The sequence below is a fragment of the Anaerocolumna sedimenticola genome (assembly GCF_009931695.1).
GTDB lineage: Bacteria > Bacillota > Clostridia > Lachnospirales > Lachnospiraceae > Anaerocolumna > Anaerocolumna sedimenticola.
In genome coordinates, this window is sequence record NZ_CP048000.1 from 4,403,186 (window position 1) to 4,460,856 (window position 57,671).

At 34.4% G+C, this 57,671-nt stretch carries 51 protein-coding genes, 1 other RNA gene, 3 pseudogenes and 1 other annotated feature (1 of these 56 cut by a window edge); of the genes and pseudogenes, 4 read left to right on the top strand and 51 right to left on the bottom strand.

From position 1 onward, the window contains the following. From pflB to Ana3638_RS19570, 6 genes and pseudogenes are all read right to left on the bottom strand, one after another. Positions 1 to 1,722: the 5' portion of a formate C-acetyltransferase gene (gene pflB / locus Ana3638_RS19545; protein ID WP_161839524.1), read on the bottom strand. The gene continues 504 nt to the left of window position 1, outside the view; 1,722 of the gene's 2,226 nt are visible here — the first part of the coding sequence; its start codon is at positions 1,720 to 1,722; its stop codon lies beyond the left edge, outside the window. A 203-nt stretch (positions 1,723 to 1,925) separates the two neighbouring features. Further along, positions 1,926 to 2,647: pseudogene (locus tag Ana3638_RS19550) on the bottom strand (amino acid ABC transporter ATP-binding protein). Then, complete coding sequence (locus tag Ana3638_RS19555) at positions 2,634 to 3,347, bottom strand: amino acid ABC transporter permease (RefSeq protein WP_161839525.1); 714 nt, start codon at positions 3,345 to 3,347, stop codon at positions 2,634 to 2,636. Before Ana3638_RS19555 ends, Ana3638_RS19550 begins: the two are co-directional and overlap by 14 nt. Before the next feature lie 323 nt (positions 3,348 to 3,670). Beyond that, a complete protein-coding gene (locus Ana3638_RS19560) occupies positions 3,671 to 4,438 on the bottom strand; it encodes an ABC transporter substrate-binding protein (RefSeq protein WP_161839526.1) in 768 nt (255 codons plus the stop codon). Between the two features lie 185 nt (positions 4,439 to 4,623). Further along, positions 4,624 to 5,274, bottom strand: a complete 651-nt coding sequence (locus Ana3638_RS19565) for a hypothetical protein (RefSeq protein WP_161839527.1) — start codon at positions 5,272 to 5,274, stop codon at positions 4,624 to 4,626. 208 nt (positions 5,275 to 5,482) lie between these two features. Next, positions 5,483 to 6,616, bottom strand: a complete 1,134-nt coding sequence (locus tag Ana3638_RS19570; RefSeq protein ID WP_161839528.1) for an SLC13 family permease — start codon at positions 6,614 to 6,616, stop codon at positions 5,483 to 5,485. A gap of 327 nt (positions 6,617 to 6,943) precedes the next feature. Between Ana3638_RS19570 and Ana3638_RS19575 the strand changes: the two genes are divergently transcribed. Beyond that, positions 6,944 to 7,513: a manganese efflux pump MntP gene (locus tag Ana3638_RS19575; RefSeq protein WP_161839529.1), complete on the top strand. Its 570-nt coding sequence runs from the start codon at positions 6,944 to 6,946 to the stop codon at positions 7,511 to 7,513. Positions 7,514 to 8,005: 492 nt separating this feature from the next. Here Ana3638_RS19575 and Ana3638_RS19580 read toward each other — a convergent pair whose 3' ends face one another. The 14 genes from Ana3638_RS19580 to Ana3638_RS19645 form a co-directional block, all read right to left on the bottom strand. Next, on the bottom strand, positions 8,006 to 8,635 hold the full coding sequence (locus Ana3638_RS19580) for a histidine phosphatase family protein (protein WP_161839530.1): 630 nt from the start codon (positions 8,633 to 8,635) through the stop codon (positions 8,006 to 8,008). Between the two features lie 23 nt (positions 8,636 to 8,658). Then, positions 8,659 to 9,138, bottom strand: a complete 480-nt coding sequence (rlmH, locus tag Ana3638_RS19585; protein ID WP_161839531.1) for a 23S rRNA (pseudouridine(1915)-N(3))-methyltransferase RlmH — start codon at positions 9,136 to 9,138, stop codon at positions 8,659 to 8,661. A 146-nt stretch (positions 9,139 to 9,284) separates the two neighbouring features. Continuing rightward, the gene (locus tag Ana3638_RS19590; RefSeq protein WP_161839532.1) at positions 9,285 to 9,833 is read right to left on the bottom strand and encodes a histidine phosphatase family protein; all 549 of its coding nucleotides are present in this window, start codon (positions 9,831 to 9,833) and stop codon (positions 9,285 to 9,287) included. A gap of 297 nt (positions 9,834 to 10,130) precedes the next feature. Beyond that, complete coding sequence (locus Ana3638_RS19595) at positions 10,131 to 10,565, bottom strand: threonine/serine exporter family protein (protein WP_246240398.1); 435 nt, start codon at positions 10,563 to 10,565, stop codon at positions 10,131 to 10,133. Further along, a complete protein-coding gene (locus tag Ana3638_RS19600) occupies positions 10,562 to 11,338 on the bottom strand; it encodes a threonine/serine exporter family protein (protein WP_246240399.1) in 777 nt (258 codons plus the stop codon). Before Ana3638_RS19600 ends, Ana3638_RS19595 begins: the two co-directional genes overlap by 4 nt. A 321-nt stretch (positions 11,339 to 11,659) precedes the next feature. Continuing rightward, positions 11,660 to 12,031, bottom strand: a complete 372-nt coding sequence (locus Ana3638_RS19605; protein ID WP_161839534.1) for a PH domain-containing protein — start codon at positions 12,029 to 12,031, stop codon at positions 11,660 to 11,662. A 24-nt stretch (positions 12,032 to 12,055) separates the two neighbouring features. Further along, positions 12,056 to 12,817 (bottom strand): DUF4352 domain-containing protein, encoded by a 762-nt coding sequence (locus Ana3638_RS19610; protein ID WP_161839535.1) that lies wholly within the window; start codon positions 12,815 to 12,817, stop codon positions 12,056 to 12,058. A 129-nt stretch (positions 12,818 to 12,946) separates the two neighbouring features. After that, on the bottom strand, positions 12,947 to 14,515 hold the full coding sequence (locus Ana3638_RS19615; protein ID WP_161839536.1) for a sensor histidine kinase: 1,569 nt from the start codon (positions 14,513 to 14,515) through the stop codon (positions 12,947 to 12,949). Further along, on the bottom strand, positions 14,512 to 15,189 hold the full coding sequence (locus Ana3638_RS19620) for a response regulator transcription factor (RefSeq protein ID WP_161839537.1): 678 nt from the start codon (positions 15,187 to 15,189) through the stop codon (positions 14,512 to 14,514). Before Ana3638_RS19620 ends, Ana3638_RS19615 begins: the two co-directional genes overlap by 4 nt. 174 nt (positions 15,190 to 15,363) lie before the next feature. Then, positions 15,364 to 15,918: a hypothetical protein gene (locus Ana3638_RS19625; protein WP_161839538.1), complete on the bottom strand. Its 555-nt coding sequence runs from the start codon at positions 15,916 to 15,918 to the stop codon at positions 15,364 to 15,366. A gap of 377 nt (positions 15,919 to 16,295) precedes the next feature. Then, positions 16,296 to 16,973, bottom strand: a complete 678-nt coding sequence (locus Ana3638_RS19630) for a peptidylprolyl isomerase (protein ID WP_161839539.1) — start codon at positions 16,971 to 16,973, stop codon at positions 16,296 to 16,298. Between the two features lie 161 nt (positions 16,974 to 17,134). Continuing rightward, complete coding sequence (locus tag Ana3638_RS19635) at positions 17,135 to 17,353, bottom strand: hypothetical protein (RefSeq protein ID WP_161839540.1); 219 nt, start codon at positions 17,351 to 17,353, stop codon at positions 17,135 to 17,137. A 62-nt stretch (positions 17,354 to 17,415) separates the two neighbouring features. Beyond that, the gene (locus Ana3638_RS19640) at positions 17,416 to 17,676 is read right to left on the bottom strand and encodes a Gfo/Idh/MocA family protein (RefSeq protein ID WP_161839541.1); all 261 of its coding nucleotides are present in this window, start codon (positions 17,674 to 17,676) and stop codon (positions 17,416 to 17,418) included. Continuing rightward, a complete protein-coding gene (locus tag Ana3638_RS19645; RefSeq protein ID WP_161839542.1) occupies positions 17,649 to 17,831 on the bottom strand; it encodes a Gfo/Idh/MocA family oxidoreductase in 183 nt (60 codons plus the stop codon). Before Ana3638_RS19645 ends, Ana3638_RS19640 begins: the two co-directional genes overlap by 28 nt. A gap of 314 nt (positions 17,832 to 18,145) precedes the next feature. Between Ana3638_RS19645 and ssrA the strand changes: the two genes are divergently transcribed. Further along, positions 18,146 to 18,492: a transfer-messenger RNA gene (gene ssrA / locus Ana3638_RS19650) on the top strand. Between the two features lie 149 nt (positions 18,493 to 18,641). Here the strand turns inward: ssrA and Ana3638_RS19655 are convergent. After that, on the bottom strand, positions 18,642 to 18,809 hold the full coding sequence (locus tag Ana3638_RS19655; RefSeq protein WP_161839543.1) for a hypothetical protein: 168 nt from the start codon (positions 18,807 to 18,809) through the stop codon (positions 18,642 to 18,644). Positions 18,810 to 19,756: 947 nt separating this feature from the next. Beyond that, entirely contained in the window at positions 19,757 to 19,996 is a 240-nt protein-coding gene (locus Ana3638_RS19660) for a hypothetical protein (RefSeq protein WP_161839544.1), read from the bottom strand. 230 nt (positions 19,997 to 20,226) lie between these two features. Here Ana3638_RS19660 and Ana3638_RS19665 point away from each other — a divergent pair, with 230 nt between their 5' ends. Together Ana3638_RS19665 and Ana3638_RS19670 are read left to right on the top strand one after the other, a co-directional pair. After that, complete coding sequence (locus Ana3638_RS19665) at positions 20,227 to 20,787, top strand: hypothetical protein (RefSeq protein ID WP_161839545.1); 561 nt, start codon at positions 20,227 to 20,229, stop codon at positions 20,785 to 20,787. Between the two features lie 117 nt (positions 20,788 to 20,904). After that, positions 20,905 to 21,234 (top strand): hypothetical protein, encoded by a 330-nt coding sequence (locus tag Ana3638_RS19670; RefSeq protein ID WP_161839546.1) that lies wholly within the window; start codon positions 20,905 to 20,907, stop codon positions 21,232 to 21,234. Between the two features lie 112 nt (positions 21,235 to 21,346). Here Ana3638_RS19670 and smpB read toward each other — a convergent pair. The 29 genes and pseudogenes from smpB to Ana3638_RS19810 form a co-directional block, all read right to left on the bottom strand. Next, a pseudogene (smpB, locus tag Ana3638_RS19675) lies at positions 21,347 to 21,813 on the bottom strand (SsrA-binding protein SmpB). Positions 21,814 to 21,833: 20 nt separating this feature from the next. Next, positions 21,834 to 23,975 carry a ribonuclease R gene (rnr, locus tag Ana3638_RS19680; RefSeq protein ID WP_161839547.1) on the bottom strand — a complete coding sequence of 714 codons (2,142 nt, stop codon included), beginning with the start codon at positions 23,973 to 23,975 and terminating at the stop codon, positions 21,834 to 21,836. A gap of 432 nt (positions 23,976 to 24,407) precedes the next feature. Next, positions 24,408 to 25,787 (bottom strand): rubredoxin, encoded by a 1,380-nt coding sequence (rd, locus tag Ana3638_RS19685; RefSeq protein ID WP_161839548.1) that lies wholly within the window; start codon positions 25,785 to 25,787, stop codon positions 24,408 to 24,410. A gap of 122 nt (positions 25,788 to 25,909) precedes the next feature. Next, complete coding sequence (locus Ana3638_RS19690) at positions 25,910 to 27,145, bottom strand: FprA family A-type flavoprotein (protein WP_161839549.1); 1,236 nt, start codon at positions 27,143 to 27,145, stop codon at positions 25,910 to 25,912. A gap of 113 nt (positions 27,146 to 27,258) precedes the next feature. Then, a complete protein-coding gene (locus tag Ana3638_RS19695) occupies positions 27,259 to 27,408 on the bottom strand; it encodes a hypothetical protein (protein WP_161839550.1) in 150 nt (49 codons plus the stop codon). 200 nt (positions 27,409 to 27,608) lie between these two features. After that, the gene (locus tag Ana3638_RS19700) at positions 27,609 to 29,624 is read right to left on the bottom strand and encodes a methionine--tRNA ligase (RefSeq protein ID WP_161839551.1); all 2,016 of its coding nucleotides are present in this window, start codon (positions 29,622 to 29,624) and stop codon (positions 27,609 to 27,611) included. 113 nt (positions 29,625 to 29,737) lie between these two features. Further along, positions 29,738 to 29,983, bottom strand: a binding site (T-box leader). A 122-nt stretch (positions 29,984 to 30,105) separates the two neighbouring features. After that, a complete protein-coding gene (locus Ana3638_RS19705; protein WP_161839552.1) occupies positions 30,106 to 30,726 on the bottom strand; it encodes a TetR/AcrR family transcriptional regulator in 621 nt (206 codons plus the stop codon). 169 nt (positions 30,727 to 30,895) lie between these two features. Continuing rightward, positions 30,896 to 32,191, bottom strand: a complete 1,296-nt coding sequence (locus tag Ana3638_RS19710) for a TolC family protein (protein ID WP_408609531.1) — start codon at positions 32,189 to 32,191, stop codon at positions 30,896 to 30,898. A 202-nt stretch (positions 32,192 to 32,393) separates the two neighbouring features. Then, complete coding sequence (locus Ana3638_RS19715) at positions 32,394 to 33,902, bottom strand: efflux RND transporter periplasmic adaptor subunit (RefSeq protein ID WP_161839554.1); 1,509 nt, start codon at positions 33,900 to 33,902, stop codon at positions 32,394 to 32,396. Positions 33,903 to 34,120: 218 nt separating this feature from the next. Beyond that, complete coding sequence (locus Ana3638_RS25395; RefSeq protein ID WP_246240403.1) at positions 34,121 to 35,398, bottom strand: ABC transporter permease; 1,278 nt, start codon at positions 35,396 to 35,398, stop codon at positions 34,121 to 34,123. Positions 35,399 to 35,433: 35 nt separating this feature from the next. Next, positions 35,434 to 36,504 carry an ABC transporter permease gene (locus Ana3638_RS25400; RefSeq protein WP_246240405.1) on the bottom strand — a complete coding sequence of 357 codons (1,071 nt, stop codon included), beginning with the start codon at positions 36,502 to 36,504 and terminating at the stop codon, positions 35,434 to 35,436. After that, complete coding sequence (locus Ana3638_RS19725) at positions 36,498 to 37,202, bottom strand: ABC transporter ATP-binding protein (RefSeq protein ID WP_161839555.1); 705 nt, start codon at positions 37,200 to 37,202, stop codon at positions 36,498 to 36,500. Before Ana3638_RS19725 ends, Ana3638_RS25400 begins: the two co-directional genes overlap by 7 nt. A 261-nt stretch (positions 37,203 to 37,463) precedes the next feature. After that, positions 37,464 to 37,700: a preprotein translocase subunit SecG gene (gene secG, locus Ana3638_RS19730; RefSeq protein ID WP_161839556.1), complete on the bottom strand. Its 237-nt coding sequence runs from the start codon at positions 37,698 to 37,700 to the stop codon at positions 37,464 to 37,466. Positions 37,701 to 37,813: 113 nt separating this feature from the next. Continuing rightward, positions 37,814 to 39,358, bottom strand: coding sequence for a 2,3-bisphosphoglycerate-independent phosphoglycerate mutase (gene gpmI, locus Ana3638_RS19735; RefSeq protein ID WP_161839557.1), 1,545 nt, complete (start codon positions 39,356 to 39,358; stop codon positions 37,814 to 37,816). Positions 39,359 to 39,606: 248 nt separating this feature from the next. After that, positions 39,607 to 40,353 carry a triose-phosphate isomerase gene (gene tpiA / locus Ana3638_RS19740; RefSeq protein WP_161839558.1) on the bottom strand — a complete coding sequence of 249 codons (747 nt, stop codon included), beginning with the start codon at positions 40,351 to 40,353 and terminating at the stop codon, positions 39,607 to 39,609. Positions 40,354 to 40,513: 160 nt separating this feature from the next. Further along, positions 40,514 to 41,707, bottom strand: coding sequence for a phosphoglycerate kinase (locus Ana3638_RS19745; protein WP_161839559.1), 1,194 nt, complete (start codon positions 41,705 to 41,707; stop codon positions 40,514 to 40,516). 188 nt (positions 41,708 to 41,895) lie between these two features. Next, the gene (gap, locus tag Ana3638_RS19750) at positions 41,896 to 42,909 is read right to left on the bottom strand and encodes a type I glyceraldehyde-3-phosphate dehydrogenase (RefSeq protein ID WP_161839560.1); all 1,014 of its coding nucleotides are present in this window, start codon (positions 42,907 to 42,909) and stop codon (positions 41,896 to 41,898) included. A gap of 386 nt (positions 42,910 to 43,295) precedes the next feature. After that, positions 43,296 to 43,841 carry a spore coat protein gene (locus Ana3638_RS19755; RefSeq protein ID WP_161839561.1) on the bottom strand — a complete coding sequence of 182 codons (546 nt, stop codon included), beginning with the start codon at positions 43,839 to 43,841 and terminating at the stop codon, positions 43,296 to 43,298. Positions 43,842 to 43,852: 11 nt separating this feature from the next. Further along, positions 43,853 to 44,038: a hypothetical protein gene (locus Ana3638_RS19760; protein ID WP_161839562.1), complete on the bottom strand. Its 186-nt coding sequence runs from the start codon at positions 44,036 to 44,038 to the stop codon at positions 43,853 to 43,855. Positions 44,039 to 44,189: 151 nt separating this feature from the next. Beyond that, positions 44,190 to 45,632: a glycogen synthase GlgA gene (gene glgA, locus Ana3638_RS19765; protein WP_161839563.1), complete on the bottom strand. Its 1,443-nt coding sequence runs from the start codon at positions 45,630 to 45,632 to the stop codon at positions 44,190 to 44,192. Positions 45,633 to 45,844: 212 nt separating this feature from the next. After that, positions 45,845 to 46,648 carry a sporulation transcription factor Spo0A gene (spo0A, locus tag Ana3638_RS19770; protein ID WP_161839564.1) on the bottom strand — a complete coding sequence of 268 codons (804 nt, stop codon included), beginning with the start codon at positions 46,646 to 46,648 and terminating at the stop codon, positions 45,845 to 45,847. Positions 46,649 to 47,141: 493 nt separating this feature from the next. After that, positions 47,142 to 48,430 (bottom strand): annotated as a pseudogene (spoIVB, locus tag Ana3638_RS25820) (SpoIVB peptidase). A gap of 101 nt (positions 48,431 to 48,531) precedes the next feature. Next, a complete protein-coding gene (gene recN, locus Ana3638_RS19780) occupies positions 48,532 to 50,214 on the bottom strand; it encodes a DNA repair protein RecN (protein ID WP_161839565.1) in 1,683 nt (560 codons plus the stop codon). Positions 50,215 to 50,495: 281 nt separating this feature from the next. Then, entirely contained in the window at positions 50,496 to 51,197 is a 702-nt protein-coding gene (locus tag Ana3638_RS19785; protein ID WP_330587670.1) for a DUF5680 domain-containing protein, read from the bottom strand. A 257-nt stretch (positions 51,198 to 51,454) separates the two neighbouring features. After that, complete coding sequence (locus Ana3638_RS19790) at positions 51,455 to 51,889, bottom strand: hypothetical protein (RefSeq protein ID WP_161839566.1); 435 nt, start codon at positions 51,887 to 51,889, stop codon at positions 51,455 to 51,457. A 142-nt stretch (positions 51,890 to 52,031) separates the two neighbouring features. After that, positions 52,032 to 52,256, bottom strand: a complete 225-nt coding sequence (locus tag Ana3638_RS19795) for a helix-turn-helix transcriptional regulator (protein ID WP_161839567.1) — start codon at positions 52,254 to 52,256, stop codon at positions 52,032 to 52,034. Between the two features lie 472 nt (positions 52,257 to 52,728). Next, positions 52,729 to 53,124: a response regulator transcription factor gene (locus Ana3638_RS19800; protein WP_161839568.1), complete on the bottom strand. Its 396-nt coding sequence runs from the start codon at positions 53,122 to 53,124 to the stop codon at positions 52,729 to 52,731. Between the two features lie 14 nt (positions 53,125 to 53,138). After that, positions 53,139 to 56,561, bottom strand: a complete 3,423-nt coding sequence (locus Ana3638_RS19805) for a PAS domain-containing hybrid sensor histidine kinase/response regulator (protein ID WP_161839569.1) — start codon at positions 56,559 to 56,561, stop codon at positions 53,139 to 53,141. A gap of 39 nt (positions 56,562 to 56,600) precedes the next feature. Next, positions 56,601 to 57,635, bottom strand: a complete 1,035-nt coding sequence (locus Ana3638_RS19810; protein ID WP_161839570.1) for a protein-glutamate methylesterase/protein-glutamine glutaminase — start codon at positions 57,633 to 57,635, stop codon at positions 56,601 to 56,603. Positions 57,636 to 57,671: the final 36 nt, after the last annotated feature.

Consider the following 57,671-nt stretch of genomic DNA (forward strand, 5'->3'; position numbering starts at 1 on the left):
ATTCATAAATCGCTCAACCAAATCTACCGCTATCTGGTCTACGCGGTCATCATTATTACCAAAAGCAGGATATTCTCCTTCGATTTTATAATCTACGGCTAATCCTTCTTCATTACGAAGTACTTTTACTTTTGCATATTTTATAGCGGAAAGGGAGTCAGCCACTACGGAAAGTCCCGCTATACCACAAGCCTCCGTACGTAATATCTCTATATCATGAAGTGCCATCTGTAAACGCTCGTAATTATATTTATCATGCATAAAATGAATGACATTTAAAGTATTGATATATAACTCGGAAAGCCAATCCAATGTCTGATCAAACTTAGACATTACTTCATCATACTCTAAATAGTCACCGGTGATCGGTGCAAATAACGGTCCAACCTGCTCTCCGGATTTTTCATCTTTACCACCATTGATTGCGTATAACAATGCTTTTGCAAGGTTTGCACGGGCACCGAAGAACTGCATCTGTTTACCGATTCTCATAGCCGATACACAACAAGCGATACCATAATCATCACCCCATACTTCACGCATGATATCATCGTTTTCGTATTGAATGGAACTGGTATCTATAGAAACCTTCGCACAGAATTGCTTAAATGATTCCGGCAGGAAATTTGACCATAACACCGTTAAATTGGGTTCGGGTGCAGGTCCTAAGTTATATAACGTATGAAGGATACGGAAACTGCTTTTTGTTATAAGTGTTCTTCCGTCCATTCCCATACCACCGATAGATTCCGTTACCCAGGTAGGATCCCCTGAAAACAGATCATTATAAGAAGGAGTTCTTAAGAAACGAACCATTCTTAGCTTCATGACGAACTGATCCATTAATTCCTGTACTTCAGATTCTGTGATTAAACCATTTTTTAAATCACGTTCATAATAAATATCAAGGAATGTGGATACACGGCCGAGACTCATTGCCGCTCCGTCCTGTTCTTTTATTGCTCCTAAGTAGCCAAAATATGTCCACTGGGTAGCTTCGAAAGAATTTTTAGCAGGTCCGCTGATATCATATCCGTAAAAAGCTGCCATTTCTTTTAACTGTTTGAGCGCTTTAATTTGCTCAGATATTTCTTCTCTTTCACGGATTTCAGGTGATTCCAGCGTATTTCTTTCCAGTAATTTTTTCTGTTCTTTCTTTTCTTCAATTAACCAGTCCACACCGTATAAGGCAACTCTTCTGTAGTCACCGATAATACGTCCCCGGCCATAAGCATCCGGAAGTCCGGTTATAATACCGGTATGTCTCGCTTTACGCATTGCGTCGGTATAAGCATCAAAAACACCATCATTATGTGTCTTACGGTTATTTGTAAAAATCTCTTCTGTTGTTTTATCCAGTTCATAACCATAAGCTTCCAGAGCACTTTTAACAACACGGACACCGCCGTTTGGCATAATACCTCTCTTTAAAGGTTTATCTGTCTGAAAACCAACGATCAGCTCTTTATCCTTATCTATATATCCCGGACCAAACGTTGTAATCGTAGAGGGTTTGAGAGTTTCCGCATCAATAATGCCTTTTTTAGATTCTTCTTTCATTAAATCAGAAACCTGATTCCATAAATCCTTAGTTCTTTGTGTTGCTTCAGCTAAAAAGGAAGCATCGCCTTCGTAAGGTGTATAATTATGTTGAATGAAACTTCTTACGTTAATATCCGTAGTCCAGCTTCCCGTATTAAAATCATACCATTCCTGTCTCATTGTTTTTCTCCTTTTCCATATAAGCTTTTTGTGAAATATAGTGAAGCTTAGCAATTAACTGCCAATTTTTTTATGCACATAGCACATTTAGTAGTCAAGATTGTTTTTGCCTCTATATATTGTATTATAAGATAATGTCCTGTAATGTCAAGTGCTTTGTTATGGAAAAATTATCAATAAGACAAAACTGTAACTTAAATGTTTTATAATACCTTGGATAAAAATTCTTTCAATCTCGGATGTTTCGGATCATCAAAAAAGCCTTCGGCTCGTTTTGCTCTTTTATTTGTCCTTCATCGATAAACAAAACTCTGGTTGCTACTTCTCTGGCAAATCCCATTTCATGGGTTACAACAACCATAGTCATCCCATCTTCTGCTAATTCTTTCATGAGTTCCAGAACTTCCCCTACCATTTCAGGATCCAATGCGGAGGTGGGTTCATCAAATAACATTACATCCGGGTTCATGGCAAGTGCTCTTACTATTGCGATACGCTGTTTTTGACCGCCGGACAGTTGTCTGGGATATGCATCTGCTTTTTCTGACAATCCGATACGTTCTAACAGTTCCATCGCCCTTTTATTAGCACTTTCCTTATCCATAAGTCCAAGTTTAACCGGAGCTAAAGTTATATTTTCACGTACCGTTAAATGGGGAAATAAATTAAACTGCTGAAATACCATACCCATTTTTTGACGCAGTTCATTTATATTAGTTTTCGGATTGGTTATATCATTCCCTTCAAACCAGATTTGTCCGTCCGTAGGAACTTCCAATAAATTTAAACATCTTAAGAATGTAGATTTGCCTGAACCGGAAGGCCCGATAATTACAACTTTCTCTCCCTGCTCTATGGTTTCACTGATGCCATTCAGTACCAAATGGCTGCCGAATTTTTTGGTTAGATTATTAGTTGTTATCACCCTGACTCATCCTCCTTTCAAAGATTCCCAATAATTTGGTTAATCCTAAAACAATAACCAAATAAAATACTGCAGAAATAAGAAGCGGCGGAAGTATGTCCCATGTACGGGATCCGATATACTGTGCTGCTTTTGTCAGATCCGTTACCGCTATGATACTTGCAACGGAAGTTTCCTTAATCAGTACGATAAATTCATTACCTAATGCAGGCAGGATATTCTTTATTGCCTGAGGCATTATTATATAGAACATAGTCTGATTTGCATTTAATCCTAAAGAACGGCCGGCTTCCATCTGCCCCTTATCTATAGATTCAATACCTGCACGTACAATTTCCGCCACATAAGCTCCGGAATTAATACCAAAACAGGCGGCCGCAACAATAATTTCATTGGTATCCCTGGATGTAAATATCAGATTATAAATAATGAGTAACTGTAATATAACAGGTGTTCCCCTAATTATGTTAATATAGCAGTTGCATATGGAACCAATCCAGCGAAAACCTTTCATATTTGCGACAGAAACCTTTAATGTAGCCACCAGAATTCCGATTAAAACCCCGGCTAGTATAGCAATTAAAGATATCTCCAGAGTTACTAATAATCCATCCAGATAATATTGATATCTTTGTTCCGTTATAAAAGCATCGTAATACCGACTTATAATCGATATAAACCCATCTCTAATAGTATCCAACTTAACTTCTCCTTTTTTGAATAAATATATATATATTCTAATTAAATCTATTTGATAATTATATTTCTGAATCAGCCTGATAATTCTTATCTTTATTATATAATTTTATATTTATAAATTTATTTTACCTTTTATGATAAGTCAGTCGGTTAATTCTTATCTATAATTCTGTTTTCAAAATCATTAAATATAATATTAATGTTTATCATACCATAGCAGGTATAAATTATACATATAGTTAAAAACACATAATAAGCAGCAGACAAATAGGACTTCTGCCTGCTGCTTTCTGCATTTAAATTAATTGATTACTTGTTATGTAATCATTTTCCTGCATTTGTGTGTTTTGCAGTAAATTCTTCAATTTTGCCATCTTCATTTAATTTATTTATGACTTCATTGACTTTATCCAAAAGCTCAGTATTGCCTTTTTTTACAGCGATTGCATATTTATCTTCAAATAAAGTGCCATCTAAAATAGTAAGTGCATCATTGGATTCCACTAATTCCTGTGCAGGATATTGATCCATAACGATACAATCAATTTTACTGTTCTTTAAATCTTCAGATGCCTGAGAAAACTTAGTATAACGCTTAATATCTTTTGCCTTTATATTTTCCGTATCAGATACATAAAAATCCGCAATATTACCCTGCTGAACACCGATAATTTTATCATTTAAATCATCAACATTTTCAACTGCCGGGTTATTTTTGTTTACAACTACGACCTCAGTAGAATTAACGTAATCAACAGAAAAATCCATAACTTTCTTACGTTCCTCATTTACGGATACGCCGGCTGCAACCATATCAACTTTACCTTGCTGAACGGCAAGTAAAGCGCCGTCAAAATCCATATTTTTAATTTCCAGTTTTTTGCCCATAGCATCTGCAATAGCCTGTGCTATATCCATATCGATACCGACTACCTTGTCACCTTCCATGTATTCATATGGAGCAAAACCAGCTTCGGTTCCTACTATTAAAGTATCCGAATCTCCCCCATTACTAGTATCCTTTTTGGTGCCGCAGGCAACAAGTGATATAGTAAGGACAATGGTAAGCATTGCACATAATAACTTTTTCATAAATAATTTCCTCCTCAATTCATATTTATAAAATATTATTTATATTAATGCTTAGTATTGTACCACGTTCATGGAAAATTTCAAGAGTCTTTTTGCTTTTTTACGAAAGTCTTATGATATTTTTATCATTACAATTTATTTTTTTACATTTTACTTCCAAACATTCCGCAAGTTTACTTATGAAACTACGATTCTTCATTATCCTCAGTTTCAACATTTTCCTCTGATATATCATCTTCGGGTTTATCTTCTTCGGATTCATCTTCTTTCTCTGATTCTATATCTTCTTTACTGATTTTTATTTTGTTAATAAAGGTTTTAATGCTGCTCTCTTGTTTTACTTTAACGTCAACACCTGACATATAATTATCAACATGAATATGAACGATCGGAGCTGCATCATCATCAATTACCGGTACATTATTAGCTACGCCACTGAATTTTGTTTTTGATGAAACTTCCACTTTAACATTTTCCGGCACTATAATACTGATGCCGCTCATGGTATTCTTGCAATAAATATTTACGTCGTCTTCAATTATGGCATTGCTTAAATCCAGCTTTAATCCACTGCATATCGTATTTACTATAGCACCATTAAAAGGTTCGTTTTCAACCTTAATATCGCGCCCTTTAAATGCCAGGGAGTAGTTTACTACATTCCCTGCTTCCACTACGTCATTTTCTTCATTATACCTGTCAACAAGTCTGCCAGCTACTTTAATTGTTGCTCTTACTGCTGAATAAGCAAATATAAACTTAACCAGTTTTCTCTTTCTTCTTTTTTTACTTTTCGTTTTTACATTTTTTTTAGTATCCACTGTTTTTTTAGCCATATATGAATCTCCTTTCCTATCATTCCAGGTTACAGTGATCTACCGGCAAAATTTTCCCATTATGGATGATTCTATTCAAATCCAATAATGTATATACCAGATTACTTAGGTCTGCCCGGTTTAATCCTGAGTGAAATAAATAGCTTTTTGATATTATATGCCAATGATGAATAAAATGTATAGAACTTCCAATCACGAAAATAAAACTCTATAAATAAAATTGAAAAAGATATAACAGGATAAGCATACCTACATTGGAGACAGTAAAGACAATAAAATATTTTAAGTAATTAGGCCGGTCCGTTTTACAATATATCCTATACGATATAAGGCTGGCTAAGGAAGCGATTACGGTACCAAGTCCGCCGATGTTCGTTCCGATAATTAATTCCTGCGCTTTATCTGTGAAATTAGATAATAATACTGCTGAAGGTACATTGCTGATTATTTGGCTTAAAAGGATGGCAGACATTATTTCCCTGGTTTTTATCGTTTCCGATATTAACGTGTGAATAAAATTTATATTTCCTATATTACCTGAAAAGATAAAAAAGCAAATAAAAGTCAGAAGCAGGGAATAATCAACTTTCTTTAAAATATTTCTATCATAAAAACTTAAAAATAATAATATTAGAAGTAACGTAATACGGTAATCAATCCGGTGTATAACCGTACCAAGGCATAATGTAAATAGTATAAAATATATGAGTATGTTCTTTCCATCGACTGATTTTTTATCTTGTAGTTTATAGATTTCATTTGCCTTATTCGGAGGAATGTTAATACGTTCACCTTTTACAAATAAACAGACGAAACTGATTATAAGGAAAGAAAATATAGTTAGTGGCATTGTTATTCTTAAGAAATCCATTTCATTTACCTTATAATAGGAATATAGATATAAATTCTGTGGATTACCTACGGGAGTCAACATACTGCCGAGATTTGCCGCTATTGTTTGCATCACTATTACAAAAATTACATTTTTCTCTTTTCCCGTAAGTTTTAACATCATAACGGTAAATGGAACAAAGGTTATAAGTGCAACATCATTGGTGATCCACATAGATGTAAGAAAACACAAAAGAATCAGGGTATAACACATCCCCCGAACCGTTTTCACCTTACTTAGAAGCTTATCAGATAAAATTAGAAATACTCCGTTTTCCTGCAGCCCTGCAACCACTGCCATTAACGAAAAAAGCAAGGCAAGAACACGAAAATCAATATATTTTATATATTCTGACGATGGTTTTACAAAAAACATAGTAAAAACAGCAAATGCTGCCGAAATTATTAAAACTGCTTCCCCTTTAAACCAAAGGTATATCTTATGTACCATAATACTAGTCCTTTCTAACAAAATCCAATTAATTGTACCACTTCTATTAGATTTTTCAACCATAACCTTGATAAAATTTTCCTGCAAGTTGATTTTTCGTTTTTTTATTTTAAATAATATCTTGTTGCTAAAATAGAATTATGATATATTGGAGCTATATATGGAATTAAAAAACGTAACAGATGAAAGAGGAATACTCCAGATTTAACTTATTGTCCATAAACAAATGAATTTAGGTATAATTTATTCGTATTATTTCTAAAGATAAATATAATAATATTTAATACTGATTCTTTTAATAACTGGCTGTATTTAGGAGGTTCCTTCATGGGAATTATAACAATTATTTTTCTTGCTTTTGGAGTAGCAATGGATGCTTTTGCCGTATCTATAACAAACGGATTATGCTATGAGAAATTCAGACGGAAAGAAGCTTTTATGACCGCTATTACTTTTGGACTGTTCCAGGCCGGAATGCCCGTGATAGGATATTTCTTTGGTAGTGCTTTTTATGAAACCATCGCATTTTTGGATCACTGGATTGCTTTGTTTTTATTAGGTGCTATCGGTGCTAATATGATAGTTGAAGGAATTAAAACATACCGTAATCCGGAAGAAAATTGTAATACTGAGATATTTTCATTCAAACTTTTATTAACCCAAGGTGTTGCAACAAGTATTGATGCGCTTGCCATTGGTATCAGTTTTGCTGTTATGAGGACGAATTTAATTCTCGCCATTATTTGTATTGGTATCATTACTTTCTGTTTCAGTTTATTCGGCACATTCCTAGGTAAAAAATTTGACCGCTTCTTAAAAGAAAAAGCGGAGATATTTGGCGGCTGTATCTTAACTCTTATTGGATTACGGATTTTTATAGAACATATGTTTTTTTGATAGTAATAAAACCAGACTTGCTGATTAAAAAGGAATTTAACCTGCAAGTCCGGTTTGAATGTATCATGATTTGATTTTCTGGATTGCTTTAAATATGTTTTATTTTAATTCAATATATTTTTATATAGTCCTTATCTTCTCTATAACCTCAGCTAACATATTTTTTGACCATTTATATTGGGAATTATCTTCATACTTCCGATAGCCACATTCAATAATCATTATGGAATATAAATAGATATCATAAAGTCTGCAGCGGACTTCAGCCTCTTTGCTTACCTCGATGTCGCCATAACCCTCCCAGAATCCGGATTTGCTTCCTCTGCATTTGATCCGGCCGACGCATAATACCCAAAATACTTTCCCTCAATGTTATTCAGTTGTTTATTAAACCGACCCAATTCCTGTTCAATGGTATATTGTTCTATTTCTGACATGGAACTTTTGACAATTTGATAACTGGAACCTTCTACCTAAGTTTTCCTTTCTGTTTTACCAACTATTATGGCACTGTAATTCCGGATTAGCTTCCAAATGTGCAAAATCATTAAACCGCTGAAGATAAAACCGTTTATCTGTTTCATCATAAACTAATTCGGTAATACTGCTGTTTTCCAGGGTATAACCTAGTAATAACTTTTTACTCATATCTAACCCGGTAAGACCGGCTACCAGGGCACGGATTACCCCTCCGTGGGTTACCACTGCAATATTTTTATATCCACTATTTATAATTTCTTCTATGGTAATTACAGCCCGCTTAAATACATCACGTCCGCATTCACCGCCAGGATAAGGGATATCTTCTTCTAATTTCATCTGTTCCGCTTTAAATTCTGCAAAATGTTCCGCTATATAAGCATTGGTTTCACCCTCCAGATCACCAAAAGATATCTCAGCAATATTTTCCCTAATGTGATGCTGCCTTCGTATATACAAATTAATGACTTCCGCTGTCTGGACTGCCCTGACTAAATGACTGGAATATAAAACATCAATTTCATAAGAAGCCAGCCTCTTTCCCAATAAATCTGCCTGCAAATACCCCGCTTCCGCTAAACCGGCATCTTCATTACATAAAGTAGTGTTCTGTTTGCCATGCCTTATTAAGTATATATTCATTGTAACACCTGCGCCTTTCTTATTTACTTATGATAAGGTTCATTGGAATTAATCCGGTATGCCCGGTATATCTGCTCTAATAATATTACCCTCATCATCTGATGGGGATAAGTCATTTTTGAAAAACTAAGTTTATAGTTTACTTTTCGCAGAACCTCATCACTTAAACCTAAAGAACCCCCTATGATAAAAATGATATGGCTGCAGCTATTTACTCCCAATTTTTCAATTTTATCTGCAAGTTCCGTTGAAGAAAGCATACTGCCCTCAATCGCTAAGGCAATCGTATAAGCACCCTCTTTTAGATTCTTTAGAATCCTCTCGCCCTCAGCTTTTTTAATCTGGTTTTCCTCTGCTTCACTTGCCTCATCCGGAGTTTTTTCATCATTAACTTCAATGATTTCTAATTTACAGTAACGGCTTAACCGTTTTGTATATTCATCAATCGCTGAATTAAAATATTTTTCTTTTATTTTACCTACACTAATAACTGTGATTTTCATCTATAATCCTATTACATTCCGTCTTTTTACTTGCAATACTGTTTTATTCTTAATCCGGGAAGCCCTTTCTTTTTACAGGATCTGCCCTTGCTCACTGACGCACCCTACTTATTCTAAGCCTTGTTACAAGGTTTGGAATAGATGCATCAGTGAGCATGTTCCTCCTGTATGTATTGATATAATACACCATTTTTAACCATTCTGATTTTCTCACCGGAAAATCCGCGTTTTCTTAATTCTCTTTGAAAATTAAATAACATAAATCCATGAAATACAATTAATACATTTTCCTTAGACCAATCGATCTGGTCTAAAAATGCGTTAATTCTTTTCCTTGTACCTACAACGGTTTCCGGCTGGCTTTTGGATTTAAACAGCCATGCTAATCGGCCGCATACATGCCATACTTCAAATGGCAAACGTAATCTGTCTGAATGTATAAAGGGAGCATTATCTACTTCCCTTAATAATTTATCTATAATCAAATTACCGCTGTAAACCTCCTGCGCAGTGACAATTGCTCTTGGCAGATCACTGACATAGCAGATATCCCATTCAATCCCATACATGTCTACATGCTTTTTAATTACTTTTGATTTTTCATAACACTCTGACCACTCTCTGAATTCCTTGGATGTCATCATTTTCTTATGCGGACAGTTTACCTTAAAGTGTCTTAATAGTCCAATTCTCATGATTTACCTTCTTTAACCCGTATTTACTATTTTTTCTAAATTGTAAAATTTAAACAATTTCACATTATTTTACTCCGCTAAGTTTTCATAAGTTATATCAATTAATATTATCTTTCACCACTCAACTTAGATTATTTTAATATAAAGTTCAAAATTATTTTTCTGCACTATGCATCATACTATAATAATTTAAATTAAAAATTCCATATTACAAATATCTGAATTTAAAGCTATATAATTATTTTACCTGTATTTATAATGAATTGCAAGTTAAGAATCTTAATGCATAAATCTTCCTTAATTCTTCTGGAAGATTCGGAAGATTGTATCCATTATAAAAATAGCTAAAGCAATCATTCCGGCTAACTGCATGGTTTCACTAAAGTAAAAACCGGCTAAAGAGTTATCATTTTTAATTAAATTATAAACGATACGGTACATACCTACTCCCGGAACTAAAGGTAAAATGCCGGCAATCAAAAATAAGGTAACCGGTGTTTTCATTAATCTGGCAAAACTATGGGAAATCAGTGCAACTACCAGTGCTGCCAGAAACATACTGGCAACCGCAGAACAACCGGCCTCCATTAGGAGCAAATATACCAACCAACCTACAGCCCCTACTAAACCTGCGCGACCTAAGAACTTCTTAGGTACCCCGATTGTAATAGCCATAGAAACGACTGCAATAAATGAACCAATTACCTGTATCAATATTTGTATCAAAATCATACGGCTATTCCTCCTGCTATAAATGAGTAGAAAGCAATTCCGATACCAATCCCGGCTGCCGTGGAGGTTGCAGAAACAAAAGCTTCAATTGCTCTTGCACCGCCCGACATATAATCTCCCTGTAAAGTATCCCGAATAGCATTGGTAATTGCTACTCCAGGCAGCAAAGGCATAACGGAACCACCGATTAATGCATCCAGTTGGATTGCTAATCCTAAATTATGAAGAAAAAACATACTGTTAAATGCAATCAATATTGATGATACCAGATTTTTTATAAAAGTATTTACTCTAAGATTTTTAGAAATAATTAGAATCAGAACAATGAGTCCTCCGTTCAGTCCCGCAATAATGCTGTTTAACCAATCACCGCCTAATAATATGGTAAATGATAAAGCAGCAATCATTGTACAAAGATAATTAACGGTACTACTATACTGTTTTTTATTTTTTATATTTTTAAGGCTTTCATAAGCTTCTTCCAGTGTTATTTTCCCGTCGCATAATTTCCTGGATACATTATTTGCTTCATAAATGTGGGATATATTCGTTATCCGGTTATCCACTCTTTTTACGACTGTTATGGAATCTATGTTAGAATCCCCTAAAGTTAAAAAGATACCGGTGGGCGTAACGAATGTTTCTGTCTTTTCCAGACCGGATATTTTTAAAATTCTGCACATGGTATCTTCAACCCGATACGTTTCGGCACCTCCAAGAAGCATTATTTCTCCTGTCAGCATTGCAGTATCCACTAATAATTTATAATTCATTGCCATGACTCTCCAATCAGGGAATATTATTGAGAATATGAACGAAAAAGTTAACAAATAATTTTTATTATCTTCATACTTTACTCATATTTTAAATTTATAATTGACTTAAGAAAGTGAAATTATGCTCCACTCTCTCTCCTCCCCCATATTAATATAAATTGAGTAAGCGGTAAATGGTTAACATTTATCGCTTTTCTCTTACTCCCGTATTCTAACTATTTTCATATTGAGGTCTTTTTAAACACATCACCATAAATAGCAGGGTTCATTAAGAAAGGACAAGTCATATTATTATAATCTGACTCGTCCTTTCAATTCTTATTTAATATCATCCGTATCCACATCTGAATTATCAATATCCATGGTATGCATCGTTCTTCTCTTTCTTCTTGCCTCTTCCGAAGCATTCATGAGAAAATCCTTAATTACATTTGCATTCCTGATATGTAATAATACTAACTCCGGATGAGTTGTATCTCCAGTATAGCAAGTCACCGTTCCCAGTTTAAATATCCTCTCCATAAAGCTTTTAGTAAGTTTTACGTCCTGAACCTTATACATAAATGCATCATCGACGGTAATATTAAGAAATCCGCTGGTTATGGTAACTTTTTCATCCGATATGGTATAAGTAGTAAAACAAATTGGCAATGCAAGGAACCTTGTCCTTTTTTTCTCAATGTAAATCATCGTTTTGCTCCTCTAGAAATATTATTAATTTAAATCAATTACCGTAGTTTTATCTTCATACGTTATTGCAAGCTTCAAATCAGAAATATCCATATTTTTTGGCACATCAAACATAACTACGGCTTGTTGAGTTTTACCGGCAGCAACATCGAGATTTATATACTGAATATCATTATTTAGTAAGGTCATCATGGGGTTATAGACAGCATTTGTTTTGTCAGTCAGCTGATATTTTATACTGTTATTCTTTAAATCAAGAGTTCTGGCTTTGGTGGATGTATTTTTGATATTAAAATTAATTGCTAACAATTTATGGTCTTTCGTGGATTCTAGTGTGAAAAAATCATATTCATCCGGATAACTGGAATAAAATTTATGATTGATATACTTAATGCTGAATTTATCTTTAAAAATTTCTTTATATAAACTTGCCAGACTTACAATACTTCCATTTTGCTTATCAGCATAAAGGTCGGAGGTAGCCTGTGACACTGCTGAACTGCTTACACCAGTGTCATTACTTTTTTTATCAGATGGGTCCAGAGTCTCATCAGGTTCTGTTATTTCTCCAGTTTCTGATATATCTGCAGAATCTGTTGTATCTGCTGTATCCGTAGTCTCCTGATATATCAGTGCTTCTTCATAATTCGAATCATGTCTTAACATAGTACCTGCCATGTATTCAGCTAATACATCGCTTTCCTGGTCATTTATTTCAATTAGCTGCGCACAGCCGGTCAGCATCACTCCACAGATTGTAATTAATATTAAGAGTAGTTTCCTCACAATTTATCCTCCCGTAGAAAATCATTATAATTCACCTACATAATACCACTAATTACAAATTTGAGCAATCATAAACTTTAAATCTAAGAAAAATTTCTCATATTAATCCTATATCTGGATACGATACCTTTAATTTATTTTTGTATCCAATTCAAACCAGAATTCAACACCTGTTTCATGATTAATTACACCACACTCCTGATTTAAGGAAGACATGATTGCTTTTACTATAGAAAGACCAATGCCGCTTCCTCCATATTCCCTGGTTCTGGCTTTATCCACCTTATAAAACTTAATCCATATCTTATCAAGATCTTCTTCAGGTATATTAGCACCCGTATTAAATACGGCAACCCGTACCGCATCCTCCTTTTGTATCAGTTTTATCTCTATTATTTTAGCTCCGTCCACATGGTTTAGGGCATTACTGACATAATTCGTAACTACTTCCTCCACCATATATTCATCTGCCCATACATAGATAGGTTCTTTTTGCTCAAAATGAAGTAATACCTCTTTTTGCTGAATCAATATTTCTGCTGAATCCAGTACGGATTGAATTAAGGCAACAATATCAAAACGTTCAATATTAACCTGATTATTACCGGATTCAATCTGATTCAGGGACAATAATTTCTTAACCATTTCATTCATTTTTTTCGCTTCATCAACAATAACCTCACAGTAAAAATCCCTGCTGTCTTCGTCATCATTAATATTGTCTTTTAAACCTTCCGCATACCCCTGGATTAAAGCAATTGGGGTTTTAAGTTCGTGCGTTACATTGGATAAGAAATCTTTTCGCATCTCATCTATCTGTATCTTGTTCTGAATATCGGAAAGCAGCTCATTATTAGCACTTTTTAATTCCGATATGGTTTTTTCCAGTTTTTCCGATAACGTATTAATACTGCTGCCAAGCTCTCCTATTTCATCCTGGGATGTTACAAAATATTTTGCATCAAAATCCAGATCACTCATTCTTTTGGAAATGCCTGCAAGCTGCAGGATTGGCTTAGAGAATCTTCTGCTGATATAAAACATGACAATAGAAGCTATTACAACGGATATCATTCCAACATAAGCTAAAAATTTATTCGCCACTTCCACACTTTCCCGCATGCTCTCCAAATTCGTTCGTATAAATACAATGTTTCCTCCCTCTAAATTACCAATCAAATCCACGTAATTGGATTCGATGCGGGGATCAAAAGTCTTAAAAATATTATAATTGTTCGTACTCTTTACAAGGTCTTTTGATTTGACCTGCGGATTTACTTCACCAAAAATATAACCCTTGATCAATTGAAGTATCTGGGCATATCTTTCATTTTTTTCATTATTTTTATTATTACCGTTATCCTTATCTTCATCAAAAGGCACCCATTCAGAGCGGTCAAACCAAGCGGTGTGTGCAATAATATAGATACTGACATTACGGCTTTCTACAAATCGCTCCAGTTTTAATTTATCCTGGTTTGAGGTAGTATTCTTATCATTACTGTTTTTAAAAATGTCATTAACTTCATCGTAAGTTTTTCCCAAGGTATTAATTTTACTATGAATATAATAGTCTTCTAAAAGCGTTCTGTTTAAAAACCATAACGTAAAGATTGTCAATATTATGATAAGCGTCAGGGTAAAGGTTAATTTAAACCGTATAGAATGCCGGTTTATATTTTTCAAACGAACTTTCATGGTTCTACCTCAAATTTATACCCCATTCCCCAAATTGTTTTAATATAATCCCCTTTAGGACCCATTTTGCTTCTTAACTTTTTTACATGGGTATCAATGGTCCTTGCATCTCCAAAATAATCATAATTCCAAACGTTATTTAAGATACGTTCCCTGGATAAAGCTACTCCCTGGTTCGTAATAAAATACGTCAGCAGTTCAAATTCTTTGTAACTTAAATCTATATTAACATTGTCGATTTTAACCTGATGTGCCGCTTTGTCCAGTACAATTCCGCCAACATCAATAACATCTTCCTCCAATGCATTGGCCCTTCTTAATATTGCTTCTACGCGGGCTACTAATATTTTAGGACTAAAAGGCTTCGATATGTATTCATCTACACCTAACTCAAAGCCAAGCAATTCATCTTTCTCATCACTTTTAGCAGTCAGCATAATAATAGGTACCTTGGAATATTGCCTGATTTCACGGCAAACCTGCCATCCGTCCATCTTCGGCATCATAACGTCCAATATAATTAATGCGATTTCCTTACTTTCAAAAAAAATATCCACTGCCTGTTCGCCGTTTTCCGCTTCTAATACGTCAAAATTCTTTTTGCTTAAAAAATCTTTAACCAGTTTTCGCATTCTGCTTTCATCATCTACAACAAGTACTTTTAATTTATCCATAATATACCTCCAATCCAAACAATATGTTCGTCCTTAAGGACGGACGCCATTTCTTAACAATGTTAAAGATAATTTTATATGCAAAAGTACATTGTTAATTTAAATATGCTCGCCTTTAGCTATATTATAACAATTATTTATGAAAAAAGTATGTTTTACCATTATAATTCTTATTTATTCCAAAGTGTTCATACCATCCAGAGCTTTTTCACGTTGTATTAATTCCTGCTCTCTGTTATTTAATTCTTCTTCCCAAGTAGAATAACGGTTTACTATTTTATTTTCAAAATCAGCATACACAGATTTGTCTGTAAATACAGCAATTATTAGCATGCCCAGGATTGTAATTAATAAGAATATATTAATAATTCTCGTTTTCCTGATACGGTATTTTTGCTTTTCAGTCAAAAGTTTATATTTCTCCAAAGATAAAATATCTGCATTATAGGTTTCTTGTGCCGGTATGTATATTCCATCAATATCTTCCTCTTTCACAATACCCGAGTTTAGAATTGTCCCCTGAAGTTCCTTTAGAAAAGTATATCCAATTATGGTATGAAAGGTGCGGTTTTCAATTAATTTAATATAAAGTTTAAGTGCGGTTCTGGCATCAGTTAAATCAGCTTTGGAATGTAAGAAATGGATGGATTCATATTCCTCCTTGGCTTCATTATAATCTTTATTGGTACTAAAAAGGTATCCGCCTATTATTAAACCTTTCTCTCGCATACGAAATTCTCCTATCTTTATATAGCTTGTGCCGGATATATTTGTTTCAGTCAAAGCGGATATTCGCAATCCGCTACGCTACTTGCTCATAACCTTATGCCTGCTACGCAGGCATTTCAGTCGGAGCCCACCCTCCGACTGAAACAAGTAAGTCCCAAACCCACCGCTTACGCTTCGCTAAGAAGCGGGGGATTTACTTGTAAGGTTAAAATTTCATCCGTAGACCAATTTCCAGTAAAGATTTCTTATACCGGTCCTCAAAGAATTGCCGTTAGTGATAGTAAATATAGGCTATTTCTTCGCGATTATGAACTACGGATGATTAAAATTACGTATTATTTTTTATTAAATATATCTGTTAAAATTATTTCTAATAATTATTCTTTGTATTTAAATACATTTATTTTTTCTATAATGACATCTTTTACAGGCTTATCCTCACCATCCACTTCCACTGCTGCTACAGTATCCAAAACATCCAAGCCATCATAAACCTGTCCAAAGACTGTATGTTTTTGATAAAGCCATGGTGTTCCGCCAACTTCACTATATTTGGAAACTGCTTCTTCATTAAACTTTACACCGTATTGCTGCTCAACCTGAGTTAACATATCCTGACCGTAAGTTTGTTTTGTCTGAACAATAAAAAATTGGCTTCCATTGGTATTTGGCCCTGAATTGGCCATACACAAAGCACCTCTGTAGGGCTGCAGTTTATCAGAAAATTCATCTTCAAAATTATCTCCCCAGATACTTTCACCGCCGGCTCCGGTTCCGGTAGGATCACCGCCCTGTATCATAAAATCATTAATTACCCTATGAAATGTCAGCCCATTATAATATCCGTCTTTAGCATGTGTTGTAAAATTTTCAACAGCTTTTGGAGCAACATCATTAAAAAATTTTACAAATATTGAACCATAATCCTTAATTACTATTTCAGCAACCGTTTCTCCTTTTTTTGGTTCCGATAATTGATCTGCTTTTTTAGAACATCCTCCCAGTAAGGTAATACCGATTACCAGAATTAAAATTAATGATAGTGTTTTTTTCATATTTACCTCTTTCCGGATATTTAATTTTATTTAAATATACCTTTCTCTTTCTATGTTTTTATTTTTAAATCTTTTGATCTTTTTAATTTTATAGACTTTTAATTTCTTAATATTCAACTTACTTTTAATTTTAGCCCTTATTTTTTTAATAAGCCTCGTAATTAATCAACTTCCTGCAGGTATTTTAAACCCCAATCCTTTCTGATTCCATCCATAATCAGCCTAATATCCAGTATTCTGTAAAGGAAATGGTTCCGTTTGCTTTTCATCTGACCGGCTCTTAAGCAGCTATTTACTTCATAAGCCTGGAATTCATAACCATTAATTCGTCCCTCTTCCGAATAAGTTTCAATTTCATTACCTTTCAAATCATAAATCACAGCTTTATCAGCATTCAGAAATTTGGCACAACAATTTTTTCGTTATCACCAATGATAATGGCCTACTTACCTACTTCTGCATTAATTGCAGAACTTAACATTGCAATTACGTCAGTATCAAATTTAAATAAGATACAGTTTTGTACATCAATACCACTGTCCAAGAAAACACCGGTTGCCATTACCTGTAAAGGTAATTGTCCCATTAAATGCACAGCATAAGTGATGGGATATACCCCTGCATCTAATAATGCACCTTTGGCTAAGGAATAATTATACAAACGATTCGATTCATTCAAAGGTACGGTAAAACCAAATCCCACTTTCGAATACCAAACTTCTCTGCAAATTTCTTAGCTTTATTTACATCCCTGGATGCTACGGCAGTAAGTTCTGTATATTCCATTTGCTTTAAGGCTGCTGTGAAAGAGGCAGAAATGTTACCGGCTCCGATTATTCCCCAGTTTATAACTTTCATAGTATTCCTTTCTTTTATTTACTTCTGATTTCCAAAGTATACAACCTTTGGAAAAACACTAATATTTTATCACTAAATTCCTCAAATGAAAATCCTATCTTTATAAAAAGTTAGAATAAACGAAATTTAATTAATTTATCAACTTTATAGCATACTTTTAATAGTAAAATAAAAATTTTTTAAAAAAAACACATTTTAGACACAAATTCAGGTTATACTATATTCATGTGATTTAAGATTCGTCTGTAAACCATTTATATTCTGTTGCAAAGTATTCCTTTTCATTCAGATATAAGCAACCAAATAATTATTAAGGGGTTGTACTGGTTTCGACGGGGGTTTTGAAGTTGCGGAAGCCATTCGCGGACTAGGACCGCGTCATCAACTTAGAATTAAATTTAAACGCAGACGAAAATTTAGCGTACGCTGCCTAATGGCAGCTGTCGAACTTAAGCTTCTTGCGGCTTAAGATCTCGGCATCAAATTAGCAAGGCACTTTATCTTCAAAGCTTTGAGAGGATAAAAGAACTTATGAAGCTACTGAAGTCTAAAGCCTGTCAACCGGCGTTAGACAGAGGGAATGTTAAATGATTGACTGTAATGGGAGATGCTGCAATGAATGGGCTTTCGGACAGGGGTTCGATTCCCCTCAGCTCCACTAGATTCTTTAGTGAATATAACTGATAAAAGTGCTTTAAACCGCTTATTTTTCTGGTTTAGAGCTTTTTTTATTTACCTGATAAGACCACTCTGAAATTTTGTACCTATTTATATGATAGCTAACAGGTGATATCAGAATGGCCTTTTGTATTATTTCGTTTTTATAGCTTCTTCCTCTTCAACTTCATCGCATCGAATATTTACTACCTCTAAATTATGATCCCACAACCAGGTAGCTAACTTTTCATATGGAGCATTCAAAATTTTTTCCGTAGCTCCGTCTGTTTGTTCTAATACATAAACACTTATTTTTTTCATATCGTTTCTCCTTTAGGTTTATCATTTGAATCGTTAAAGTGTTAATCCTATTATAACTTGCTGTATCACAGAATTACATCATCAATTTTTCCTATTAATTTTTTACAGCTTTTTATTTCCAAATTCCCCATTAATTATATTTAAAGCAATTTTTTTAGCATCTGAGCTAATTGAGCCCGGTATATTCGAATATTACTCTTGTTATTCTGGATCAACATTACATCTTTTATCAAATCAAGATTTTCGCCTCTGAAAACAGTTTTATTTGCAAATATTTTCTTTAACACATCAACTGCTCCCTCGGAGATATTTTTAGGGATGACATTCTTTAATCGGGTATATGGTTTTACTCCATGTGTAAGACTTTGAAGTCAAGAACTATTTAGCGTATCAGAACTATACTGTTATCAGCGGTACGTTACATGAGCAACTTTAAATAATATTGGTTGGCATAAAATAGTCCATATTAAAACCTATATACCTTAATAATAGAATCAGATATTGTTAAAACCGGATTAAAATGATATTATTATTAACGTTATGCTCCCCAGTATAACATGTATTTTTTTAACCCTGTGCATTCTCCCTGATATGCATGGGGTTTACTTTTACAAACTTCTCAGCTGTAGGAATATGAAATGTAAAAATTATACTTACATAAATATTCACATTATATTAATGAAACATTCAAACTCTATACATATATGAACATTATAATTAAAGCATAAAAATAACAAGTTTCCGCACCTTGTTAATATAATTTTTTTTCATAAAGCCAGCAGAAAACCTGCTGGCTCCTCCTATTTTTATTCAGTACATCCACTTCAGCCAGACAGCCGCTACACCTGTTTAGCTTTTTTTATATTCAATTTCATCTTTCCGGTATCCGCTTAATTTTCCATTTAGCGGGAATACTTATGTATTAAGACTATATGGGTTTAACCTATTTAACTTCTAAATATTACTCTGGTTAGCCGGATGCCTTCCGGTAAGTCTTTCCCTTTCTGCATAGCCTGATGCGCTTTGTCAATTAGATTTTTCTTTGTATCCTCCGGGTATACGAAGTCAAAATCATAAATGTATTCTTTTTTGATATTATTAAGCGCTATATTTAAGAGGGAACCGCCATTATTGCAATACTCTCTCACTGCATCACTGATTATTTTTTTATATTCTGAATATGACATACTGTGTCCCATTAACCTCAATCCCATCTATTTTTTAGTATTGTATTAATATATGCACGAAATTAAAAAAAATGCCTATCTATAATAATTTATTTTTTATGCATGGTTAAATCGCTATTTTCATATGTTATAAAATAAGCAGGCGGCTGCGAAACTAATTAATTTCTTACTATCCTATAGTCTGTTTCGCAATAACCCAGATATTAAATCAGTATAGAAAGGATTCTATAATGGATAGAACCAATAATACTAACTCAAGTTTTTATTCTCCGGAAGATCTTCGTAATATATTGAGACAGCTTTGGAACCAGTATTCTGTATGGATCAGATTCTATATCGTAAGCCGAATGGCTGATTTAGATGATTTAGAGGTGCTAACTAACAGGCTTTTTGAAGTGCCGATTGATTTATATAATGTTTTTCGAATTTATTATGGCAATAATTCCGCGCAGGAATTTGAAAATTTATTAAGGGACCAGATAACACTTACTATACAAATAATCGATGAAATTAATACAGAACAGTCTATTGATACTACAGAATCCAATTGGAAAGCAAATGCTGACCAAATCAGTTTATTTCTTTCACAGCTAAATCCATATTGGAATATGCAGGTATTGCAGAATTTATTCTATAACCATTTGGATATGACGATCTATGAGGCACAAAAAAGAAAATACAAGCAATATGCAGCAGATGTATATGAATACAATTTTATCGAATATCATACCTTAATGATTGCGGATTATATTTGGAATGGTATCATAAATCAATTTTACTCGAATCAGTAATTCCATCACTCTTCTCAAAATCCGACATATAATATTATAGAAACAAAACCCATTTTTATCAGAAATTTGACAAATAATTTCTGATTATTTATATAAATGTTATATTGGAGGATTTGGATGGACGGAGTAAGGGAATTCGTAAATAATTCCTGCTCGGAATTAAATGTTATTATATCTGTAAGAGCAGGTGATAAAATAGGCTGCGTTTACCGGGTTGAAGAATTCTGCCTGAAAAGATTTGAATGCTTAAAAGTCTGCTTTGGCAATGAACAAAACCCGTTTATAGATGGTATAAAAGTATGCTATTGTGATTTTGGTCAATACGGTTCTACAGAGCTGGTAGTTAAAAAACATGGCTGTACTTTAGATAAATTACTCAATAAAAATTTCCGAATTATTTTTTTAAGCGCCGGCCCAACAATAGCCGTATCCGCCCATAAAATATAATATCTGCTAAACTCTACACAAAAAGATAGTCTGCTGATTTATTTATACAGAGACTATCTTTCATATCGTAATTTACAAATAAACATAAACACAAAGTCCCGGAGCTTACCTTTTAATATAAATTCTTCACTTTAAAATCTTTCTCCGCTTCTCTTCTTTGGTCTTTTTTCGCTATGTCTTCCCGTTTATCATAAAGCTTTTTACCTCGGGCTAAACCTATCTCAACTTTGACCAGACTTCCTTTTAAGTATACGGTAAGTGGTACAACCGTATAACCTTTTTGTGCCACTTTACCCATAATTTTATTAATTTCATAATGATGCAATAATAACTTTTTAATACGTAAGGATCTTTATTAAAAATGTTCCCTTTTTCGTATGGGCTGATATGCATGTTATAAATATAGACCTCCCCACCCTCGATTCGAATATAGGATTCTTTAACACTGCATTTACCCATTCGTAAAGATTTAACCTCAGTACCATGAAGTACAATACCGGCCTCAAAGGTATCTTCGATAAAATAATCAAATCTCGCCTTTTTATTATTTGCAATCATTTTAATACTTTCTTTAGACATAAATCCTCCCAAAACTTCTTTTACTGATCTTCTTCCGGCTCATCTACAAATGCAAAATCGATGGTCCGCAGCAGTTTATCGGCTGCTACTACCTCTACAAAGACCTTTTCCCCCAGTTTGTAGGTCTTTCTGGTATGCTCACCCATCATGGTATAATGCTCTTCATCATAAATGTAATAATCATCCATCATTTCCGATACGCGAACCATACCCTCAACCGTATTGGGTAATTCCACATATAAGCCCCAATTTGTTATGCCGGAGATTACACCTTCAAAAGTTTCACCAATATGATCACTCATATACTCTACTTTTTTTAATTTATCAACTTCCCGTTCCGCATCATCTGCCCGTCGTTCGGTTATACTTGCCTGCATCGCCACATCCGGCAAGATTTTATTATAATGCTTAAGACGTTTCTCATTTAAGCCCCCGCGTAAATTTTCCTTTATAATCCGATGAATCTGGAGATCCGGATATCGCCTGATAGGAGAAGTAAAATGGCAGTAATACTTGGTAGCTAATCCGAAATGACCATCACTGGTGGAAGTGTACTTCGCGCGTTTCATAGAACGCAGAGTCAGACGGCTGATTAGAGCTTCCTCCGGTGTATTATCAATTTTTAACAATAACTTCTGCAGTTCTTTGGGGTGAATCTCATCCTGTCCGATTTTAATACTGTAGCCAAAATTATTAATAAAGATGCCGAGTTGTTTAATCTTATCGGAATCCGGGTTTTCATGACTTCTGTAAACAAACGGTATCTCCTGCCAGAAGAAATCCTCTGCTACAGTTTCATTTGCTATGAGCATAAAGTCTTCTATAATTTTGGTGGCCTTATTTCTCTCATATGGTTTAATTTCAATCGGATGGCCATTTTCATCCAGACGAATTTTACTTTCCGGAAAATCAAAATCAATGGAACCTCGTTTTCGTCTCTTTTCCCGGAGTATATCCGCAAGTTCTGCCATTAATTCAAACATAGGAACAAATTCTTCGTATTGTTTTCTCTCTTCTTCATCATTATCTTCAAGAATCTTCTTCACACTGGTATATGTCATTCTTCGGTCCACCCGAAGAACGGTTTCGGCAATTTCATGTCCGACTACATTACCTTTATCATCTATATCCATAAAGCAGCTTAAGGCAAGTCGGTCCGTACCTGCATTCAGAGAACAGATTCCGTTAGACAGCTTATGAGGCAGCATGGGGATAACACGGTCAACCAAATATACACTGGTACCTCTTTTTACGGCTTCTTTATCCAATGGGGAATTTTCCGTTACATAATTGGTTACATCCGCAATATGCACGCCAAGATGATACAGGTTGTTATCTTTAGAAATTGTTATAGCATCATCCAGATCTTTAGCGTCTTCCCCATCTATGGTAACTGTCTGCAGATTCCTGATATCTTTTCTGCCTGCCATATCCCTTTCAGATATCTCATCCGGAACGGACTCTACCTGATTCATAACCCCATCAGGAAATTCCATTGGCAGATTATATGCCATAATTACTGAAATAATATCTACACCAGGATCATTCATATGGCCTAAAATTTCAATCACTTTTCCTTCAGGATTTTTATCCTGCCCGCCGTAATCCGTTATTTTAACCACTACCTTGTGGCCGTTTACAGCTCCTTTTGTGTGCTCTTTCTGAATAAAGATATCCTTGCCGAATTTTTGATTATCCGGTATAACAAAACCATAATTTTTACTCTTTTCAAATGTACCTACAATTGTGCTGCTGCTTCTTTCGAGAATTCGTATGATTTCCCCTTCTTTTCTTTTTCCGGTCCGGTCATCTTTAATACTAACCATAACCTTATCATTATGAAGTGCACCTTTGGTAGCATTCTCAGGAATAAAAATATCTTCATCTTCCCCCTCAATAATAACAAATCCAAATCCTCTTTGTGTTCCGGAAAAAACACCGGTTTTGGTATTGGCATCCGCCAATTTATATCTGCCCTGCGTGTCCTGATCAATTTTGCCATCAGCCTGCAAAGAAGTTAATACTTCTCTTAAATCTTGTTTTTCATCCCTGGGTACCTGTAAAATATTGGCTATTTCTTTGAACTTTAAAGGATGATATTCTTTGCTATTTATAAAATCTAATAATATTTTCTTTTTTTCGTCCAAAATCACTTTATCCATTTTGCCTCCATCATTTCTAAACTTCACCAGTTTTTAAGTATTACTAATCTGTTTTAAATAAGTTAAAGCCAGATCAGTTTAGATATTCAAGCCTTGTTATAATGTAGTATACCATAATTCTCCTATAATTAATACATAAATTTATATAGGCTGTTTTAATATAGTGTTTACATTTTGTTGAGACATAATTATAATTTAAATAAATTTATAATATAATTAAAAAATTATTCCCTATTATTTACGAATGCTATGTAGAAAATTAATATAATCCATAGGAGGTAGACCGGGTATTTATCAAATAGATTCTGTTCCTTATATATTAAAAAAGCATTGACATTCTTGCTTGTCAATGCTTTTTATATCCATGGGCATTCCCGTATTTCAGCTTTGAAGTTTTATCAGGAGTGTGATCAATTAAGATTTTGCATCTATTTATTTTAATTCTGCAAACCGGTCTTTTTCTTTACCGCAGACCGGGCAGACCCAATCATCCGGAAGCTCCTCAAACAGTGTTCCGGGTTCAATATCCTCATCGGGATCTCCCTTTTTCGGATCATAAATATAGCCGCAAGGGATACACATATATTTCTTCATTCCATTGTTCCGTATGTTTATCTCATCCATTAAGCGGCTTACGCTGATTCCATCTAAATCAATCCCTTCCAGGGAAATCTGATTTTCAATCGCCTGAGTGTACGGTGCAGATTTGGATACATCCCCTAATGCAATGATACCGACTATTCTATTATCTTTTATGAATAGTTTTACATATTTTAAGCTTCCATCCTCTTCAGTGATTGTATTATCACATCTGCTTTCATCGACCAGACCTATTGAAAATAACTCGATTTCGAATGCATGGAATATGGTGGCGGGCAGTATCTTCTTATAGGCAGTGTTACCATTTACCATATTGGTTCCAGCAACAGTACCCTGTTCCATGGCACTGCCCCATAGTCCGGTTACTTCGCCTTGGAACTCTGCAACATCTCCGGCCGCATATACATCCTCAACACTGGTTTTCATCTGATCATCAACCAGAATACCTCTGTTTACTTTGATTTTGTCGGAATCGATGATTTCAATATTCGGTATTACGCCAATCGAATATAGTACACTGTCACAGCTGATTAATCCATTGTCTTTTATCATAACTCCGGTAACCTCATTCCCACCGGAAAACCGTTCAATTTCGGCGTTTAAGATAACCTCTGCTCCAATTTCTTCAATTTTATTTTTCAACAATACAGAGGTCCTTTCATCCAGCTGCCGTCCCATTAAGCTTGGACAGGATTCAACAATTGTGACGATTTTGCCCTCTTTGATTAAGGACCATGCAGTTTCAATTCCCTGCACTCCACCACCTATAATCACAACATGCTTTTTATTTTCAATATATGCTTTGAAATCCTCCGCTTCCGATAGCTCACGTATGGAAAAGACACCTTTTTGCTCAGCACCGTCAAGAGAAAGCTTTCGATTGTTTGAACCTGTACAGATCAAAAGTTTATCAAACGCAATCTGCTCTCCATTTATTGTACGAACCGTATGAGCCATGGCATCAACACCTATAATTTTTGTATCAGTAAATACCTGAATATTATTTTTCTCATACCATTTATCTTTTTTTATAAGAACATCTTCACTAACTAAATTACTGTATAATTCCTTAGATAATTTTATTCTATTGTAAGGCAGTGATTTCTCCTTACCGTAAATTTTTATTGTACCCTCGGGATCCTGTTTGCGGATTGCTTTTGCAGCAGTGACAGCTGCAACGCCGCCACCGATAATAATATAATTCTTACTCATGATAATCTCCTTTCAGCCGATAACCTGGGAGTTTGGGCGACAGCACAATATGCGCAAAATGAATGGTTAAAACAATTCACTAGTGGAAAATCTTGATTTTCCATTCTCCCCTCCTGTTCCAATTAAAAAGAACTTAGGAGTAAATCCGCAATAAAGGATGCTGCATTTTCAACTTTTTCTTTGCATTCATTCGGTGAAAATCTAACCCTTACCGGGAATTCCACATCTGTCATTCCAGTAGTTTTTATAACTTTTGAAGTACTTAAAACGTTCATATTCGTTTTCAACAAATAGTCGTGAATTACTTCAATCGCTTCTCCACTCCAGCCATAGGAACCAAAGGCAGATGCTATCTTGCCCTCAAGATTAATATCAGGAAGCTCCGTTAATACCTGCTCTATGTTTCCGATCATATCTGCGTATCTGGTGGAACTTCCAAACAATACAGCATCCGCAGTCTTAATACTATTTAAGATTTCATCCTTCTCCGTCTTATCTGCATTGAAAACTTCGACCTGAATATTATATTGTTCAAAGGTATCCTTTAACATCTTAGCCATTTTCTTTGTATTGCTTTTAATCGTAGTATAAACTATAGTAGCTTTCTTACCTGACACAGTATCTGCACTCATGGATTCATACAAATCAATATATTTTTGTACATCGGATCTTAAAATGAAACCATGAGATGGTGCAATCATTCTTACATCCAGATCTTTCAGGGCATTAATTAATGTTCTTACATATCTTCGGTGCGGATGAATGATTACTTTATAATAACCGATAAAGTCCTCTGTTATATCAGCATCCGCTTTGTCATCGAAAAATCTTTCGTTCGCCACGTGCGTACTGAAGATATCACAGGGAAATAATATTTTATCCTCAACACAGAATGTAATCATAGTTTCTTCTGTATGAAGATACGGAGTTTCCTTAAACTTAAGTGTTTTTCCTCCGATATCCAGGGTATCCCCATCCTTTACAACCAGGAAGGTTCTATCGTGAAGCTTGTACATTTCCTGAAGCTCTTTTACAGCTTTCTGAGTACAAACAATAGTTGCATTGGGTGCCTGTGCTGCTAACGCACCAAGTCCTCCGGAGTGATCCGGTTCCGTGTGGTTAATTACAATATATTGAATTTCTGCCGGATTAATAAATTTCTTCAGATATTCAACGAATTCACCGCCGAATTCTATATCTACAGTATCAATCACTGTTGGCTTCTCTGTCTTTAATAAATACGCATTATAAGTAGTTCCCTTTGCCAGAATTAATCTATGAAATGGTACTTCTCGATCATCAATTTTACCTACCCAATATACATCCTTTGATAGTGTAACCTGTTCTAATGCTTTCATATGAATCCTCCTGTTAAAAACAATATTTTTTTGACAGGTCCCATTGTACATCAACTGAAATATAAAAACTGTTATTTGAATCACAAAATTAAAATAATCGTATTTTTTCAGAGTCATATAGGAAAAGAGCTTTCCATACTCATATCCAATTCTATTTCTGATAATTCCCCCGCTGCCATATTACCTCCCGGAAAGGAATAGGAAGCAAATGCACCGATTGCCAGCAAGACCAGATAAAAAAAAGCAAAAAGGGGCTGTTGCAAAATTCAAAATATAACTTCCTTGTGGGAGAATATGCTTTATATTTCGCAGATATTTTGTTGAAAGTATGTGCGAATGGCTCCAAGAAAGAGAATGGAGCCGTTTATTCGCGCGACTTGAAACAAAATGGGGGAAATATAAAGCATATTCTAGACACAAGTTTAGTAAATTGACTATTTTGCAACAGCCCCGTTTCTCAATCTTATTTTTCCAACTGGCTTATATGCTTTTTAAAAAAGTCCGTTTTGGGTTCCAAAAATTTTAATTGGTGATTTTCAAAATCATCAATTATGTCATAAATAGTTGAAAAGATATAATCCCAATTCCATAACTTTTCATTGACTCTTAAATAATCTTTAATCAATTCACACCCAAAAGGTGCAATGGGGTGTAATAATACGGCAGCCGTTTTAACAGCATGAAAGGAATCAATTAAAACCTGTTTTCTTAAACCTGCATTACCGGTCGTTTCGGCAGTCCTCATATTATTAACCCAATATTTATTCATATTTCGGATATAAGTATCCAATACATAAGTCAGGCTATGGAATTCATGGTTATACATATGCCTTTCAAAGTTAAGAATTGCTTCTTTTGATTCTATTAAAATCTTACCGCTGATTTCACCTTTTGGTATTCTGGAATCAAAATAACTTTGTGAGGTATAAAAACAGGAACGTACTAACCTGTTAAATACATTGGTTAACAGATTTCCCTCTTTTAATACAATATCTTCTCCGGATTTATCTTTTTCATCCATATAAACCTGTGGCCGGAAGCTCACACTTTTGGCAGCTAATCCAAGGCTTAAAAAATGAATCCGTAGTTGTTCCGGTGTATAAAATTCAAGTAAATCCTTGGCCATTGGCGGTTTAATCTCATTACTGCTGCTAGCTTTTTTATCCATAAATAAAATATGCCGATTGGCTATCAGATTGGGCAACGGGAGTTCTTCCATGTTTTTATTAGCCGTCCCATTTTCTTTATCAAGGGAAGTAAATAATGCCATTTCTGCTATACCATAAAAATATATATTATCCTCACCAATAAATTGATATACTAAAGCTTCTTTCGAATTCCACCAATCCATCCATGTACTGTTTTTCTTTCCCTGGGATTCCAGATATGCTCTGGTAAAAGAAATAGGCGCCCATAATGATTCCGGCCATACCCAGAAAGTCAGATTTTTTAAATCTTCTTTATCCGGTACCGGAACACCCCATTCAATATTTCCGGATAACCGGAAAGGTACTAAAGTTTTTCCGGTACGGTAGCGGATACCTTTGCTTGCCAATACATCCTTAGCCATATCTCTGTCACTTAATTTATCAAAGACAAAGGTTACGGAAGCCTTATTTTCTTCAGCTATTATAGTGTGTTTAGGCAGCAGACTATCAAACTCCGAAAGATTTTCTAACTGATCTTTTTTTACATAAATATAGGGAGGTTTTAGAAATTCTTCAATGGTATTAATTATATATTTTCTTGTATTTGTATTCTCCCTGAGATTCTTAATCCAAGCTTTTAATTGATCCTGGTATTCCCCTAATTTAAAATACCAGTTTATGACGTTTCTGACCTCCGGTGGTTTTCCGGATAATGTGCTTTTAGGATTTATTAAATCACCGGGCATATATTGGTGACCCAGAGAACATTCATCCGCATATGCTTTTTCTGACGAACAACCCTCAATGGGACATTGTCCGACTACCTGCCTTCCGTTAAGAAAAACCTGAAAATCCGGATCATAGAACTGAGGAGTTGACATTGGTATGATATCACCGTTGTTATATAATTTTTCAAAAATCTCTTTTGAAACCTCCCTGTGTATTTCGCCCGGTCTGTCAAGGGCGGAAGCTCCGTATAAATTCAAACTGATACCGTATTTGGCTAAAGTTTCTTTTTGTATATTATGGTTTTTACGGACATATTCTTCCATTGTGCCCACTGGCTTTTCCTGGCTGTTTTCCACTAATTTACGGTAACTCTCAAGTATTGGGGAACCATAACAATCTGTTCCGGATACAAAAATTACATTCTCTTCTCCGATTCTATCTCTTAAAAATCTCGCAAAGGTATCCGCATGGACAAATACCCCGCCTATATGTCCAAAATGAAGTTCCTTATTACCATAAGGCATTCCCGCCGTAATGACTGCTCTTTTTGGAAACTGTGGTCTTTCCCAGTTACTAAAATCCTTGTTTGATAAATCTTTCATATCAATCATACCTTTCTTTCGAATTGATAATAAAAATTACTATATTAGTCATTATTTAACACCTATGCCGGTTAATAAAAAGAATAAAAAAAACACCTCCTACAAAATCAATTTGTAGGGGCGATTATATTCGCGGTGCCACCCTATTTTATTAATATGTCACCATATCAATCTCATCGAGTACATGAAATACTCTAGTTCTGTAACGTGAACTTACGTCATAGCATCACTTATATTTATATAAGATCCGTATGCAGCTCCGAGGCTTGTTTCATCAAATACGCTGCTACTCCTTCTCAGCTTCCGGAGCTCTCTGTGGGCTTTGTAAAAAAGATTACTTTTCTCTTCATAGCTTTTATTTTTTCATAGTATATGCAAATATTGAATATATGTCAAGGATAATAGTTATAAATTAATTAAATTAATTCGTTTAATTATATTTCATTCTTTTTGTCAATAAAAATTTAAATTATTAACCAATCTATCTTTCATAAGTACCCAATTTAATGATATCTAAATAATCATTGTATTCTCTGATATATTTATCCGCATGCTTATTAAAGAATTCCAAATCACCCTCAGAATCCCTCAGGATCACTTGTCCTATATGATAAGATGCCATGTGCAGTAAGTTTAAAATTTTTTGAATATCTATATTTTTTCTTATATAATTCATATTAAGATTTTTTAGAAATCGCTCGTGGTATTCATTCCGAATCAAATTAATTTCCTTTTGAATTTCCGATGATATATTCATTTCCATTTTCAGAAAAAAAACAATGATATACGGATTTTCCTTAATCAGTATTTTATAAAAATCGCCGGTGTAATTAAAAATATCAATAAATTCAGTGGGGTGTTGATTTGGAAATAAATTTATATATTTAATATAATAAACTTTAGTTAAGAAGTCTATGAGGTAAAGATATAAGTGCATTTTACTTTTAAAATAGAGAAATAAAAGACCTTTGGAAATGCCAAGCCTTTTAACAATTGTATTTGTAGAAGTATTCTCATATCCGTTTTTTGCAAATTCCTCAATACAAATCTGTATTATTTGTTCTTTTCTATCCTCCGGTAAATTTTCAAAAGTTTCATACATTACTTACACTTCCCTTTTTATCCTTTCATTCAAAATAACATCAATTTATTAAATTTTGAATTATTCTAAAGTAATTCTTTCGTTTAATATAACTAATAATAAATGGTATGTCAAGAAACTTTACAATTAATCTTCCTGACATACCATATTTATTATTACTTTTATACCTTTACGAAAGAGTTAATCCACTTTTCATCCATTCATATTTCCAGTAAGCCTGAATCAACTCATATTCTGCAACATAGGTATTTATTTCCTGGCTTCGGTATTTTAAATTCTCATTCTCAAGTTCCAAATCGGATATCTTTCCAAGATCATATCTGATCATTGTGTAATTTCTATTGGTTCCTGCCTGATCCAGTTTCTTCTTCTCCTGTTCAAAAGACATTTTTTTGCTGATTAACTCTTCATAAACCTTATAAAATGAAAAGGTTACACTCCGTTTTGTCTCTTCAAGTTTAATTTCTTCGTTTTTTAAATTATATTCTGCTGCTTCCTCGCTTTGGGTATCACTCCCACTAGACCTGTTCAATATTCTTTGCTTCGTTTCCCTCTCAAGGGTCTGTAAAGCTATGGAATAATTATTTTCCAGCACACTCTCCAGGTCCTTATCATAATACATTTCATTAAAATTCTCATATACGGGTTCTAATTCGGTGTCTAAAGATAAAGCGAAATCATAACTATTACCTATCATAAGATTAAATTCACCTAATATTGCACTTTTTTGCGTCTGTAAATCATTTAAACCCATTTCCATCTCATTGATTTGCATTTCCAACGTATCTATATCTGTTTTTATTATTTTACCCAGGGATTCTTTCACTTTCGCAATTTCAAGCTGTTTTTTCATTAATTCGGTCTGATTGCTTAAGTCCATTTCCCTGTTCCCTAATATTTGATAGGAAATGTAAAGATTTTGAGCCGTCCACACCAATTGGCAATCGGACATCTTTGACTGGACTCTGAATTTATTTATGGTATCATCCAAATCTTCCGCCTGGTCATCCAATGAAAATTGTTGTTCTCTTAAAGATCTTCTGCTTGCTACAAGACTGGCTTTGTTATACTCATATATCCCAATCAGAGCATCATAATTTAATTTGATATGGTTTATCAAATCCGGATCTCCGTCAATTTTGGTTTCGAGGCTGGCCTTATCCTGTTTTAATTTATCTATTTGAAGTTCCATCATATCAATTGCATCTTCCAGATCATCTCTATCATCTTCCAGATCATCTGAAATGTCTTTTATCCGTTTATAATCTTCTTCCATTGATTTTACAACATTTTTGTTGATTAAGGCCATCGGGTTATTTTCTAATATCTCATTTTCAATATCTTCGAATTTCATTATCTCTTTATCGTTACCACTGTCAACATCCGCAGCAAAGATATTAATTGGTGTAAAAAATATGACTAATACGATTACAATTATATGATTACGAATTTTCTTCATCCTCATACCCACAGTATAACACACCTGCCCCAGTTGCGTTACTGCCACATAACTATGCGAAACAAATTTCGCAGGTTAAAAGAATCTCATTGTGGCGTCCTTTCTCTCTACTATTTTCTTTCAACCTTTCCGACAGGATACCACTTTGCGGCATCCCGAATAACCCAGGAAGGATTTCAAACATTTTAACAGTTTGTATTTTCCTTCTCTATTGCTCCTGGTTATCTAAAGATTTCTTAAGATTAATACGCATTCCTTCCTTAACATTATTATCCGGAGCCGACAGAACGATCTCTCCCTCTTTCACCCCGTCTTTTATTTCTACAAACTCTTCATTTTGTATGCCTTTTATTACATTTCTTAAAACAGCTTTTTCATTATCAACAACAAATACACAATCTTTATCTTTATATTCAGAGATGGAACTTAACGGTACCAATACAGCATTGCTGCTTTTTTCAATAATTACCTTAATATCAACCTCATAACCATGTTTTAACTGATTTAGCTGCTCAGAGGGTTCGATTTTAATCGCCACCCTTTTCTGGTTAACTCCCAGTGAGGAAGTTACGGCTACCGCACTTGGTGCTATGTCAACGACTTTTCCGGTAATTTTTTTCTTTTCCTGTGATCTGTCCGTTATTTCGACCTGATCTCCCAGTTTAATATTAATTGCATCGTCTGCTAATATATTTGCTTTAATTTCAACACTGTCTGCTTTTGCCATTACATAAGCTATGGTACCTGGTATTCCCATGGTATTTACCTCGACATTCTTTTCCAGGATTATACCGGTGACAGGGGCTTTTAATTCCAGTTTTTCTATATTGTTTGACATACTTTTCCTGCTCAGCTCAGCTTGCTTAAGCTGTGCATCATAAACCGCCTCACTGCTTTTTGTGGTGTTTACTTTCATTTGCTTTAAATCAAGCTGGGCAGTTTTCATCAAAGCTTCCGCGCTTTTAAGTGCCTGTTCCCTTTGCTCTGATTCTAATTGCGCTCTATAGACCGCATTAATATTTTCTGAATCATTTACTTTAATTTGGTTTAAATCCAGCTTTGCAGTATTTAATACAGCTTCTGCATTTTTTACTGCCTGTTCCTTTTGCTCTAATTCCTCCTGGCTTATCGCACCTGTATCTTTCAGTACCTGTGCATCTTTTAATTCTTCTGAGGCTGAATTATAGCTTTCCTTAGCCTGATTAACAGAAATGGTTGCTTTTTTTACATTGGTTTCATAATTCTTATTGCTTATTTCAACCAATTCTTCCAAAACCTTTGCATCATTATATTCTTTTAAAGCAAGATAATAGGTATCTTCTGCCTGATTAGCCGCTATGGCTGCCTTTTCCAGGTTAGTTGCATAATTTTTTACCCCGCTTCCCTCATATGCAGCCTTTAGTTCCTTAATCTTTTCATCTATATTTTTAAGCTGAATTTCGAGATCCGAATTTTCCATTACCAGCAATTTATCTCCCTTTTTAACCGGCTGGCCTAAATCCGCATAAATATTTTGTATCAAACCATTCCCCTCAATACTTACATTCACCACATTCTTATAGGTGACAGTACCTATATCTTCTATGTATTTTTGAATTTCGCCTTTCTGGACTTTCACCACACTGACAGTTTCTCCCTGTTTCATATAAACCATCATTACTGCGGAAGACAACAGTACTAATCCAATAATAATAAATATTATTTTTTTCTTTTTCATACTTAAACCTTCCATATCACAGATCTGTCTGCAATATTGCCACTAATAAAAGGAGTAAAAGAATCTCATCGTGGTATCCTTTCCTTATCTTTATTTTCTTTCACTCTAACACCATGCTTTTTGGGCATAAATCCTGAAGAATAGCCGTTTTTGCTATTCTTTTTAATGGCTCTCATTTTCTTTACGAGACTATTCACTCTAACTGCCTATAATAGATGCTATTCTGAACTTTTTAATGATTCAACCATATTAATCGATTTGATTTTCTTACTTAATAAAAAATTAGCCATTAAAATAAAAACCCCAATTAATAAAACAGCATAAATATAACTTGACAGATTAATGATTGGGCTAAACTGTATATTTTCATTTTCCTGTGCTGCAAACATAGCATAGATAAGAAATCTGCCTAGTGGAATTCCAACTATTGAACCAAAGATGCCGATAAAGAAATTTTCATTAAATATGAGGCTTTTCAATTCACCATCCGTAAATCCAAGTACCGCAAGGGTAGCGATTTCTCTTCTTCTTTCAAAAATATTGATATTGGTTATATTATAAATAACTGCAAATGCTAATATGCCGGCACCTAAGATCATAAAAACATACACAGAACTTGTGGATTCCATCATTTTATTGGTGTTTGCTATAATTTCAGCTTTTGACTGAATGGTCTTTATTTCCATAATATCCTTTAACTTCCCTATTACTTCACTTTCATATTTTGCATCCGCAAGTTTTATATGAGCAGCGTTTGTCACAACTCCCTCTTTAATTAAATAATTCAAATAATCCGTACTGCAGATTGCACTTTGACCGGTAATTTGAGATACGGTTCCCATTATCATTACTTTTTTCTTATCCCTGTCATCGTTCTTTCCGGGATAAAAGGATCTTAAAAATACCGTATCTCCTACCTTGACCCCTAATGTGTCCATCAGTTTCTTAGGAAGTAAAATTCCATCATCCGGTATTTTGACATTTTTATCTTCTTCATCTAAAATACCATATAATTTTGAGTTGCCGGGTAAAGCTACAAGACCAATATCTTTTTTTCTCCATCCGCTGCTTACTTCCATCCCGCTTTCCAATATTGGTTCAATGGATTCAATATGTTCAATATTTTGTATGTATTGTAATTCATCTGCATTCAGTATTTTTGAAAAACTTATTTTAATATCAAATTTTTGAATCTCGTTAAATTGTTTGTTCATAAACGAGTCCATGGAATCCATAGAACCTAATGCAACTAAAAGTAAAGCTATGGAAAAAATAATTCCTACGGAAGCCATTGCTGAACGTTTTTTATATCGAAAAAGATTTCTCAGTATTATCTTCCAGCTAAAATTAATTTTTTTCCAGATGATAGAGATATTCTCTATTAGTATCTTTCTTCCCGTAGCAGGTGGTTTCGGCCTCATGGCCTGCGCCGGAACCAGATTCAGTTCTTTTTTACAGGCATTATATCCTGCGGCAATGCAGAATGCTAAGGCCATAAAAGCTGCCGGTAAAACCAAACCTAAATGCAGGGTTACCCTTTCATAAGGTATTTGTATACCATATTCATCATATCCAGCATACTCTTGCCGACTATAAATACTCCTATTAATGACCCGGCAATACTTCCAAGTATCCCAACCATCAAAGGATATGTCTGATAATGCAGCATAATTTCCAAATTAGTATATCCTAAAGCTTTAAAAGTTCCCATTTGAATTCGCTGGTTTTCAATCATTCTTGTCATTGTTATGTATATGATTACGGCAGCTGCTATAAAAAACAGCATTGGGAAAAAAGCTGAGGTTGATTTTAAGGATTCAACATCCGTACTGAACGTACTATAGCTAATCTGATCCTTTTTTTCCACAATTCCCATCAGTCCATATTGCTTTAATATCTTTTCCACATCAGCTTTCACATCTTTTATATCTCTTTCCTGGTTTAAAAGAATACTGATATCATTTACGGAACCCTTATAGTCTAAAATGTTTTTTAAATTTGATTCTTTTACATAAACAATACCAAAACTTTTAGGATTCGGTATCATTTCGCTCATATCCCGGATTTCATATACATATTCAGGACTTTTTGCGGTTCCTACTATTTTTAATTTTACCCTGTCTCCATTTACAATCGGTTCAATTATCTGTCCCAGCTTTAGATGATTTGCAATAAGAAAATCTTCTGATACAATACATTGATTACCTGTATCGTTTGAAAAATAACTGCCTGATTTTAAACTGATATCGTTCACAATATTTCTTTTTTTGTCAGGTAAGGATAGTAACCTAACAATTGCATCCTGGTCTTTGATACTTATTCTTACATCCTGTGTAACTCTGCCGTTTACCATCTTCACACCCTGTATTTCACCAATACGCTTTACTATCCCTTCCGGTGCGCGATACACAGTACACCATAAGTCAGCTATCCTGTATTCTTTAAAATATTTAAAACCGGCTCCTGAAAGGCTTTCCAAAGCGGATTGCAACCCGGTGTAAAACATTACTCCGATAATAACTACTGCAAGTACGGATATAAACTGTCCTTTGGATTCACCAAGATCTCTGCAAAACTTTTTAAATAAGAGCCACATTACCATTCAATCCTTTCTATTGGAATTGGGGTTTCATTTATTTCGACTGACTCTACCTTTCCGTTCTTTATCTTAACTACCTTATCTGCCATCTGGGCAATGGGGCTGTTATGGGTAATTATCATGACTGTCTTTTTAAATTCCTGATTTACATCACGCAAAAGCTTTAATATGGATTTACCTGTCATATAGTCCAATGCACCGGTAGGCTCATCACAAAGAAGCAGAGTGGGATTCTTAGCAATTGCTCTTGCAATTGACACCCTCTGCTGCTCCCCACCGGAGAGTTGTGCAGGAAAATTAGCCATTCTTTCACCCAACCCGACTTGATTGATTACTGTAACTGCATCCATTGGATTATCACAGATTTGAGCTGCAATTTCAACATTTTCCAATACATTAAGATTTGGCATCAAATTATAAAACTGAAATACAAAGCCAATATGTTTTCTCCGATACATGGTCATTTCATTTTTTGAAAATTTTGAAATATCTTTGCCTTTTACTAATACTTCTCCGGAGGTTGGATAGTCCATACCTCCCAGAATATTTAGTACAGTGCTTTTACCGGCACCGCTTGGTCCTAAAACAACTACCAACTCTCCTTCCGTTACATCAAAAGATATTCCGTCTGCAGCTCTGATTTTCACTTCTCCCATAACATATTCTTTGACTACATTATTAATTGTAATTATAGATTCCATTTAACTAAATCCTCCTTAAATGTCAAATGACCACTGCAGTCATTATATATGATTTCTAGTAATTTGGCAATGACCAAATGGTCATTTTAATGTAGTTTTAATTTTATCTTATATACACAATACATCATATTACTGTGACTGTCAATATACTATGTTGAGTTTTATAATTTTATTCATCTTTTTAGTACAATTGTAACTTGAATTTTCTAATGCACCAAAAAAAGCACCCTGTATAATACAGAGTGCTTTCATAAAACTAATCTAAATTATATTAAGTACAACGGAAAGAACGATAAATCCTAAAGCAAGATACCTTGTAAATTTCTCCAACGCACCTTCCATAGAACGACCTCTATTCTTACCCCAATAGGTATCAGCCACGCCATTAATAGATCCAGTTAAACCTGCTGATTTGCCTTCCTGCATTAAAACAACAACCACTAGTGTAATACAGATAATAACATAAATGATTGTTATAATTGCTTTTAATATATCCATCACTGCACCTCCTAAAGCTTCAATTAATTCTATCATACAATATTACAGATTTCAACTATTTTTTGTACATGCCATCCTTCATCCGGTTTGACGGACATATTAAATCATTTAAATTACTTTTTAATCAGTAAGGATTTACCTGTCATTTCTTTTGGTTGTTTCATACCCATCATTTCAATCATAGTTGGTGCGATATCAGCTAAACAACCGCCTTCTTTTAATGTATAATCCTTATCATAATTAACCAGAATAAAAGGAACCTCATTAATAGTATGTGCTGTAAAAGGTTCTCCGGTCGTATAATCAATTAATTGTTCTGCATTACCATGATCCGCACAGATAAACATCTGGCCGTGGGCGGATAATAAAGCTTCATAAGCCATTCCTACGCATTTATCAACTGCCTCGACTGCCTTGATGGCTGCATCCTGTATACCGGTATGTCCTACCATATCCGGATTGGCAAAATTAACAATGATTACATCATATTTTAAAGATTTAATTGCTTCTACTAAGTTGTTAGCTACATCAAATGCACTCATTTCCGGTTGTAAATCATAAGTAGCTACTTTCGGAGAGTTAACCAGAATACGTTCTTCTCCTTCGTTTGGAACTTCCACGCCACCGTTAAAGAAGAAAGTTACATGGGCGTATTTCTCTGTTTCAGCGAGTCTAAGCTGTTTCATACTATTAGCCGCAAGGAACTGACCAAATGTATTATCGATAGAAATTTTGTGGAATGCTACAATTTTATTTTTAATCGTTACGTCATATTCAGTAAAGCAAACGTATGTTAAAGGCATTCTGCCCTTGTCTCTTCTAAAACCATTGAATTCATCATCACAAAAAGCTCTCGTTATTTCTCTGGCTCGGTCAGGTCTGAAATTAAAGAATATAACAGAATCATTTTCTTTAATCGTTGCTACCGGTTTGCCGTTTTCCATAATAACGGTCGGAAGTACAAATTCATCGTTAACAGCAGAATCATAAGATTTTTGAATTGCAGCTATACCATTTTCAGCAGTTTCACCCTCACCCATAACCATGGCACGGTAAGCTTTTTCTACTCTGTCCCATCTGTTATCACGGTCCATAACATAATAACGTCCCATAACGGTTGCTATCTTGCCAATTCCAAGTTCTCCCATCTTTTTAGTTAAGGCTTCTGCAAAACTCTTACCGGAAGTTGGTGCGGTATCTCTGCCGTCTAAGAAAGCATGAACATATACATTGGTTAAGCCTTCTCTTTTTGCCATTTCCAATAATCCATACAGATGGGTTATATGACTGTGAACACCGCCATCGGAAAGCAGACCATATAAATGTAAATCTGAATTCTGTTTCTTGCAATTTTCCATTGCCTGCAATAAAGCATCATTTTTGAAGAAATCGCCATCCTGAATTTCTTTAGTTATTCTGGTTAATTCCTGATAAATGATTCTTCCGGCACCCATGTTAAGGTGTCCTACCTCAGAATTACCCATCTGGCCTTCCGGAAGTCCGACAGCCATACCACTTGCATTTCCTTTAACAAATGGGTATTCTGCCATTAATTTATTCATAACAGGGGTATTGGCTAATTTAACAGCATTCCCTTCCTTTTTATCATTTAAACCATATCCATCTAATATCATTAATACCGTAGGTTTTTTACTCATTATAATTACTCCTTTATCTGGTATGCATAGAATATAAATTGCTGAATTACCGCAAAATCTTAAATAAGGTTATGAGCCTTATTCAAGATATAAAATAATAAAAAATGTAACCGGAAGAAACACGCTTTGCGAGTTTCTTCGGTTCGCGTGCGCGTTCGAATTATTGCAAGGAAGCTTGCTAATTCTCACTTTGCTTTCGCGGAAATTAGATATTCGACTTAAATTCCTTAAATTAAATATAAGGGCAATTATTTATAATTTACGATCTTACCAAAGTCAGGTTTCAAGCTGGCACCGCCAACTAAACCACCATCAATGTCAGGCTGCGAAAAAAGTTCAGCTGCACTTGCTGCTGTAACACTTCCGCCGTATTGGATACGGATTGCAGCTGCAGTTGCATCATCATAGATTTCAGCGATACAGTCACGGATTGCTTTACATACTTCCTGAGCCTGTTCAGTCGTAGCTACTTTACCGGTTCCGATAGCCCAGATCGGTTCATAAGCAATTACAGCAGTTTTAGCCTGATCAGCTGTAATGTTTAAAAATGCGATTTTAATCTGTTGGCGAATGAAATCAATTGTTACTCCCTGTTCTCTTTGAGTAAGGGATTCACCGCAGCAGATAATTGGTGTAATACCATGTTCAAACGCTTTTAAAACTTTTTTATTAACAGTTACATCTGATTCTGCAAAATATTCTCTTCTTTCGGAATGACCGATAATAACATATTTAACGCCTATATCGGTAAGCATGTTAGGAGCGATTTCTCCGGTAAAAGCACCGCTTTCTTCGAAATACATATTTTCGGCGCCAATTTCAATATTGGAACCTTTTGCAGCTTCAATTGCAGTTGTTAAAGAAATAGCGGGAACACAGAATACAACATCTGCATCTTCGGTAACTACAAGAGGTTTTAATTCATTAATTAATTTAATTGTTTCACTGGGGGTTTTATTCATTTTCCAGTTTCCTGCAATAATCTTCCTACGCATCTTAATTCTCCTTTATATTCAGACAATACGATATAAATCACCTGCGTCAATGCCTGTTTTTATATCTGAATACTGTCGTATATTCATTTAGAAAGGGACGGTAAGTCGTTAAACAGTTACCTGTCCCTGAATTATTAGTTCTTATGATAGTAACTATCGATTACTTATCGTTAGCTGCTGCTACACCAGGAAGTTCTTTACCCTCTAAAAATTCAAGAGAAGCACCGCCGCCTGTTGAAATGTGAGTCATCTTATCACCAAAGCCTAAGATGTTAACTGCTGCTGCTGAATCACCACCACCGATTATGGTAGTTGCATCGATATCTGCTAAAGCTTTTGCTACTGCAATTGTACCTTTAGCGAAATTAGAGAATTCAAATACACCCATAGGTCCGTTCCAAACTACGGTCTTTGCGCTCTTTATAGCATCTGCATATAATTCACAGGTTTTTTCACCGATATCAAGACCTTGCCATCCGGCTTCGATCTGACCGCGTCCAACTGTTTTATACGGGACATCATTGGAAAAATCTTTTGCTACAACGGTATCAACAGGAATTAATAATTTAACTCCTTTTTTCTCAGCTTTTTCCATCATTTCTTTGGCATAATCAAGATAATCAGCTTCCAATAAGGAATTACCTACTTCTTCTCCCAATGCCTTCATAAATGTATAAGCCATTCCACCGCCGATAATTAATGTATCAACTTTATCTAATAAATTGTTGATTACAGAGATTTTACTGGAAACTTTAGAACCACCCAAAATAGCAACGAATGGCCTCTCAGGATTATCAACTGCATTTCCTAAGAAATCAATTTCTTTCTGCATTAAATATCCAACTACTGCTGTATCCACATATTTCGTTACACCAACGTTAGAGCAGTGTGCTCTGTGTGCTGTTCCGAATGCATCATTAACAAATACATCACAAAGGGATGCTAAGTCTTCGCTAAAGGAATCAACATTCTTTGTTTCTTCAGCTCTGTAGCGGGTATTTTCTAAAAGTACAACATCTCCGTCTTTCATAGCTGCAACGGCAGCTTTTGCGTTTTCACCAACTACATTGGCATCTGCAGCAAATTTAACCGGCTGTCCTAATAATTCAGCTAATCTGACTGCAACGGGAGCTAATGATAATTCCGGTTTCGGTTCTCCCTTAGGTTTGCCAAGATGGGAACAAAGAATTACCTTACCACCGTCTCCGATTAATTTTTTAATTGTGGGAAGTGCCGCAACCAGACGGTTTTCATCTGTTATTTTTCCTTCTTGTAATGGAACGTTAAAATCACATCTTACTAATACTCTTTTACCTTTTACATTAATATCATCTACTGATTTTTTATTAAGCATGTGTGTAACTCCTTTCATTATCCTTTATAATCCTGCACGAAAGGTTTTTAACCTTACCGCCATAAGTATTATGAATTTTAAAAAAGTCCGGTCATTGTTTCAGTCAAGGAGGGTTCGGTAAACGTTCCTCGACTTATTTACAAAGACCGGACCCATAATAGGATCAATATAAATTATAATTTAAACAATTATGCTAATTCAGCAAAATATTTAATAGTTCTAACCATCTGGCTGGTGTATGAATTTTCGTTATCATACCAAGCAACAGTTTTAACTAATGTTTGTCCGTTGCCAAGATCTGTAACTTTAGTCTGAGTTGCATCAAATAAAGAACCTTCTGTAATACCGATAATATCGGAAGATACTAACTCTTCTTCAGTATATCCGAATGATGGGCTAGCTGCTGCTTTCATAGCTTCATTTACTTGATCTTTTGTTACAGTTCCGTTAACAACGGATACTAATTCAGTAGTAGAACCAGTCGGAACAGGAACTCTTTGAGCAGCTCCGTCTAATTTACCGGATAATTCAGGAATTACAAGACCAATTGCTTTAGCAGCACCGGTTGAGTTAGGAACGATATTAACAGCAGCCGCACGAGCTCTTCTTAAATCGCCTTTTCTGTGTGGTCCGTCTAATACCATCTGATCACCAGTGTAAGCATGAATTGTTGTCATGAAACCTTTTTGGATAGGTGCTAATTTATTTAAAGTGTCAGCCATAGGAGCTAAACAGTTTGTTGTACAGGAAGCTGCAGAAATAATAGTATCATCTGCTTTTAATGTTTTTTCATTTACACCGAATACAATAGTCGGAAGATCATTACCTGCTGGTGCGGAAATAACAACTTTCTTAGCACCTGCATCTATATGAGCTTGAGATTTAGCTTTTGATACATAAAAACCAGTACATTCAAGCACTACGTCTACACCGATTTCTCCCCAAGGAAGTTTCTTTGCATCCGCTTCTGCATAAATTTTAATTTCTTTTCCATCTACGATGATAGAGGATTCTTTTGCTACTACTGTATCTTTCTTTGAATATCTGCCTTGTGCTGAATCATATTTTAATAAGTGTGCAAGCATTTCAGGGTTAGTTAAATCGTTAATAGCTACGATTTCATATCCTTCAGCACCAAACATCTGTCTGAATGCAAGACGTCCAATACGTCCAAAACCATTAATTGCTACTTTTACTGCCATGATAAAATTCCTCCTAATTGTTAAATTTTATAATATACTGTCATGCTTTCTTATTATAAAAAGCGCTAGATACAATTTTATGTATATGACAGCTATTAATCAATTCATATGATTGACAAATTTTTCTCAAACACTATCTTATTTTACCTTTTTTAATTTAAAATTTCAAGTGCAAAATGCAAATTCATGGAATATTAATAGAATCAACATTTTTCAGTACTTCAACCGTATTTATTTGTGCATATTACCTGTAAATAATTCCCTGTTAAAATATAAACATTAATCTAAACATTAATTAAACATTACCTGAATGTATCCCAAAAAATATTAATTTGGATACACTCCTACCCCATTCCAGTAAGAGTGTGATACCAAATTAAGATTCTTTATTTCATTTGACCATGTCCCTGGTTTGAATGACCGGACATTCCTGATTGACCTGCCGCACTATTTTGTCCTGACATACCGGACATTCCTGATTGGCCTGCCGCACTATTTTGTCCTGACATACCGGACATTCCTGATTGGCCTGCCGCACTATTTTGTCCTGACATACCGGACATTCCTGATTGGCCTGCTGCACTATTTTGTCCTGACATACCGGACATTCCTGATTGGCCTGCTGCACTATTTTGTCCTGACATACCGGACATTCCTGATTGGCCGGACATTCCCGATTGGCCGGATTGACTATTTATGAAATTTTTTAAATTCATAATTTCATCTTGTGAGGCTTTCTGTGCCGGCTGATAATAATTCTTACTTTTCGCTATTGTATACAACTCAAATTGACAGGTTTCTCCATCATTACGAAATTTCTGCAATGTTTGTCTTAATTCCTGATTCTCAGTTTGAGCTATCATATCTCCTAAACTTTTTAATCCTGCATTAATTGAATTTAATGCATCATTTACCATTAATTGCTCTTGCATATGCTAGCCTCCTATTTTAAGAATTGTAATAAAGTCTGTTTCTTTTGCTCTGCTGATTGAGCTTCTTTTTGGAAAAATTGTTTCACATAAGGGTCCGTACAATTTTCTGCATAGGTTTTGTATTTTTCCTTATCAGCTTCACCGAACACCAAAAGGTGTCTTAAGTTCTGTAGTTCCATTTCTGACAAATTACTCATTCAAATTTCCTCCTTTTTACTCAAAATAATCCGGATAATTGCGGAATGAATCAATCATTGAGCAGTTACCTATAGACTATTATCTCTTGGGAGTTCATTTATTATGCAGGTAAATTCTTTATAGTTGACTATTTAGATACTTGTAATATTTTTATATACAAATTTTGTTGTATAATTCTTCATATAGTTTTGCTGAATTATTCCAGGAGAAATCCTTTGACATTCCTCTTTCAATTAATTTATTCCATTCTTTTTTTGAATTAAAATATACGTTCTTGGCATATCGGATCACAGATAACATTTCATGTGCATTATAGTTTGTAAAACTAAAACCTGTTCCGATACTTTCGAATTCATTGTAAGGTTCTACCGTATCCCGTAACCCGCCTGTTTCTCTTACAATAGGTACAGTTCCGTATCTTAGGCTGATAAGCTGGCTTAATCCGCAAGGTTCAAATAAGGATGGCATTAGAAATGCATCGCAGCCTGCATAAATTTTATGTGCTCTTTCATCTGAGTAATATATATTTGCAGATACCCTGTCACCATACTTCCAGGCATAATGACGAAATAAATTCTCATATTTTTGTTCACCGGTACCTAATAGAACCAGTTGAGTATCTTCTGAACATAACTCTTCAATTACATAGTCAATTAAGTCAAAACCTTTTTGATCTGTCAGTCTGGATACAATACCGATCATAAATTTTTTATCGCCTCTGGTTAACCCTAGTTCTTCCTGTAAGGCTCTCTTATTTTTAATTTTTAATTTTCTGAAATTACTTTGATCATAATTATGAGATATCAGAGGATCGGTCATAGGATTATATTCATCATAATCAATTCCGTTGACGATTCCGCTTAACGTATTACTTCTGGCACGCATCAGACCATCAAGTCCTTCACCATAAAACGGTGTTTTAATTTCTTCTGCGTAGGAATTACTTACCGTAGTGATATAATCAGCATAAACAATTCCTCCTTTTAGATAATTAGCATTTCCGTAAGCCTCTAATTTATCCGATGTAAAATAATATTCCGATAATCCTGTAATATCCTTAATCGTAGTTACATCCCATACTCCTTGAAATTTCAGATTATGTATGGTCATTATTGTTTTTATATCTTTATAAAATTTATTTTCCATAAATCGGTCTTTAAGAAATACCGGAAGCAACCCTGTCTGCCAATCATGGCAGTGAATGATATCAGGTTTGAAATCCAGTATTGGAAGTGCAGAAAGGCAGGCTTTACAGTAAAAAGCGAATTTTTCAATATCCTCATATATATTTCCATAAGGTGTGTTGCCTGTAAAATAAAACTCATTATCAATAAAATAAAAAATAATTCCGGCGTATTCTAATTCAAATAAACCAACATATTGGTTTCTCCAGGATAAATCCATATAAAAATTCGTTTTATAAATCATTTTTTCTTTTAGGTTCTCTGGTATAACCTTATATTTTGGCAATATTACCCTTATATCGTATTCATCCTTATTCATATATTTAGGCAATGAACCTATTACATCCGCTAAACCACCCGTTTTTATAAATGGAACGCATTCTGAAGCCATATACAATACATTCTTCATATAATTACCTCCCTGCATACTATTCATTGATAGAATTATCACATTAATTATACATTATACCTGTCTTTTATGAAAGATTTATTTACATATGCTGGATATTTTAAGCATGCTTGCTAATTCTCACTTTGCTTTCGCGGAAATAAAACAAGCCCGTCTCAAGTATAGTTATTGAGACGGGCTTCTTTATAATTAACAAGATTACTCCACTGTTATTATGCTCTTAATTTATATTCTAATCTGATTTTATCAGCTATTAATGCTACAAATTCAGAATTTGTCGGTTTTCCTTTCCCATTGCTAACCGTATATCCGAATAATTCATCAATCGTATCCATTTTACCTCTGCTCCAGGCTACTTCAATGGCATGCCTTATTGCTCTTTCAACGCGGCTAGGTGTTGTTTTATGTCTTTTAGCAATGGACGGATACAATAATTTTGTAATGGAATTTAGCATTTCATTATCATTTACAGACATCATGATTGCGTCTCTAAGGTACTGATATCCTTTAATATGAGCCGGAACTCCGATTTCATGTATTATATTGGTAACATCGGACTCGAGATTTCTTTCTTTATAATCATCTTTGTTCTCATAGGTACTAACCCGGTGGTTTTCTATTAACTTATTATTATGTAAATCACCTCTAACTTGTTTAATCCTTGTTAATACCATATTATTATCAAAAGGTTTCATTATATAGTAGCTTGCACCCAGCTCAAAAGCATTTTCGGTAACTCCCTCTTGTCCAATAGCTGTTATTACAATAAATGCAGGTGTTTTTTTGTAAGTTTCATCTAATCTTACTTTCTCCATTACACCCAAACCATCTAATTTGGGCATAATTAAATCTAAGAGTACAACATCTGGTTTCTTTTCTTTAATCATTTCCAGCGCATCGATTCCGTTTTCAGAGGTCCCTACTACCTCTATATCCGAATCATTCTTAAGTATTTCTTCTAATAGTTTTACGATTCTTTCATTGTCATCCACAATTGCCACATTAATTTTACCCACTTTGATTCCTCCCAAAATATTACCTGTTACGGTTTTATTTATAATACTAAATAAATATAGTTAAAATATTTGCCTCCTTTCAGTATAATTTGTTACATAAATTCACGAATTTTGCCCACCATGTACTACATTATACCGCGTATTAACGTTTAAGTCAATATTTTCCATATTATTTACCAATAATTTTACAATACTATAGAATATATCTGCAAATATAGGTAGCTTTTACATAATTATATATGAATTAGCACCATCCATGAATTGTATGAATTAATCATTTGTAAAAACTTACCATATTTGCATTATATACATTTATTCCCATTTTATCAATTGTTTCTTATCGCAATTTACGACAATAATGTTTTGTTTTTTGGCTATTTTTCATATAAAATAGGCGTTTATATTAATTTTACTATTAATTTTCACTATAATGTTGTGTGTTTATATCCTTATTGTAAGAATTTTCTAGTTTCCCGTCGATATATTAATAGTCTTAATTTTCTGCCAAATTATTAATCATATTTTCTATAAATGTACCGTAACCTTTAGTAGAATCCTGTATAAAAACGTGGGTAACTGCTCCGATTATTTTCCCTTTCTGTATTATAGGGCTTCCGCTCATACCTTGTACAATGCCGCCGGTTAGAGAAAGAAGGTTTTTATCTACGATACGAATTACCATACCTTTATTAGGACTGGAGCTATTAATATCTATTTTTTCAATTACAATATCATATTCTTTTACTTCATTATCAACGCAGCTTAAAATAGTGGCAGGTCCTAATTCTACTTCCTGTTTTAAGCCGATGGGCAAATAACCTTTATTGCTTGTCGAATCATAATTATTATCTATCTTACCGAATATTCCCTGATTCGTATTTTAGTGATGTCTCCTATTTTATTTCTGTCATTTTGATTAATTAAACCAATTAATTCGCCAGGTACTCCCTGTTTACCTTTTATGATTGTCATAATATCTGCTGAATATACGTAACCTCGGTTTATTTCCATAATCAGGCTTGTATCAATATCTGTTATACCATGACCCAAAGCTCCGAATTCTCCTTCCTGGGTTACAAATGTCAATGTACCAATACCTTGTGTATTATCCCTGATCCAAGCACCTATTTTATATTCACCATCCGAAGTTTTTACCGGTGAAATACTATACTGTATATCTTTTTCATCTCTTCTTACATCTATTTTAATATCTTTACCGTTACTATTCTGAATTTCAACGATTAATTCTTCCTTATTATGAATTGTCTTATTATTCACTGCTATTATATAATCTCCCGATTTTAGCTTATTAAGTGCCGGTTCATAGTTTAAACCATCAACAGCATTTATTACTCCTGTTCCAAGTACCATAACTCCATCTGTTTCAACATAAATACCTATGGGCTTACCACTGGGAAGTACTTCCCTGGTATCAATAACACCCAATTCTACCTTTTTAAAATTTAAAAAACCAAATAATTTTAAATTAATAACATATTGTCCGGTTTTTGTTGATTTCAGAGAAAATGGTTTATTTAAATTTAATTTAATCTGATTAGTTGGAACAGTTTTATTATTTACACTTATTACATCTACATTTTTGCTATCAAAAGCACCTTCAAACGGCAAATCGAAATCGAATTTCTGATTTTCACCAACTAAAATTTTTATCTTATCCGGGATTCTATTATCTAATTCTTTATAAGTAAAAAATAAAAGGACAACAATATTAATACATAATAAAAATATCAGAACTTTACGGTATACAGATTTTCTGTGCATAAGCAGGCTCCTATCTTTTTTTAACTAAAAAAGGATATACAGCAAGTGTATATCCAGAATGACTATCTTTTGATAGTATACCTATTTAATTTGATTTCAAACTAGTATTTTTTAGTTGTTTTTGCCAATTGTTTCATTTCTTTTGCACTTTGCAAAACGGTATCCGTAATTATTGCGCCGCCCAAAATTCTTGCAATTTCATCAATGGACTCATTTTCCTTAAGATTACGTATGGAAGTCTTGGTGGTAATTCCATCAGATGTTTTTTCAATAATGTAATGGGAATCTGCCATTGCTGCTATCTGAGGAAGATGGGTAATACATAAAACCTGATGACTGCCTGCTATCATGGATAATTTTTCTGATACTTTTTGAGCAGTCCTTCCGCTTACACCGACATCAATTTCATCAAATATCAAAGTTTCGATTTCATCCTTATCCGCAAGTACAGATTTAATAGCTAACATAATTCTTGATAATTCACCGCCGGAAGCTACTCTGGATAATGGTTTTATCTCTTCCCCCGGATTAGTTGATATTAAAAATTCCGCATCATCAAATCCATTAGCCGAATAATGCCCGGTAGGTTTAAATATCATTTCAAAATGGACATCCAGAAAATTTAAATCAATTAAAGCTTCTTTTATTTTAGCTGATAGTTCTTTCGCTTTTTCTTTTCGAATGAAAGATAATTTATCTGACAGATCTTTTATTGTGTTTTCCTGCTTTTCCAGTTGCCTTGTCAAAGCAGCCATTGTCTCTTCATAGTTTTTATATTGAGACAGTTTTTTTTCACTTTGCTCACAATACTTTAGTATATCCGTTATATTACTTCCATATTTAGATTTTAAATGGTTAATTAAATCCAATCGCTGCTCCGTAACTGATAAATCTTCCTCATGATTATTCATATCTGATGTATATTCAGATAAATCTCTGTTAAAATCATTAACTAACGTCTCGATATCCATAATCTGATTATATAACCCGGATAAGGAATCATCATATTCCATTAGTTTAGAAAGCTGCTTGACAGTCCTTCCGATATGATCACCGGCCGAATCCGTTATCTGATAGCTCATCCAGTCATATACATTATTTAATCCTTCCGCAATGGTTTTGGCGTTGGATAGTTTTTTATACTCTGCTGCCAGTATCTCATCTTCTCCGATTTTTAAACCGGCATTTTTTATTTCATTGATTTCATATTCCAGAAAAGATATTTCCCTAAGTCTTTTATCTTCATCTATTTTTAATTCATTCAGTTTATTTCTAAGATTTATGTACTCTTTATACTCAGACTCCAGATGCTTTTTAATGTCTCCTATGTAAGACTTAGCAAAACGGTCTATGATATCTAAATGCTTTTCTTTATATAACAGAGATTGATGTTCATGCTGACCATGTATATCAATTAATAAGCCGGCAATATCTTTTAAAACTCCTGCTGTAACACTTTGTCCGTTAATTTTACTGATACTTTTACCATTCATAATCTTTCTGCTAATAATAATCTGACCATCTTCAGCAGGTATATCCATCTCATTTAATATTTCTAAAATATGTTTATCTTCTATCTGAAATAATAATTCAACCAGGGCATATTCCGCACCTTTTCGAATGATATCTTTGGCTATTTTACCTCCCAGAGCAACATTAATGGAACCGATTATAATTGATTTACCGGCTCCGGTTTCACCGGTAAGGATATTAAGGTTGTCTTTAAAGGTTACGTCTACTTCGTCAATAATTGCAAAATTTTTAACATGTAAATTAAGTAACATTCCGTTCCTCCTATCGTTTGTCTATCAAAACAACAATCTTTTAAGCGGTGGCCTCTCCAAGCTCCGGAAACATATGTTCTGTTTTGATTTTATCATAAATGTTAATATTTCGCAAATAGTTTTTTTAGTTATTTTATAAAACGAATGTTTTGCTGATAGTATTTAGATATTTTTGGGGTTATACTATCTATGCTTACTGTTCAGGATAGAATACAAATCATTCTGTAATTCACAGTAGGCATAGATAGTATAACCCCATATTTAAATATACTCTTTTTGAGTTATTTGACTATCCCTCCGTGATAGAAACATTCAAACACTTTTTTATCTCCCCAAAAGATTTCTTCTTTCCCTTGAAACCAGGAGAAATCACCGTCATAAGTATTGTGATAAGTATAATTTCCATTCTGGTAAACTTCAGGCCCTCGAAACGGCATTTCTTCCGGCCTTAAAAGTAATACTTCTTTTAAGAAATCACCTGAAAACTGCTCACCAATCGTACGTCCCGAGTAATTCATAGCCCACATGGGATTATTATTTTCAAAAACAACCTCTTCTCCTGAAAATTTCTCTCCGCCTATATAAGTATCAAAGTATTTCATTTCCCCCTGCTCGTATTTTAAATCATGGGAAGAGGGACGGCAGGGAATCTCTTCTTCTTTTCCTTTTCCTGCATAAGTATATCTTGTTGCTGTTTTTAAAAACTGAACAATTTTTTCTTTGTGGATTTCTTTCCCAACTGCACATTTAGTGGAACATTCTGCAGTATCCTTTACTAAATTGTCGATGGTAACGCAGAAGAGTTCGCTTAGTAGTATCAGATTATCAATATCCGGATATGCTGTCCCCGACTCCCATTTAGCAACTGCCTGCCTAGATATTCCTAACTTTTCTGCAATATCTTCTTGCGATAGTTTCCTGTCTTTTCGTATTGTTTGTAAATTCTCATTGAACTTCATTTTAATACCAATTACATAACTCATCTGCACTCACAGATTTGTTACTGCCACTAATAAAATGTGAAACAAGTCTCACAGGGTGAAAGAATCTGTAAGTGGCATTCCTTTCTTAATATATTTTCTTTCACATTAACGCAACATGGCCGTTTAACAGCCGCAAATGTTACTTGAAAAAGAAACTGCAAGCAGTTTCTTTTTCATTAACACCTCAAAAAAGTATAACATAGAAGCAGATAATATCCATATACCACTCCTTGCAGTTTTGACAACCAGTAGTTGCTTTACATTTCTTTATCAAATTTTATACGATAAAAAACTCCATAAAATACAATAAACAAATATGAAACTGTCAAAATTATAATAACTCTCATATCAACCTGCATTAAACCAAATGCAAGAAGTATTGCACCATAGACAAATATCATCAAATCATATGCCTTTGCTTTCGACTTATTGGCAATTATAATATTCCTTTCATCCTTTTGCTCAATTTCAATATTTTTTGCTTTATCCGGATATTTCAATGTAGCGCTGATACTAAACAAATTACCTAAATAGTGTCCAAATATACCGCAACCAATGCCAATCATTATATAAGGTAAGGTCCGCATAATATTATTTGTTTCATCTGCTGTTTTAACCAAATAAAAACCAATTCCCAATATGATTAAACCTAAAATTGTTAATACAATTGCTTTTAAAAATTTTTTATTCATTGCAACACCCATTGCATAACACCTCGCACTTTCTATTTTATTTTTCTTTCAACCTAACGCCCATGTAAACCTCAATTTTTTAAAATACTGCTATTTTAAGAAATCTGTGATATTATTAATTAATACTAACCCAAGAAATAAATCATCTGCCGGCAGATGATTCACTGCTTACCTCCTCCTCATAAATAAATATTTCTTCAATACTTAATCCAAAATATCGTGCTATTTTAAAGGCTAAAATAATTGAGGGATTATATCTGCCATTTTCCAAAGAACCTATTGTCTGCCTGGAGACCTCCAGGACTGCCGCAAGTTCTTCCTGCTTTATCCCCCGTTCTTTACGAATTTCTTCTAATTTATTTTTCACTGAACCACCCCTTTCGAAGTTAATGTAAAGTATACTTTCCATATACAATATACATCAAAAAAAACTTAATGTCAAGTAAACTTTCCATAATTTATTTTTTTACATATTCATCCCTGATTTCGTACTCGGATACCAGTTGAGCAGATATTTCTCAACCACTAAACTCCTCTATGCTCAGCAGGCTAAAACCTACAACCGGAAGAAACACGCTTTGCGAGTTTCTTCGGTTCGCGTGCACGTTCGAATTATTGCAAGCAAGCTTGCTAATTCTCACTTTGCTTTCGCGGAAATAAAAAAAACTATCAACCATATCGGTTGATAGTTTAGATTACCTATTTCAGTGTTTCAACTGAGTTATTTTTTCTAAAAACTGCCGCGTTCTGCTGCCTTTTCGTTCTTTATCTCCAATATCTTGTCCACGGAAAAACCATATGCAGTACATATTGCCTGCAATACTGCAACGAATATCAAACTATGGTATTAATTCCAGTTTCTTTAAAACATCGATCAGTTTTTGCGTATCTATCGGTTTCGCTGCATAAGCATCACAACCAATATCAAAGGCATTTTGAACGAATTGGGTTTCTGCCAATGCGGTAGTCATAATAATTTTTGATCGTTTTTCAGGGAGAAAACCTTGCTGGGATTCTAAATCTCTGATATATTTCAGTACCTTCACGCCGTCTACTTTAGGCATCATGATATCCAAACAAATAAGATCATATGGGTTACCATCTTTCATTGCCATTAAAAAAGCATCCAAAGTTTCCACTCCGTCAACAACCAAATCACATTCTCCATAAGCGGAAAGAAACTTAAATAAAAACTTTCTGCTTGCTAAATCGTCTTCTGCTATTAGAATCCTCATCTTAATACCTCCTGTCAAACATTTGCATCCTGATAAATTTTAAACTCCGATTTCAATTTTTCTATATGCGATACTGCTTCTTCTAAATTTCCTCGCCTGATTGCTAATTCAATTCGAAAAGCACTATCTTTTAATTCACCTGCATCCATATCGTTTGACTTAAGTTTTATCTCATGAGCCATATCTTCTATTGTCATTAAATCATTATTATCCATTGCAGATTCCAAAATAGTTATGGCGTTTTCAATTTCCGTCAATTGCAAAATACTTTGTTTGTTATCTAAACTTCTGGTTCTGTTTGTAAAGATGACTTCACCGTTATCTTTTAATATTACTTTGTCTGGAGTATTATCGGTTAAATTACTCTGATTTATTATAATGTTTTCAAGAATTTGAAATAATTCATCATGTTTTACAGGTTTTGACAAATATTCATCCATTCCATGTGCTAAAAAACGCTCCCTGTCACCTTGCAGCGCATAAGCAGTTAATGCTACAATTGGTGTATGCTTACTTCCATTTTCTCGGATACGTATCTGTTTTGCTGTTTCAACTCCATTCATAACAGGCATTTGTATGTCCATCAGTATAATATCATAATTGTTTTGATCATATAATGCAAGTGCTTCTTTTCCGTTACATGCAATTTCAACCTTGCAACCTCTTTCTATCAATATCTTTTGTACTACTTTACGATTAATTGCATCATCTTCCACTAAAAGGATGTCAAGAGGTCTATTGACTTTCTTAATCGTTGGTACTAAATTTTCTTTTTTAACTGCTGATTTACCGATTTTAAACTTTAAATGAAAATGAAAGGTACTGCCTTTTCCTTTTTCACTTTCTGCATATATTTTGCCGCCCATTAACTCAACCAACTGTTTTGAGATAGCAAGCCCCAAACCGGTACCGCTGAATTGTTTTGTATAAGAATTCTCAATCTGACTGAAGCTTTTAAACAGCCTTTTTAAATCTGTTTCTGCGATTCCAATTCCGGTATCTTTGATAGAAAATTTTACTTCAATCTCATCCTGGATTAATCGCAGTTTGTCAACTATCAGATTTATATCCCCTTTTGGTGTAAATTTCATAGCATTACTGATTAAATTATTTATTATCTGACGGAGTCTGTTAGGATCACCAATCAAGAAGTCAGGTATATCTGAGTTATATATTAAAGAAAGCATGAGGCCCTTTTCACTTACTTTAGGCGAATGGGTTTTTACTAATTCTTCCACAAGTTCTTTTAAATTGAAATTAACATTTTCTATGGATAATTTTCCCACCTCCATTTTGGAAAAATCTAATATATCATTAATAATCTTTAACAAAGAGTTTGCACAAGCCTTAGCCGTTACCAGATTATCTTTTTGTTCCTCATTTAACTCGGTAAGCAACGTAAGATCTACCATTCCTAACATACCATTAATCGGTGTGCGGATTTCATGGCTCATATTGGCTAAAAATTCGCTCTTTGCCCTGTTTGCAGCCTCCGCAGCTTCTTTTGCTGCAATAAGCTTAATCTCCCATTGTTTTAAATTGGTTATGTCTTTCACTATAGTTACGACAATTTTCTCTCTTGGACTATAAATGGATATGGATAACCACTTATTATAACTTTCAACAAAGAACTCCTCAAGCTGCACATTGCCGCCCTGGAATAATTTATGAGCATTTTTATAAATAGCCTCCAGTATGACATCACTATTTTGCGGAAAGATTTTTTTGAAACTGATACCGATTATTTCTTTTTCTTTTGTTTGAAATAAATTTTCAAATGATTCGTTTACTTCAATAAATCTCATATCTATGGGTACTTGCTCCTTATTGAAGATTAACTTATAATAAGCATACCCGCTTTGCATATTCATAAAAAGGGAACGGTAATTGGATTGGCTTTCCAGGATTTTCATCTGATTTTTTTTCCGCTCGGATATATCCCTCACGATGCTTAGTAAAACTGTTCGCCCGCCAATTTCAGCACTTTGAGAACTTACTTCTACCGGAAATATACTGCCATCTTTACGGCAATGAATGGTTTCAAAAAAAATACCGTCTGAATATGCCTGTTCCGTTTCCAGTGGATAGCTCCAATCAGACCTGATATTACGTATATTTATGGAACGTAACTCCTCATAAGTATATCCGTATGCAAAAGCGGCAGCCTTGTTGGCTTCAATAATACATCCGTCAATATCAATGAACAGCATAATATCCCTGGTATTTTTGGATAGTAATTCATATCTTTTTAAAACTTCTTCCGCTTCTTTACGGTCTGTTATATCAAATACGGAACCAATATAACCGGCAAAACTTCTATCCAGATCATAATAAGGTGCTCCCGCTTCCAGGCACCAGCGGTAAGTCCCATCATAACGGTGAATGCGTACTTCCAACTGATAATATTCCCTGTTACTCATTGCCTGGGTACGGATTTCCATATATCTGTCAAAATCTTCGGGATGAATTAAGTTAGACCAACCATAACCAAAAGCTTCATTATATGAAATTCCGGTAAAATCACTCCATATTTTATTTACATAATTATATACCAGACCCTCATCAGTTTTCCAAACACATGAGGGAATCTGTTCAAGAATATTATTACAGTAATCCCTTGATATGGCAATTTTAATTTCCTGCTTTTTTCGATCTGTTATATCAAGTAAAGTAACCACTGCATTTCTTAAACCGTTTATAGTTATTGGTGCTACACTGATGCGAAACCAGCAATCCGTTTTCTTACCATCTTTTATAAAAATTTTATTGAATTCAATATTACTGGTGGCTTTCCCCTGTTTCATTGCAAGGGTAGCAGCATTCCAAATCTCGCAGTCACCACAGTGGCCACAACCTTTTTTGTTTTCCAATCTTTTTAAACAGTAAAAACTATCTCCAAAATGCTTATAAACAACCTGTTCTCTGCTTTTATTAAAAAACTGTAAGGCAGCATCGTTAACTTGAGTAATATATAAGTTATCATTTAAGATAACCATACCTACGGGCGCATGGTTAAAAATTGCTTTTAAATTATTTTCTTCATCCATACGTTGCATTTCTAAGGTCTTAAGCCTTGTGATATCCCGTAATACAATAACTGCTCCTACCAAAGAACCATCTGCTGCTTTTACCGGAGAGCAGGTTGCCGAAATATATTTCGTAAACCGGTTCGTTAGTAGAACCGTATTATTATCAAGCCCAACAGTTACCTGATTTTGTAAAACATAAGAAATAGGATTATTAATAGGTAACTTCGTAACAGCATTATAAAGCGCGCAAACAGCTTCAAAGTTCTTTCCTAAGGCTGTTGACATAGATATCCCTGTTATTTTTTCCGCTATTTGATTCATATATATAATATTACCGGTGAGATCCGTTGAAATCACACCATCACCAATACAAGATAAAGTAGTCTCAGCAAATTCAATATTTTCCATATTACAAAACTCCTTTTGCCTGATAGAAACCTATGCGTCTTATTCGCTTAACATAGAATACAGCAATAACGATATCTTGTCCAGTGAGGCCTGTCTTTCAACTGCTCCGATATTAAATGCGACCTTAGGCATTCCATATACAACAGACGACTTTTCGTCCTGTCCTATAGTCCTTGCACCCTTTTGTCTCATAGCAAGCAGGCCTTTCGCACCATCATATCCCATTCCCGTAAGTATGATACCGATGGAATTTGCTCCTGCCTCTTTTGCTACTGATTCAAATAAAATGTCAACAGAGGGGCAATGACCATTCACTTTACTGCCTTCATAACAATCTACCCTGTAATTCTCTCCGACTTTCTTTATTTTCATATGTTTATCTCCCGGTGCTATCAGGATATGCCCCTTCTTTATATAATCACCGGTCTTCGCTTCTTTTACATGAAATGCTGTAGAAGTATTAAGCCTTTCTGCAAACATACCGGAAAACACCGGAGGAATATGCAAAACAATTACAATTCCCGGAATATGATTCGGCAGTCTTTTAATCAGATTATAAATTGCCTCCGTACCTCCTGTTGATGCCCCGACGGCAATAATTTTCGAGGAACCCGAAATTGCATTTACCTTAACGTTATCTTCAGGCAGATCACAAGAATTCAGTTTTGGGTTAAACTGTACTTTTGCCGCAGCTGCGATTTTAATCTTGAATATCATATCATTAATAAACTCTTCTACACTTTTAGCGGAATTCATATTCGGTTTAGCAACAAAATCAATGGCACCGGCATTCATTGCCTGGAAAACGGAATCACTTATGGAACTGACAACAATAACCGGTAAAGGGTATTGCGGCAATAATCTTTTGATAAACTCAATCCCACTCATTTTCGGCATTTCAACATCACAGGTCATGACGTCCGGCTTATACTCTAATATTTTATCTCTGGCATCAAACGGGTCCGTGGCTGTAGCTACAACTTCCATATTGGGGTCTGTTGATATACCTCTTGCTAAGACTTCCCGATAAACCATACTATCATCAACAACTAAAACTTTTATCTTTCTTTCCAAATCTGCACCTCATAATTATTTAACTGATCATCAGTG

Excerpts from the sequence above, each read along its gene's own strand:
- secG (WP_161839556.1), bottom strand. The coding sequence starts at position 37,700 with ATGGATATATTAAAAGCAATTATAACAATCATTTATGTTATTATCTGT.
- rlmH (WP_161839531.1), bottom strand. The coding sequence starts at position 9,138 with ATGAAAATCACAGTTATTAGTGTAGGTAAAATAAAAGAAAAATATTTT.
- Ana3638_RS19645 (WP_161839542.1), bottom strand. The coding sequence starts at position 17,831 with ATGAAAGTTATAAACTGGGGAATAATCGGAGCCGGTAACATTTCTGCC.
- gap (WP_161839560.1), bottom strand. The coding sequence starts at position 42,909 with ATGGCAGTAAAAGTAGCAATTAATGGTTTTGGACGTATTGGACGTCTT.
- tpiA (WP_161839558.1), bottom strand. The coding sequence starts at position 40,353 with ATGCGTAGGAAGATTATTGCAGGAAACTGGAAAATGAATAAAACCCCC.
- Ana3638_RS19655 (WP_161839543.1), bottom strand. The coding sequence starts at position 18,809 with ATGAAAAAAATAAGTGTTTATGTATTAGAACAAACAGACGGAGCTACG.
- Ana3638_RS19790 (WP_161839566.1), bottom strand. The coding sequence starts at position 51,889 with ATGAATAAAAAATTTTTAAAAGCAATTGTATTAACAATTTTAGGTTTA.
- Ana3638_RS19580 (WP_161839530.1), bottom strand. The coding sequence starts at position 8,635 with ATGAATATATACTTAATAAGGCATGGCAAACAGAACACTACTTTATGT.
- Ana3638_RS25400 (WP_246240405.1), bottom strand. The coding sequence starts at position 36,504 with ATGGTAATGTGGCTCTTATTTAAAAAGTTTTGCAGAGATCTTGGTGAA.
- Ana3638_RS19565 (WP_161839527.1), bottom strand. The coding sequence starts at position 5,274 with ATGGCTAAAAAAACAGTGGATACTAAAAAAAATGTAAAAACGAAAAGT.
- Ana3638_RS19710 (WP_408609531.1), bottom strand. The coding sequence starts at position 32,191 with ATGAGGATGAAGAAAATTCGTAATCATATAATTGTAATCGTATTAGTC.
- Ana3638_RS19595 (WP_246240398.1), bottom strand. The coding sequence starts at position 10,565 with ATGATTTTGATACAAATATTGATACAGGTAATTGGTTCATTTATTGCA.
- Ana3638_RS19625 (WP_161839538.1), bottom strand. The coding sequence starts at position 15,918 with ATGCGAGAGAAAGGTTTAATAATAGGCGGATACCTTTTTAGTACCAAT.
- Ana3638_RS19745 (WP_161839559.1), bottom strand. The coding sequence starts at position 41,707 with ATGCTTAATAAAAAATCAGTAGATGATATTAATGTAAAAGGTAAAAGA.
- recN (WP_161839565.1), bottom strand. The coding sequence starts at position 50,214 with ATGTTACTTAATTTACATGTTAAAAATTTTGCAATTATTGACGAAGTA.
- Ana3638_RS19560 (WP_161839526.1), bottom strand. The coding sequence starts at position 4,438 with ATGAAAAAGTTATTATGTGCAATGCTTACCATTGTCCTTACTATATCA.
- Ana3638_RS19760 (WP_161839562.1), bottom strand. The coding sequence starts at position 44,038 with ATGAGTAATTTGTCAGAAATGGAACTACAGAACTTAAGACACCTTTTG.
- Ana3638_RS19660 (WP_161839544.1), bottom strand. The coding sequence starts at position 19,996 with ATGTCATATTCAGAATATAAAAAAATAATCAGTGATGCAGTGAGAGAG.
- Ana3638_RS19805 (WP_161839569.1), bottom strand. The coding sequence starts at position 56,561 with ATGGAAAATATTGAATTTGCTGAGACTACTTTATCTTGTATTGGTGAT.
- Ana3638_RS19705 (WP_161839552.1), bottom strand. The coding sequence starts at position 30,726 with ATGTATGAAACTTTTGAAAATTTACCGGAGGATAGAAAAGAACAAATA.
- Ana3638_RS19800 (WP_161839568.1), bottom strand. The coding sequence starts at position 53,124 with ATGAGGATTCTAATAGCAGAAGACGATTTAGCAAGCAGAAAGTTTTTA.
- Ana3638_RS19620 (WP_161839537.1), bottom strand. The coding sequence starts at position 15,189 with ATGGATAAATTAAAAGTACTTGTTGTAGATGATGAAAGCAGAATGCGA.
- Ana3638_RS19575 (WP_161839529.1), top strand. The coding sequence starts at position 6,944 with ATGGGAATTATAACAATTATTTTTCTTGCTTTTGGAGTAGCAATGGAT.
- Ana3638_RS19570 (WP_161839528.1), bottom strand. The coding sequence starts at position 6,616 with ATGGTACATAAGATATACCTTTGGTTTAAAGGGGAAGCAGTTTTAATA.
- rd (WP_161839548.1), bottom strand. The coding sequence starts at position 25,787 with ATGAGTAAGAATTATATTATTATCGGTGGCGGCGTTGCAGCTGTCACT.
- Ana3638_RS25395 (WP_246240403.1), bottom strand. The coding sequence starts at position 35,398 with ATGGCCTTAGCATTCTGCATTGCCGCAGGATATAATGCCTGTAAAAAA.
- glgA (WP_161839563.1), bottom strand. The coding sequence starts at position 45,632 with ATGAAGAATGTATTGTATATGGCTTCAGAATGCGTTCCATTTATAAAA.
- Ana3638_RS19785 (WP_330587670.1), bottom strand. The coding sequence starts at position 51,197 with ATGAGTTATGTAATTGGTATTAAAATGAAGTTCAATGAGAATTTACAA.
- Ana3638_RS19590 (WP_161839532.1), bottom strand. The coding sequence starts at position 9,833 with ATGAGAATTGGACTATTAAGACACTTTAAGGTAAACTGTCCGCATAAG.
- Ana3638_RS19615 (WP_161839536.1), bottom strand. The coding sequence starts at position 14,515 with ATGAAAGTTCGTTTGAAAAATATAAACCGGCATTCTATACGGTTTAAA.
- Ana3638_RS19630 (WP_161839539.1), bottom strand. The coding sequence starts at position 16,973 with ATGAAAAAAACACTATCATTAATTTTAATTCTGGTAATCGGTATTACC.
- Ana3638_RS19665 (WP_161839545.1), top strand. The coding sequence starts at position 20,227 with ATGGATAGAACCAATAATACTAACTCAAGTTTTTATTCTCCGGAAGAT.
- Ana3638_RS19605 (WP_161839534.1), bottom strand. The coding sequence starts at position 12,031 with ATGATTTACATTGAGAAAAAAAGGACAAGGTTCCTTGCATTGCCAATT.
- Ana3638_RS19755 (WP_161839561.1), bottom strand. The coding sequence starts at position 43,841 with ATGCAAGAGCAATTAATGGTAAATGATGCATTAAATTCAATTAATGCA.
- Ana3638_RS19700 (WP_161839551.1), bottom strand. The coding sequence starts at position 29,624 with ATGAAAGATTTATCAAACAAGGATTTTAGTAACTGGGAAAGACCACAG.
- Ana3638_RS19690 (WP_161839549.1), bottom strand. The coding sequence starts at position 27,145 with ATGAAAGCATTAGAACAGGTTACACTATCAAAGGATGTATATTGGGTA.
- Ana3638_RS19670 (WP_161839546.1), top strand. The coding sequence starts at position 20,905 with ATGGACGGAGTAAGGGAATTCGTAAATAATTCCTGCTCGGAATTAAAT.
- Ana3638_RS19600 (WP_246240399.1), bottom strand. The coding sequence starts at position 11,338 with ATGAATTATAAATTATTAGTGGATACTGCAATGCTGACAGGAGAAATA.
- Ana3638_RS19725 (WP_161839555.1), bottom strand. The coding sequence starts at position 37,202 with ATGGAATCTATAATTACAATTAATAATGTAGTCAAAGAATATGTTATG.
- gpmI (WP_161839557.1), bottom strand. The coding sequence starts at position 39,358 with ATGAGTAAAAAACCTACGGTATTAATGATATTAGATGGATATGGTTTA.
- rnr (WP_161839547.1), bottom strand. The coding sequence starts at position 23,975 with ATGGATAAAGTGATTTTGGACGAAAAAAAGAAAATATTATTAGATTTT.
- Ana3638_RS19715 (WP_161839554.1), bottom strand. The coding sequence starts at position 33,902 with ATGAAAAAGAAAAAAATAATATTTATTATTATTGGATTAGTACTGTTG.